This window comes from Shimia sp. R9_3, assembly GCF_017743755.1.
GTDB lineage: Bacteria > Pseudomonadota > Alphaproteobacteria > Rhodobacterales > Rhodobacteraceae > Shimia.
On sequence record NZ_JAGHRP010000004.1, the window covers coordinates 229581 to 286287 of the forward strand.

The window sequence follows — 56707 nt, forward strand, 5'->3', positions numbered from 1 at the left end:
GATCGTCATCTGCGACCAGAACCGTGCCATCCATCAGAGGCTCTCCTCATATTTCTTGAGAGTTTCTTTGCTCGCCCGTGGCAGCGACAGCTTGAACACCGTGCGCCCCGGCACGCTGTCCACTGTGATCAGACCGCCATGATCCGAAATGATTTTGCTCACCAGCGCGAGACCAAGCCCCGTGCCGTTCTCCCGTCCGGAAACGAAAGGATCAAACACGTCGCCTTCCAGATGCTGCGGCAGGCCGGGGCCATCATCAATGACCTCAATCTGCAGCGGCAGCGGCTGGCCCGTACCATCCGCACGGCGCATCCGGAAGGAATGCTCATAATAGGTGCGAATGCGGATTTTCCCTGAATCTCCAGCAGCTTCAGAGGCATTCTTCAGCAAGTTCAAAACCACCTGCAGGAGCTGATCCGCGTCGCCCTCAGCCGGTGGCAGGGAGGGGTCATAGTCCTCCACAATCTCCATATGCGCACCATAGCTCACCAAGGCTGAGCGCCGCGCGCGGTCCAGAACATCGTGGATATTGACTGGCTTCTTCTGCGGCAGCGACAGGTTGCCAAACTGCTCCACCTGCTCCAGCAGCTTCACGATCCGGCGGCTTTCCTCCACGATCAGATCGGTCAGCTCCAGATCTTCCGCGCTCAGGTTCATCGACAAAAGCTGCGCCGCACCGGTGATCCCCGCCAGCGGGTTCTTGATCTCATGGGCCAGCATCTCAGCCATGCCAATGGCGGATTTGGCCGATGATTTCACGCCGTTGCTGCGGGTCATGCGCCCGGCCAGCTCACGGCTGGAAATCAGAAACAGCATTTCGCCCGGCGCATCCGCCAACGGCGCAATCTGCAGGTTGCACTGCACGGGCGGCGCATTGCCGGTGCCCAGATCCGCGTCATTCACAAACAGCGGCGTGCCATGCTCCCTTGCGCGCTGAAACGCCTCCTCAAGCGGGGCGTCAATCATCACCTTGTCCCAGATGGGCTGCCCGACCATCGATTTGGCCGAGGCGTTCAGAAATGTTTCCGCCGCCGGGTTGATGCGCAGGATCTTGTCATCCGCGTCCACCACCAGCCCCGGCACAGGCAGCGAGTTCCATATGGGGTTATGCGCGCTCATGCGGCCTCTTTGTTGTTGTTGGGCGCATCATCACCGCTCGGCATCAAAGCCTCCGCCAATAGCGCCATCACTTCGTCAATGTCCCGGCTGGTCTGCACCCGGCGGCGCAAGCCAGCCTCGGTGCCCACGGTGTCCATGTACCAACCCAAATGTTTGCGCGCGACGCGCAGGCCCAGATCGGTACCATAAAAAGACAGCATCGCCGCATAATGCCCCTGCACCAGCTCCACCAAAGCGGTGCCGGTGGGCACTTCCGGCGCCTCTGTGCCAAAAATCTCCGCGGCAATCTGGGCCAGCAGCCAGGGTTTGCCCTGCGCCCCGCGCCCCACCATCACGCCATCCGCACCAGAGGCTGCCATCGCCGCCTTTGCGCTCTCCGCGTCCACAATGTCGCCATTGGCAATCACCGGGATCGACACCACGTCTTTCACGCCCCGGATCGCCGCCCAGTCTGCCGATCCTTTGTAAAACTGACAGCGCGTGCGCCCGTGAATGGTCAGCATCTGAATGCCCGCATCCTCTGCCCGCTTCGCAAGCTCCGGCGCATTGAGCATATTGTCGTCCCACCCCAGCCGCGTCTTCAGCGTCACCGGAATCTCCACCGCGCCCACCACGGCCTCAATCAGCTTCAGCGCGTGATCCAGATCTTTCATCAGAGCCGATCCGCTGGCCCCCGCGCCGCTGGCGCTGGTCACTTTCTTCGCCGGACAGCCCATATTGATGTCAATCAGCGTGGCGCCATTGGCCTCCACCTGACGCGCGGCCTCTGCCATCCAATGCGCCTCACGGCCCGCAAGCTGCACCGAGGTGATCGCATCTCCAAATCCCAGCTCCGCACGTTCACGAACACCGGGTTTGGCTTGCACCATCTCCTGGCTTGCCACCATTTCGCTCACCACCAGTCCGGCACCAAACTGGCTCACCAGATCCCGATACGGGCGGTCGGTGATCCCGGCCAACGGCGCCAGAAAAACGGGCGGTGTCAAAGAGAGATGTGCGACTTGAACGGTCACGTGCCTAATCCTTGTGCAGTGCCTTCGGCGTATCTGACCCATTGGTCAAACTCAATGAAGGGGTGGTGATTTTTTCGGCAGCAAATTGCATATGCTTAAAAATTAAGCAATCGCTAAGGGTCAATTGCCACTCTGACTTGCAGGTTCTACACAGTGGGCATGACAAATGCCTCTTTCAATAGCCCCGCTGATACCCCGCCCCACACTGCCGCAGTGGTTGTTGCCGCCGGTCGCGGCACCCGTGCGGGAGGTGGAATCCCCAAGCAGTGGCGGCAGGTTGCCGGAAAAAGCGTCGCTGAATGGACGCTCACCGCTTTTCTAACACACCCGGAGGTAGACGAGGTGGTTTTGGTGACCCACCCCGACGACACGCAATTTACCGCCGAACTCTCGGTGACACAGGTTCACGGCGGCGCAACGCGGGACGCCTCGGTGCTGGCCGGGCTTGAAGCCCTCAGCGGGCGCGGCATCACCCATGTGCTGATCCACGATGTGGCCCGCGCGGGCATTGATGCGGCCACCATCTCCTCAGTGATTGCCGCCCTGACCTCCGGCGCCTCCGGCGCAGCCCCCGCGCTCGCGGTCACCGATGCGCTCTGGCGCGGCGAAGACGGGCTTGTGACCGGCACGCAGGAGCGCGAAGGCCTGTTTCGTGCGCAAACGCCTCAGGGTTTCGCCTATGAGGCAATTCTCGCGGCCCATCACGCCCATCCGGGCGGTGCGGCCGATGATGTAGAGGTCGCCCGCGCCGCCGGGCTTGACGTCGCCATCGTGCCGGGCAATGAGCGCAACCTGAAAATCACCACACCAGACGATTTTGCCCGTCTGGAGCAGCACCTGAGAGGCGACATGAATAGTCTTCCCGATATCAGACTGGGCAACGGATATGATGTACACGCATTTGAAGAGGGCGATCACGTCATCCTCTGCGGCGTCCGCATCCCGCACCACAAAGCCCTCAAAGGCCACTCAGACGCCGACGTCGGCATGCATGCGGTCACAGATGCGATCTACGGCGCACTGGCCGAAGGCGACATTGGCCGCCATTTCCCGCCATCTGAGGCGGAATGGAAAGATATGGACAGCGCGGTCTTCCTGAAACATGCGGTGGATCTCGCGACCTCCACAGGCTTCGCAATTTCCAATGTCGATTGCACCCTGATCTGTGAACGCCCCAAAGTCGGGCCACACGCCCCCGCCATGATTGCCCGCATGGCAGAGATCATGGGCATGGAGGAAACCCGCGTCTCCATCAAAGCCACCACAAGTGAGAAACTCGGCTTTACAGGCCGCGAAGAAGGGATTGCGGCCATTGCCACCGCAACGCTGATGAAACCATGAGCACGATGATCGCAACATTCTTCGGCGTCGGCCGCCTGCCCTTTGCCCCCGGCACATGGGGCTCTCTGGCTGCGCTGCTGATCGGCTGGGCCGCCGAGCGTTACGTTGGCCTCTGGCTGCTGATCGTGCTGACCGTGATTTCCATCATCGCCGGTTTCTGGGCCTGTCATCGCGAATTGGCCGACAAACCGGGCGACGACCCTTCAGAAATCGTGATTGATGAGGTCGCAGGCATGTGGATCGCCCTGCTCTTCCCGGCCATCGCTTTTGCAACGCGCGACATGTCCATGGTCTGGCCTGGGCCCATCGCGGCGTTTTTCTTCTTCCGCCTGTTTGACATCCGCAAACCCTGGCTCGTGGGCCGCGCCGACCGCCGCCATGATCCTGTGGGCGTGATGCTTGATGACCTCTGGGCCGGCGTCTTTGCCGGTGTGGCCACGCTTGTGACCGCCGCGCTCTTTCACGTGGTGCTGATGTGATGGTGGATGTCGCCGCTCTGCTTGCGGCCTGCCGCGCCGCCGACCTGCGCATCGCCACCGCCGAAAGCTGCACCGGCGGCATGGTGGCAGCTGCGCTGACCGACATTCCCGGCTCTTCCGCCACCTTTGAGCGCGGCTTTGTGACCTACACCAATCAGGCCAAGGTCGAGATGCTGGGCGTGGCGCAAGCCACGCTCGATGCGGTTGGCGCCGTGTCTGAGGAGGTCGCGCGTGAAATGGCCCTTGGGGCGCTGGCGCACTCCGCGGCGGATCTCGCTGTGTCAATCACCGGCATCGCCGGTCCCGGCGGCTCCGAGTTCAAACCCGAAGGCCGCGTCTGTTTTGGCATCGCCTCCGCAACTGGATGCACCACGGAGACCATCGAGTTTGGCGCATTGGGCCGCGAAAATGTGCGCAAAGCGGCGCGGAATCATGCGCTATCGCTTCTTTTTAAGGCATCCTGCGCAAACTGACGCGCATTTGCACAAATAGCTGCATTTTCTGCCCATATTTTAATCACATTGCAAAACGCCCCATTTTAAGGCGCTCCGCATCATATTCAGACTTTGTTATAAGCAGGTTTTCCGCTTTTTGGCCTGAAATCACCACTCAGGGACAAAGAGGAAAGAAATTATGAACGGAGCGGACACCGCATGGATCATTGTGGCGACAGCCCTGGTCCTGTTCATGACATTGCCAGGTCTGGCCTTGTTTTACGGGGGCCTTGTGCGCGCGCGCAACGTGCTCAGCGTTTTTATGCAAACCTACGCGATTGCCTGTTTAATGAGCGTTCTGTGGCTGGCCTTCGGCTATTCCATCGCCTTTGGCAATGACGGCGGCGCAAGCTCGGTTTGGGGCGGGCTTGGCAAAATGTTCCTCGCAGGCGTCACCGCCGACAGCCTCTCCGGCACCCTGCCCGAAGTGCTGTTCTTCGCCTTCCAGATGACCTTTGCCATCATCACCCCGGCGCTGATCGTCGGCGCCTATGTGGAGCGCATCGGCTTTGGCTTTGTGCTGCTCTTCTCCGGTCTCTGGATGCTTCTGTGCTACGCGCCTGTGGTGCACTGGATCTGGGGTGGCGGCATGATGGCCGACGGCGGCATCTTCGGCGAGATCGGTGTGCGCGACTTTGCCGGTGGCATTGTGGTGCATGAAACCGCAGGCCTCGCAGCCCTCATCATCGCGGTCATGCTCGGCGCGCGTCGCCACCGCACCACCCCTCCGCACGCCCCATGGATGGTGATGATCGGCGCGGCCATGCTCTGGGTCGGCTGGTTCGGCTTCAACGGCGGCAGCCAGCTCGCCGCTGACGGCGGCGCAGCCATGGCGCTCACCGTCACCCACATCTCCGCCGCCACCGCCTCGCTCACATGGGCGCTCTGGGAGCGCATCAAATACGGCAAAGCCTCCCTCGTGGGTCTTGTCACCGGCACCATCGCAGGCCTCGCCTCAATCACCCCGGCCTCCGGCTTTGTTGGCCCGGTGGAAGCACTGATCATCGGCGCCATCGCAGGCATCCTCTGTCAGGAAGCCGTGAATGTCGTGCGCAACATGCTCAACATCGACGATACGCTGGACGTCTTCGCGGTTCACGGCGTCGGCGGCATCTTCGGCACCATCATGATCGCCGTCTTTGGTCAGGGCACATGGGTCGCCCAGCTCGGCGGCCTCGCCGTTGTCGGCCTCTTCACACTGGTTGTGACAGTGGTGCTGGTGAAAGTCGTGAGCTTCATCACCCCGCTGCGCGTGGATGAGGAAACCGAAGTCAACGGTCTGGATCTCGAAGTCCACGGCGAGCGCGCCTACGACACCGCCTCCTGACACCAGATCAGAGCACGCAAGTCTTGGGCGGCCGCCACTTCAGGCCGCCCTTTTTTATTGCGCCAACAATTTCAGAAAACAGTGGCCCTCAGCCGTAAAGCGCTTTCGCACGCGCCTCAAACGCCGCCACAATCCGGTTCATCGCCTCATAAAACACAAGGCCAATCGCCTTTTGCAAAATGATGTTCTTGAACTCGAAATCCACAAAGAACTTCACCTCGACGCCGCCGTCCACATCCGCAAAATCCCAGGTGGATTTCATGTATTTGAACGGCCCGTCCAGATATTCCGTGTCGATGTGCTTGGTCTCAGGATAAAGCCCCACACGGCTGCCAAACCGCTCCCGAAACACTTTGAACGAGATCACCAGATCCGCCAGCATTTCCACGCCTGCGCCATGCGCGGTCTCAATCGGCGTGGTCGAGCGCACCCGCGCCGCCGCACACCAGGGCAAAAACTGCGGATAGGCTGCCACATCGGCCACAAGGTCATACATTTGTCGGGCTGAATAGGGCAGCGTGCGAGTCTCAGAGTGCGTGGGCATGTGGTTCCGTAAAGCTGTCCAAAGTAACGTGCCATTTTAGCGTGACAGTGTTTCGCGTCCCCGCTATGCACTGTGCTGCCCGCGCTCATATCCACTCTGCGGGCGTAAAATCAAGAGGGTCTCATGTCAGAGCGTCCATATGTCATTGATCAAATGATCTCAGCCAAGTCGATTGCCGCCCGGATCGAAGATCTGTCGCGCGAAATCCAAGCGGAATATGCGGGTACCGATAAGCTGATTGTGGTGGGCCTTCTGCGCGGCTCTTTTGTGTTCATCGCCGATCTTGTGCGCGAGCTGGAACTGCCGGTTGAGGTCGATTTCCTTGAGGCCTCCTCCTATGGCAACGCCATGGAAAGCAGCCGGGAAGTGCGTATTTTCAAAGACTTGCGCGGCGAGATTGAAGGCCGTGACGTGCTGGTGGTCGAAGACATCGTCGACACCGGCCATACGCTTACCCATGTGATGCACCTGCTGAAGGCCCGCAACCCGGCCAAGATCAAAACCATCGCGCTTCTGGACAAGCCGAGCCGCCGCGAAGCCGACATCGCCGCCGATTGGATCGGCTTTTCAATTCCTGATGAATTTGTCGTGGGCTATGGCATCGACTACGCCCAACGCAACCGCAACTTGCCCTTCATCGGCAAAGTGCGCTTCACCGAAGAGAGCTGATCCCTCTCACACAGGCACCAGTCACGGGAGCGCAGCAATGACGCGCTGCGCCCCAGATCAGCCCCGATAGGTGCCTTTCACTCTTTCTGGACTGCAGAACGCCAAACATGGAACACGCCCATTGAGCGGGCGCAAAACCTCAGGCATTCTCATTCTACAAATATCCAAATCCAGCGGTGACCCCAAAGATGAACTTTCGCCATTTGATCCGCATGAGCCAATGGGCGCGCAACCCGCCTTCTGAAAAGCGGGTCAAGCTGGTGTTTGGCGTGATCATCCTCTGCATCGTCCTTGTGCTGATCGAGCGCTTTGTCGGCTGGCCCGACGCGCTCACGCTTGATCCCAAGGCGCGCACAACGGTGAAGTTCTAACCCACCACGTCGTCAGGCCAGCAGCGCATCCAGCTTGGCCGCGCAGATGAAATCATTCTCCGACAGCCTGTCCAGCTCGTGGGAGGTATAGGTGATTTCACAATACCCCCAGCCAAAGCGCACATCCGCATGATGCCCCTCTTTGTCGCTGAGAAACGCCGCCATATTGGCCGCATAGACCGCCTTGGCATAGGCCTTGAACCTCAGTGTCCGCACAAGGCTTTTGCCATCCGCGCCCATCACCCAGTCCGGATGCAGCTTGGCTTTCAGCGCCTCTATCTCCGCATCACTCAAAGGTGGCACCCAACCGTCACAGGCCGCACAGGTTCCCGCAGTCAAATCCTCCATGATCACGCGGCCTCCGGCTTTGGCGGGAACACAGGGTCATGCAACCCAAGCGCCTGCGCGGTTTTGATATCGGCCAGCAAATCCCGCTCCGCCGCCTCCAAAAGCTGCTCCACCGTGTCGAGCACAAAATAGATCGGCTGGTTGATGTCGATCCGGTACGGCGTGCGCAGAATGTCGATCACATCAAACGGCTTGCGGATCACGCTTGGCTCCTGCACCGAATGCGCCAGCTCCCCAGGCGAGGACGCCAGCCCCGATCCCAGCGCCTTGATCTCTCCCCCTTCGCGGATCAGGCCAAACTCCACCGTGAACCAGTAAAGCCGGATCAGCCAGGAATAGTCTGCCGCCGCACAGGTCAGCCCCGCCTCGCCAATCTTCTGAGAAAACCGGGCAAAGCGCGCGTCCGTGAGCAGTGGCGTATGTCCGTAGATTTCATGGAAGATGTCGGGCTCCTCGATATAGTCAAAATTCTCGCGGTCCCGAATGAAAGACGCCGCCGGAAAAGTCTTTTCCGAGAGCATTTTGAAAAACCGCCCAAACCCGATCAGCGCCGGCACCGGGGCCACCTGCCAGCCGGTATGCTCGCGCAGTACCTCTGACACCTCCACGCATTGTGGCACGCGATCCTTGGGCAGGTTCAGCTTACGCTGCCCGGCCAGAAACGGCTCCGCCGCCAGTGTCTCCACATGGGGCTGTTGCTGCGCCACCAGATCCCGCCACATCGCATCCTCCGCAGCGGTGTAGAGAATCCGTCCGGTCGCATCCGGCTCTTTGGCCACATATTTGGTGCTTTTGGGCATTTTAAACGCTCCTCCTCCTGAAACCATGTTAGGTCTGAATTTGAACAAGAGTTTTTCCATCTTTTGGCTACAAAAGAGATTTCAGACAGATTTCACCCGAATCTCGATTTTATGAGGCAAAATATGCTCGACAGCTTTGAACGGCTCATCCTCAAGGTCCTGCAGCGCGACGGCCGCGCCAGCACGCAGGATCTTTCCGACTCCGTGGGGCTTTCGCCCTCTCCCTGCTGGCGGCGGGTGAAGCGGCTGGAGGAAGAAGGCTACATCCTGCGTTACGCCGCCATTCTGGATGGCAAGAAGCTTGGGTTGAACGCCTTTGCCTATGTGCAGATTTCGCTGATCGACCACAGCGAAGAGACCATCAAAGTGTTCAACGATTTTGTCGCGCAGAGCGATCAGGTGCTGGAATGCGCCTCCATCACCGGGGACTTCGACTTTGTGCTGAAAGTCGTGGCGCGTGATCCGGAGGCGCTGGAGCAGTTCATCATGAAGCGCATTCTACGTCTGGGCGTGGTGCGCACCACCACAACCAATTTCATCTTGAGGCAGATGAAAACCGCAGGCAGCCTGCCGGTTGAGGCCTGAATTCTGTTGCCATGTCCAACGCAACAGCGCGCGCCCCGTTTATGAGACGCGCGCTGAAAATTGCACTTACGCAATACCGTAGGGATACCGACGTGAAATCAGGGCTCCAAAAGCGCGTTAACCTTTGAGTCGCGCAGCCCCCTTTGATCTCAGTTGATGGTGTCAAAGCTCGCCGAAATCGGGGCCATTGCCACGGTGCCCGCGCGGTCCTGCAGCGCCCACAACAGCAGCGCAGAGATGGTTTCATCCCGCAGCCGTCCCACCATCACAACACCGTCTTCCTGCGCTGCCTTAAAGGCCGCATTGTCCAGAAAACGGCGCATCACCACCGCTGTCTGCCCGGCGTCATCAAAGTCGCGGAACACGCTGGTGGAGGGCACGCCTTCCTTGGCGGCGAGCTTCTGTGCGGTGTTCAACCCATTGGAAAGCATCAGCAATCCATGGCCACTGCCCAACAGCGCCTGCGCCACCTGGTCGCTCACAACCTTACTGCCCTGCAGCCCGTCGCTCAGACCTTCCATCACGCCCACAAACGTATCAGAGACCGACAGATGCGCCTGCATCGCCTGCTCCACATCAGAGGCGGTTGCCTCCGCGGGCATATCCACCATGGCCAGCACCTCAAAACCACGCAGACGGTAATCCGCCGCCTTTTCAGTGACTTGCGGGTCCAACGTGCTCACGGCAATGCTCAGCGGATAAGGGAAGCTTTCAAGCGCTTCCATATCAAATTCATGCTCGCCGGTGTCAACCAGAACAATCGACATCACCGGTTTATTCTCAGCGTTTTCAAAGCCTTCCGCGTTGGACACCACTGGGCGTGCCACCGGCGTGACGGCCTCAGCATCCGCAATCACAACCTCTTCTGCCGCCGCATCCCCAACCGAGGGCAGCCGCGCAGATTTCAACTGAGGGAAGGCTTCATTCAGATTGCCCGCCGGTTTGAGCAGCGAAGCCGTCGCCGCCTCATCCACAGGGGTCTCCCCCGCCTCCGCATTTGGCGTCAGGTCTTCGGCCTCAGGACTTGGCACCGCTTCAGAGACCAGCGGTGTTTCTTCAGCGTTATCAGTGCCTTCCGGCGCATCCTCAACGAGGATCACATCGGCTTCGTCCTCTGCCACATCGCCCTCAGGCGCGGCCTCCAGCGCAGGTTCTTCGATCACCACCTCTTCAACAGTAGCCGCATCCGCCACCACATCTGCGCCAGTCTCTGCGGCTGTCTCCTCGGTCGCGGCTTGCGCAACCGCCTCCTCTTCCACCGCAGGATCCTCAATCACGATCTCTTCCACTGGCGCCTCAGTCTCAGCAGCGTCCACAGTCTCGGTCACCTCAGGGGCCACCGGCGTGACAAAGGCCTCGCCAGACAGAGGCGCTGGCGCCGCAGGCTGGGCCGGATTTGTAGAAATCGACAGCTCCGTTTCCGCTTCAGGCGCGGTTGGGGTCTGAGCTTGCGGTGTCGGCAAAACCGAAGTTTCCCCTTCAATTTCAACCGCTCCGCTGTCCGCAATCTCCTGTGGCGCGGCCAGTTCCGCCCCCAGATCCTCCGGCTCAGGCTTTGGTGCAGAATCAGTGATCCCCAGCGGCACCGCATCATCGGCCTTCACCTCAGGCACAGCCGCCCCCGGAAGGGCATCAACCTCCGCATCGGTTTGTGAGGCCGCATCCAACGTGGTGCTTTGTGCAAGCCCTTCCTGGGTTTCCTGCGGGGTCACCGCCGTTGTCTGCGGGCGCACCGTTGCAGGCAAAGGAGACAGCAAAGACGCCGCCGCAAGCACACCCCCGATGAGGATGACGCCCCAGAACACACCAGCCAAAAATCCGCGCAACATAGTTCTCTGCCCTTATTTGTTCCAAATTTACGGGGCGAACCTGCCTGCGCCCCTCTTGACCCTCTGCGCCAAGCCTGAGCATGTATACCGCGAGCAGGCCCTTCGCCTCCACCCCTTTCGCATCTTTAGGATAAGAACCGACAAAATGCTGCTTCTGATCGATAATTACGACAGTTTCACCTATAATCTTGTGCATTATCTGGGCGAGTTGGGCGCCGATGTGCAGGTCTGGCGAAACGACGCGCTGACGGTACAGGACGCCATGGGGATGAACCCGGCCGGTATTTTGCTGTCTCCCGGCCCCTGTGATCCCGATCAGGCGGGCATTTGCCTCGCGCTGACCGAAGCCGCAGCAGAGACACGCACGCCGCTTATGGGCGTGTGTCTGGGCCATCAGACCATCGGTCAGGCCTTTGGCGGCAACGTCGTGCGCTGCCATGAGATCGTGCACGGCAAGATGGGCACCATGAAGCACACCGGCAAAGGCGTGTTCGCGGGTCTGCCCAGCCCGTTTGAGGCCACCCGCTATCATTCACTGGTGGTGGATCGCGAAACCTTCCCCGACAGCCTTGAAATCACGGCAGAACTTGAGGATGGCACCATCATGGGTCTGCAGCACAAAGAGCTGCCTATTCAGGGCGTGCAGTTCCATCCGGAGTCCATTGCCTCTGAACACGGCCACGCCATGCTCAAGAACTTCCTGGACATGATGCCCTCCCCGAAAGGGGCCGCCGCATGAGCCATGATATCAAGACTTTGATCGGCGCGGCCGCGGATCGTCCGCTGTCGCGCGACGAGGCCGAAGCCGCTTTCTCCCTTCTGTTTGAGGGCGAGGCAACACCAAGCCAGATGGGCGGCCTTTTGATGGCGCTGCGCACCCGCGGCGAAACGGTGGATGAATATGCCGCCGCCGCCGCCGTGATGCGCGCCAAGTGCAACGCCGTGAACGCGCCAGCGGGCGCGATTGACATCGTTGGCACAGGCGGGGATGGCAAGCACACGCTCAACATCTCCACCGCCACGGCCTTCGTTGTGGCTGGGGCTGGCGTGCCCGTTGCCAAACACGGCAACCGCAATCTCAGCTCCAAATCCGGCACTGCCGACGTGCAGACCCAGATGGGCATCAACGTGATGGTCGGACCGGAGGTTGTTGAAAAGGCGCTGGAAAGCTGCGGCATTGCCTTCATGATGGCGCCGATGCATCACCCCGCGATTGCCCATGTGATGCCAACCCGCGCAGAGCTTGGCACCCGCACGATCTTCAACATCCTCGGCCCGTTGACCAACCCGGCAGGCGTCAAACGCCAACTGACCGGCGCCTTCACCCGCGACCTCATTCGCCCCATGGCCGAAACACTTGGTCAATTGGGCAGCGAGCGCGCTTGGCTTGTGCATGGGTCTGACGGCACAGATGAGCTGACCATCACCGGCGTGAGCTGGGTTTCCGCGCTTGAGATTGACGGCACCGTCAAAGACGTTGAGTTGCACCCCGAAGACGCCGGTCTGCCGGTGCATCCGTTTGAGGCCATCGTTGGTGGCACGCCCGAGGACAACGCCAATGCTTTCCGCGCCCTTCTGGATGGCGCACAAAGTGCATATCGCGATGCGGTCTTGCTGAACGCGGCAGCCGCGCTTGTGGTGGCAGACGCAGCGGACGACCTGAAAGAAGGCGTTGAAAAAGCACGCGAAAGCATCGACAGCGGCGCAGCCAAAGGCAAAGTCGCCGCATTGGCCAAAGTCACCTCTGCCGCGTGATCCGCGCTGTGCAAAGACAGACAACACGAACGCCCATGCGGGAGACAGAATGATGGACACTCCCATCCCTTCCGCCTGGGCGCATCTGCCTTTCTTTGAGGCCGACTGGCCGCGCATCGCGCAAACCATCGCCCAAGACCCGCGCGACATCCTGCCTCCATCCGACCAGCGTTTTGCCGCGCTTGAGGTCCTGCGCCCGGATCAGGTACGCGTGGTCATTCTTGGGCAGGATCCCTACCCCACGCCCGGTCATGCGCACGGCTTGGCCTTCTCGGTGGAGCCAGACGTGCGCCCGCTGCCACGCTCGCTCAACAACATCTACAAAGAGATGATCGCCGATATCGGCGCTGCCCCTCTGACCGGCGATTTGCGCCATTGGACCAGCCAAGGGGTTCTGCTGCTCAACACCGTGCTCACGGTGCCTGCAGGTGAAGCCAACGGACATAAGGCACTCGGCTTTCAAACCCTCGCCCATCAGGTGCTCAAAGAGGTCTCCTTCCGTCCATGTGCTTTTGTCTTATGGGGAAAACAGGCGCAGGCCCTTGCACCTCACATCCAAGCGCCTAAAGATGGCGCCCAACATCTGATGATCGAAACGGCGCACCCTTCGCCCCTGTCCGCCCGCCGCGGCTTCTTTGGCTCCCGCCCGTTTTCGACAATAAACACATGGCTCACGCAGCGCGGCGAGCCGCCAATAGACTGGACGCACGCATGACCGAGACCGTACTGGACAAAATCAAGGCCTACAAACTCGAGGAAGTGGCAGCCGACAAGGCCGCCAAGCCGCTGGAAGCCGTCGAAGCCGAAGCACGCGAAGCCAGCCCGACACGCGGCTTTTCCGACGCGCTGCACAAGGCCAGCCGCTCAGGCTACGGGCTGATTGCCGAAATCAAAAAGGCGTCACCCTCTAAGGGTCTGATCCGCGAAGACTTCAATCCACCAGTGCTCGCCAAAGCCTATGAAGACGGCGGCGCAACCTGCCTATCCGTGCTGACAGACACGCCAAGCTTTCAGGGCCAGAAATCCTTCCTGACCGAGGCGCGCGAGGCCACCAACCTGCCTGCGCTGCGCAAGGACTTCATGTATGACACCTATCAGGTGGCCGAAGCCCGCGCGTTGGGGGCGGACTGTGTTCTGATCATCTTGGCTTCGGTGACCGACAGTCAGGCGCAAGAGCTTGAGGCCTGTGCGTTTGAATGGGGCATGGATGTCCTACTCGAAGTGCATGACGCCGAGGAGCTTGAGCGCGCAAGCCAGCTCAAATCCCCGCTGATGGGCATCAACAACCGCAATCTCAAAACCTTTGAGACCACGCTCGACACCACGCGCCATCTCTCCAAGCTGGTGCCCGAAGACCGCCTGATCGTCTGTGAAAGCGGGCTCAACACCCCTGCCGAACTGGCCGATATGGCACGCTATGGCGCGCGCACCTTCCTGATCGGCGAAAGCCTGATGCGTCAGGACGATGTCGCCAGCGCCACCCGCACGCTTTTGGCCAACCCGCTCAACGCCATGGGAGGCATGTGATGAGCAACCACAGCTCTGGCCTCACCCATTTCGACGGCAAAGGCGACGCCCATATGGTGGACGTCTCAGAAAAGGCTGTGACCTCCCGTATTGCGACGGCTGAGGGCTGGGTAAAGATGGCACCTGCCACCTATGACATCATCGCCGAAGGCCGCGCCAAGAAAGGCGACGTGCTTGGCGTTGCCCGCCTCGCAGGCATCATGGGCGCCAAAAAATGCGCTGACCTGATCCCGCTGTGCCACCCGCTGCCGATCACCAAAGTCGCTGTGGAGCTGACACCGGATGCAGATCTGCCCGGCGTGCGCATTGAAGCCACCGTAAAGACCACCGGACAAACCGGTGTGGAGATGGAAGCCCTCACCGCGGTGAATGTCGCAGCACTGACGGTCTATGACATGTCCAAGGCCGTCGACAAAGACATGGAGATCGGTGGCATCCGCGTCATCCTGAAAGACGGCGGAAAATCAGGACGTTACGAAGCGAAATGATTTCAGTCAGCGAAGCGCTCTCCAACCTTTTTGCCCTCACCCGAACCCTGAACAGCGAGCTTGTCCCGCTGTCAGAGGCCAATGGCCGCGTGCTGGCGGCACCTGTCTCGGCCAAACGCGACCAGCCGCCGTTCTCCGCCTCCGCGATGGACGGCTACGGTGTGGCCGCCGAAGGAGTCGCGCCCGGAGCGCAGTATCAGGTGATCGGAGAGGCCGCTGCAGGCCATGCATTTGATGGCAAGGTGAGCGCGGGCGAAGCCGTGCGGATTTTCACCGGCGCGCCTGTGCCCGAAGGCGTAACGCGCGTGATCATCCAGGAGGATGTCACCCGCGACGGCGACACCATCACCCTGTCTGAAAACCTCGACAAAGGGTTCCACATCCGCCCCTTGGGTGGCGATTTCAAAGTTGGGCAAACCATCGACGCGCCCCGCGTGCTGCGCCCCTCTGACATCGCGCTTATGGCGTCGATGAACATCGCCTCCGTGCCTGTGACCCGCCGCCCCAAAGTGGCGATCCTCTCCACCGGCGACGAGCTGGTGATGCCCGGCGAAACACCCGGCCCCGATCAGATCATCGCCTCCAACAGCTTTGGCCTTCAGGCGATGCTGCGCGACGCGGGTGCCGAAGCGCGCCTTCTGCCCATCGCGCGGGACACCGAAGCCTCTCTCAAAGCAGCCTTCGCCTTGGTGGATGATGCCGATCTTCTGATCACCATTGGCGGCGCCTCTGTGGGCGATCATGATCTCGTGGGCAAAGTGGCCCAAGATCTGGGCATGGAGCGCAGCTTCTACAAGATTGCCATGCGTCCGGGCAAACCGCTGATGGCGGGCACCATGGCCAATGGCGCCATGATGATCGGCCTGCCGGGCAATCCGGTCTCTGCCATGGTCTGCGGCCATGTCTTTGTGCTTCCGGTGATCCGCGCCATGCTCGGCCTTGGCCAAGCCCCCTCACCGCATCAAACCACCAAGCTCGCAGCCCCCGCTCCGGCCAATGGCCCCCGCGAACATTACATGCGCGCCCATGTCAGCCCGCGCGGCCTTGTGACCTTTGATAACCAAGACAGCTCGCTGCTTTCCATTCTGTCTGACGCAAACGCCCTGCTGATTTGCCAGCCAAACAGCCCGGAACTGCCCGCCGGAACAGAGGTATCCTACCTCCCGCTCTGACATAACCACCTGATCAGCCGTGTCTCTTCAGCATGTGTTTCCGCTATGTTCTCAAAAGGTTTTGACACAAAACAAGAACATGCGTAGAACAAGCTTAAGACACTTTGTAAAAGGGGGTCGTCGAGCATGTTAACCAAGAAGCAACTGGACCTGCTGGAGTTCATTCACACCCGTCTGCAACGCGACGGGGTGCCGCCCAGCTTTGACGAAATGAAGGATGCGCTCGATCTGCGCTCCAAATCCGGCATTCACCGGCTGATCACCGCACTGGAAGAACGCGGCTTTATCCGCCGGCTCGCCCATCGCGCGCGTGCCATCGAGATTGTTAAGCTGCCTGAAAGCATGGGCGGCGCGCCTTCTGCGCCGACAGCCGGGTTTAACCCCAAGGTGATCGACGGCCCGCACCCCTCGCCCACAGTGCCCGCCAACATCAGCCCCGATGCGGCGTTGATGTCGGTTCGTGAGCTGCCTGTGATGGGCAAAATCGCGGCTGGTGTGCCGATCGAGGCGATCAGCCATGTGGACCATCACGTGGCGGTGCCCGGTCAGATGCTGGCGACTGGTTCAAACCACTATGCCCTTCAGGTCAAAGGCGACTCCATGATCGACGCAGGCATCAACGACGGCGATGTGGTGATCATCGCGGAGACCAAAACCGCAGACAATGGCGACATTGTTGTGGCGCTGGTCGAAGATCAGGAAGCGACCCTGAAAAAATTCCACCACAACGGCAGCTCCATCGCGCTTGAGGCCGCTAACCCGGCCTATGAAACCCGCGTCTATCCCGAAGACAAGGTGAAGGTGCAGGGCAAGCTGGTCGGCCTGATCCGCACCTACTGAGCGCCAAACCTTCCGGCGCGCACTGCCGTGTCGTTCCACAGTCGACGGCCTGCGATCTCGCGGGCCGTTATGCGTTTGAGGCCCTCTGGCTCAAAATACAGCGCCATAGCCCCCGTATCTTCAAGCGCGCTGGCATCGACATAATCACACGGCAACTGCGCCCCATAGTCTTTTGAAAAGACAGCAAAGTCTCCGCTCTGACACCCTTCAAACGCCGCCAAGCCTCTTTTGCCCTGCACGTGGACAATCTGCCCCGTTGGTGTCTGTGCCACCTCCGTTGTCCAAAGCGCCGCCGCCGCCTCTTGTGTGCGCATGTCGCCATCATTTTCCAGCCAGTTGCGCGCCACAAATCCCTGTCCTTTGGCTTTGGAGAGCGCACGCCCCTCCGGCGTCAGCACCCCAACCAATCCACCAGTGTCTGAGATCAGCACATCCGGGCGTGGCGTCATGCTCCATATCACAAAAGCTAGCGCAATCAACAAAATCCCACCCCAGCGCGCATGCCCCTGCCACAGCAGCACAACAACACCGCCCAGCGAAACCAACGGCAAAACCACCGGAGGGCCAGTTTTCACCGCCCCGCGCGCGCCCTCCAACCCGCTGACAAACTCCGCCACCGTCAAAATCCACTGAAGCCCTTGGCCCATCACCCAGAGCGGCAGATGCTCAAGCCCCAAGGGCGCGAGCACCGCGGTGACCACCGCAGCAGGCATCACCGCCACCCCCATCACCGGCACCGACAACACATTGGCCAACAGACCATAGTGCGCAACATGATTGAAATGCAGCGCAGCAAACGGCGCTGTGGCGAGCCCCGCCACAAAAGAGGAGATAAACACCGCCGAAATCGGCGACATCCAACGCGGACCATAAGACAGCCGCGCCTCGCGCAGCCAGCCTAAGACCCCGATCAGCGCAGCCGTGGCGGCAAAGGACATCTGAAACCCCGGCCCCAGCAAGGCCTCCGGCCGCAGGGTCAAAACAGCAATCGCCGCCACGGCCACCGCCCGCAAAGTCAGTGCCCGCCGGTCCAACAACACCGCCGCCAGCACCACCGCTGTCATCACAAAGGCCCGCTCGGTGGACACGCTCCCACCCGACAGGATCAAATATCCCGCTGCGGCCATGCAAGCGCCCACCGCGGCGAGCTTCTTTGCGTTCACCCGCAGCGCCACATAAGGCACCAGCGCAAAGCCAAAGCGGATCGCGCCAAAAACAAATCCGGCAAGCAGGCCCATATGAAGCCCGGAAATGGCCAGCAGATGCGCCAGATTGGCGCCGCGCAAGTCCTCTGTCACCTCTTTGGGAATGGCAGAGCGGTCCCCGGTTGTGATCGCCGCTGCGACCCCCGCAACGGCCTCCGGCATCCGCGCCTGCACCGCCGCCGACAGGCGCATCCGCAGGCCATAAACCCCACCGTCAACCGGCCCAGGGATCAACCGGACCACCGGCACACGGGTATAGCCAATGGCCCCTATCCTCTGAAACCAGGCATGTCGCTGAAAATTAAACCCGCCCGGTTCCACCGGACCGGAAGGCGGCGACAGATGCCCTGTTGTCCCGACAAACATTCCAGGTAAAGGCGTCACTCCAAACCCCTCATCATGCAGAGAAATTCGCACTCTTTGGGGTGTTTCTTCAGGAGATACGCGCGACAGCCGCACTTCCTCCAACGTGAGCCGTAGCGCCTCTGAGGCGGAGCGGTCTATCGCCACCACCCGCCCCTCGATCGGCCCATAATAGCGAAACTCCAAAACCGGGCCTGCCACCAGATGCGCGCGTCCCCCAGCCAACGCAAACCCGGCCAGGATCAGCGCAACCGCCCAGAGCCCCGCCGCCACATCGGCTTCTTTGTGTCGTGTAAGAACCATCAGGCAGGCGGCAAGGCAGCCCGCCAAAAGAAGCCCCCAGCCCGCCGGTTCAACAGGCCGTGCAAAATACAGGCCAATCCCAAACGCCAGCCCAACAGGAACCCAACAAAACAGATGCCCGCGCTGTGCCAGAACGGATTGGCGCAGCGGCGTCACCATGCGCAAGCCTTGTCCTCTCCCAGCCGTGTCGCTAGACAGTGCGCAAAACGCTAAATCACACATGGTTACTGAAAGGTTAAGCCCGCTATGACAGGCCAGGTCGTCACCCGTTTTGCCCCTTCGCCCACCGGCTTCTTGCACATTGGTGGCGCGCGCACGGCGCTGTTCAACTGGCTTTATGCCCGTGGCCGCGGCGGCAAGTTCCTTTTGCGCATCGAAGACACCGATCGCGAGCGCTCCACACCCGAAGCCACAGCCGCAATTCTCGAAGGCATGTCCTGGCTTGGTCTGGATCACGACGGCGAGGTTGTGAGCCAGTTTGAAGGCGCAAGCCGCCACGCCGAAGTTGCGCTGCAGCTTCTGTCTGAGGGCAAAGCCTACAAATGTTTTGCCACGCAGGACGAAATCGCTGCCTTCCGCGAAGAGGCCCGCGCCGCCGGGAAATCCACGCTTTATCAAAGCCCTTGGCGCGACGCCGCAGAGGAAACCCATCCGGACGCGCCATATGTGGTGCGCATCAAAGCGCCGCGCGAGGGCAACACCGTGATCCGCGATCAGGTGCAGGGCGATGTGACCATACGTAACGACCAGCTTGATGACATGGTGCTGTTACGTTCGGATGGCACGCCGGTCTACATGCTGGCTGTTGTTGTTGATGACCACGACATGGGCGTGACCCATGTGATGCGGGGGGATGACCACCTCAACAACGCCGCACGCCAGATGATGATCTATGAGGCCATGGGCTGGGACGTGCCGGTCTGGGCCCATATCCCGCTGATCCATGGTCAAGACGGCAAAAAGCTCTCCAAACGCCACGGCGCACTCGGCGCGCAGGAATATCAGGCGATGGGTTATCCGGCTGCTGGCATGCGCAACTATCTGGCCCGTCTGGGCTGGAGCCACGGTGATGACGAGTTCTTTACCGACGCCCAGGCCAAAGAGTGGTTTGATCTCAATGGCATCGGCAAAAGCCCCGCGCGCTTTGACACCAAGAAGCTGGAAAACATCTGTGGCCAGCACATCGCGGTGACTGACGATGCTGCATTGCTGCAAGAAATCGTGGCCTATCGCGCCGCAGCAGAGCTGCCCGCGCTGTCTGAGGCCCAGACCGTATTACTACGGGACGCGCTCTACTGTCTGAAGGATCGGGCCAAAACTTTCCCCGATCTGCTTGAAAAAGCTCACTTTGCGCTCGCGGCACGCCCACTTGACGTCGAGGAAAAGGCATCAAAAAATCTTGATACAGTATCCCGTGGTATACTGAAAGAATTGACGCCGCAGCTGCAAAATGCTAGCTGGACGCGTGAAGGGCTTGAGGCTGTAACGAGCAGCTTTTCAGAAGCCAAGGAAATCAAGTTCGGCAAGATGGCCGGCCCGCTTCGGGCTGCGCTGGCTGGCCGCGCTGCGACCCCCAGCGTGTTTGACATGATGCTGGTGTTGGGACGCGAGGAAACACTCGCGCGTCTTTCAGACGTCGCCAATTAAATGTGACGGTTTTAGTGGCGTTTACGCCACTTTAATCCGCTGCGAAGACAAAGCTGCCGGGGCACTCCGCGTCCCCGGCTCGATAAGAAGGGAAACAGCCATGTCCGAGACACAGAAAACCGCGACGCTCACCATTGATGGTGCGTCCTACGACTTGCCGGTCTATTCTCCCACTTCCGGCCCGGATGTGCTGGATATCCGCAAACTCTATGGCCAAGCCGGTGTGTTCACCTATGACCCGGGTTTCACCTCCACAGCCTCCTGTGAATCCACCATCACCTATATCGACGGCGAAGAAGGCATCCTGACCCACCGCGGCTATGCGATTGGCGATCTCGCGGGCAAATCCCACTATCTCGAAGTCTGCTACCTGCTGCTTTATGGCACCCTGCCAACCGCAACCGAGCTGGAAGAATTCGAGAACACCATCACGCATCACACCATGCTGCATGAGCAGATGGTGAACTTCTTCCGCGGCTTCCGCCGCGACGCGCACCCGATGGCGATCATGGTGGGTGTGGTTGGCGCAATGTCTGCCTTCTACCACGACAGCACCGACATCAACGATCCGCGCCAGCGCGAGATCGCATCTCACCGCCTGATCGCAAAGATGCCAACCATTGCGGCGATGGCCTATAAATACACCATCGGTCAGCCGTTTGTTTCCCCACGCAACGATCTGGACTACGCCTCCAACTTCCTGCGCATGTGCTTTGCTGTGCCTGCCGAAGACTATGAGGTGAACCCGATCCTGTCCCGCGCGATGGACCGTATCTTCACCCTGCACGCCGACCACGAGCAGAACGCATCGACCTCCACCGTGCGTCTGGCCTCCTCTTCCGGTGCAAATCCATTTGCCTGTATCGCAGCGGGCATCGCCTGCCTCTGGGGTCCGGCACATGGCGGCGCAAACCAGGCCTGCCTGGAAATGCTGAAAGAAATCGGCTCCGTGGATCGCATCCCGGAATTCATCGCCCGCGCCAAAGACAAGAACGACCCGTTCCGTCTGATGGGCTTTGGTCACCGTGTTTACAAAAACATGGACCCACGCGCGACCGTGATGAAAGAAAGCGCCGACGAAGTGCTGGAGCTGCTGGGCGTCGAAGACAACCCGCTGCTGCAGGTCGCCAAAGAGCTCGAGCACATCGCTCTGAACGACCCGTACTTCAAGGACAAGAAGCTCTTCCCGAACGTGGACTTCTACTCCGGCATCATTCTGGAGGCGATGGGCTTCCCGACCTCCATGTTCACCCCGATCTTCGCCCTGTCCCGGACAGTTGGCTGGATCTCCCAGTGGAAAGAACAGCTGTCCGATCCAGCCCACAAAATCGGCCGTCCGCGCCAGCTGTACCTCGGCGAAGACGTGCGTGGCTACGTGGACATCGAAAACCGCTAAGCGACAGCACAGCCAGACATTTTCAAACGCGCCGATCCTTTTCGGCGCGTTTTCTTTTGCATCAACGGTTTGCTGAGATCGCCTTATGGGTGTGAGAAATGTAAAATTTAAGTCCAATTTTTGACACGTTTAACGTGCAAGTCATCTCTAGACATTACCTGAGCAGGCCAACCTCCTGTCCCTGTGCCCTGTGAGAGATCCCAGCCAAACCATCACGGTGCAACGGCACTGACGGTGGTTTGCAGCGGCCTCCGGGCCAAGAGAGGCGCGCCCGTTCGGAGACATCATAGGCATACCCCGGCGCCATTTGCGCCTGTTTGTTTGGAGATTTTAGAATGTGGATGTTGAGCCTTTTGCTGGTCGGACTGGCTGCTGGCGGATTAATCAGCGACGATGATGATGGCGAAATTGGTATGATCGAAAGCGAAGGTGAGGGTGATGAAGCGGTTTCCGACACCCTAATTGGGGTGACCGAAGGCGAAGATAAGGGTGAAACCGGCCTGCTGCGTGAGGGCAACGACAGCGATAACGCAATTTCGGGCACATCTGGCCACGACATCCTTTCTGGTGAGGGCGGTAATGACACGCTCGATGGCGGTCAAGGACGAGATTTCCTGTTCGGCTTCACCGGAGATGACACCCTGCGCGGCGACTTGAACGACGACCTTCTAGCTGGAGGCGAAGGCGACGACCTCCTGAGCGGTGGCGAGGGCAATGACACTCTTCGCGGGTATTCTGGAAACGATACACTCAACGGTGGCGCGGGCAACGACGTACTCATAGGCGCCGATATCTCGAACCGCGAAATCGAGATTGGCGATGTCTACAGAGATCGTGACGTGTCAAGCCCGCTCGAGTTCGAGGAGCCAACGGAAGACGAAGCCAACGTGCTGGACGGCGGCGGTGGCAACGACGTGCTTTTACTCGGCGAAGGGGATACCGCAACCGGTGGCGAAGGAGTGGACCTGTTTCAAATCGGGCAATGGATTGACGAGGATGCCCCGCTGATCACCGATTTTGATGCAAACGAAGATATTCTTTCCGTTCTGTATGAAGATGATCAACCGTCACCGACCATCACCCTTGAGCGTACTGGAGGCGAAACCCAGGTTCTGGCTAATGGTGTGGTGATGGCACGTATCGCAGGCGATGCGGCAGGCTTGGACGTATCCGATGTGGTTCTGACCGTAGCCTAACAGCCCCAATCAAAACATCAGGCCGCAGGGCTCCCCTTGCGGCCCGCCACGCGCAAAACCCGTTGCATGCGTTTTGCGCGATGACTAGGGTGGCGTCAGGGTCCGCAGTTCACCCAGGCGCCGCCGGTCAGTCTGACTTTGCTAAACCTGCGAATTTATGAACCGACAGCATGCTTTTGTGCGTGTCGTCGATAAGGGCGGCCATCGACCCCGGCTTGGGCTTTTTGCCTCTCGGGACACACGCCAGCCAAAAGGATGCGCTCATGTCCAAAGACGTGACCCCGCTATATGTGGCCGATGTTTCGGCCTTCACCAAACAGCTGCGCCGTTCTCTTGCAGGGCAAGACGCCCTGCCCGGCCACGCGGCCATGATGGGACTGGTGGCCAAGGCCGCCGGATTTCAGAACCATCAGCACCTGCGTAACACCGCCGCCAAAGCACCGCCGACGCTGGACGAACTGGCCCTCAAACGCGCCCTACGGGTGTTTGACGAAAACGGCAAAATGTTTCGCTGGCCCAAATGGACCAAGGTGCAGGGTCTTTGCCTCTGGCCCTTCTGGGCGCGCATGCCTGCCCATCAGGATCTCAGCGAAAAAGAGGTCAACGCCGTCCTGAAAGACGGGCTGGCCTTTGACGATCACGTGCTACTGCGTCGCTCCCTGATCGACCACAAACTGGCCGAGCGCACCATTGATGGCCGCATCTATCGCCGCATAGAACAAAGGCCAACACCCGAAGCGCTGGCCCTCATGCGGCGCCTCAAAGAGCGCTGAATGCCGCTCTGCTCCCCATGCCTGCGCCTGTGGCGGGCGTGGGGTAACAGAATTGAGCATCGTCCTGAAAATTTGAAACGCTAGGTTTCCACCAACGCGCAGGAGGCGCAGCCGACCAGCCCCCGCCCCACCCCAAGGGAGGGGGCTTCACCCCCACCCAGGGTCGGGGGCTGGTCTATGTGACCCGCTACAGTCGTTGCAGATTTGTTAAACGATGATCTAGCGCCCCTCATATTGTGCGGGGCGCTTTTGCAGAAAGGCCACCACGCCTTCCTGAAAATCGCGAGTCTTGCCAAGCTTGCCCTGCCGCTTGGCTTCCTGCTCCATCTGCTTGGTCCAGTCGTTGGCCGAGCTTTCCTGAATGGCGCGTTTAATCTCTTTGTATGCCAGCGTCGGGCCACTCGCCAAATGCTTCGCGCGTGCCTGCCAATGGGCCTCAAAACCCTCATCCGGCACCACTTCCCAGATCATCCCCCATTGATCTGCCTGCGTGGCCGAAATGCGCTCGCCAAAGAGCGCAGCGCCCATGGCTTTGGCGGTCCCCATACGGCGCGGCAGCTCATAGGTGCCGCCTGCGTCCGGCATCAATCCAATCCGGCTAAAGGCCTGCAGGAAGTAAGCGCTCTCCGCGGCAATCACCACATCCGCCGCCAGCGCCAGATTGGCCCCCGCCCCGGCCGCCGCTCCGTTCACCGCGCTGATGGTCGGGATCGACAGGTCGCGCAGCGCGCGCAGCATCGGCATGTATTCGTCCCGCAGCGTGCGCTCCAGATCCACATGCGCAGCATTGGCACCGTCCCCCAGATCCTGCCCGGAACAGAACGCGCCTCCCGCACCGGTCAGCACCAGCACACGCGCAGTTTCACCGGCGGCAATGATGGCATCCGTGATTTCCGCACGCATTTGCTGCGTCATCGCGTTCAATGTCTCGGGTCGATTGAACGTGATCACGGCCACGCCGTCCTCTACGGCATAAGTGATCGTCTGATAATCCATGAAGTTTCTCCCTCTCCCCGACAATTCATCGCTAAATTGTGCGGTTCCTCAAGGGGGAATTTGCGTCAGTCTTCAAGGATTTCCTTCAATCGGGCCGCCTCTTCGGCGCTGAGCTTGCGTTCGGTCGGCGCGCGCGCCTGAGAACGCCGCCGCGCATAGGCCAGCCCCATGCCAAGCGCGATGATCAACATCGCCGGCCCCGCCAGATAAAGCACGAGGTTGGAGCCGGTGGTGCGCGGCCGCAGCAGCACATATTCGCCGTAGCGCTCCACCACAAAATCCACCACGCCTTCGTTGCTGTCCCCGGCCACAAGGCGCTCACGCACCAACAGGCGCAGATCACGCGCCAGCTGTGCGTTGCTTTCGTCAATGCTTTCATTGCGGCACACAAGGCACCGCAAATCCTTGGAAATTTCCCGCGCCCGCTCTTCCAGAGCAGGATCGGCCAAGACCTCATCAGGCTGTACAGCCGCGCTTGGTCCTGCCATCAGCATCGCCACGGTCAGGGCGGCTCCGAATTTGCGTAGGGCGTTCATCATCTCAAACCTCATTCCGCCGGCACACCGCCGCTTGGCGCTTTGCGCGCGCCCGCAGCCACGCGGTAACGCCGGTCGCTCAGGCTCAAACAGCCGCCAAGCGCCATCAGGAACGATCCCATCCAGATCCAGTTGGTCAGGGGCTTGATATAGGTACGCACCGTATAGGCCCCGCCCGACTGTTCATCGCCAAGCGCCAGATACACATCCCGCAGCACGCGGTAATCAATCGACGCCTCGGTGGTTGGCATCCCCGCAATCGGATAGACCCGCTTTTCCGGATGCAGCATGGCAATTTCTCGGCCACCGCTGCGCACCCGAATGTCCGCCATGGTGCTCAGGTAATTCGGCCCCTCCACATCACGCACATTCTCAAGGGTGATCTCAAACGCGCCGACGGTGTATGGCTCATTCAGCTGCGCCACACGGATGTCTTCCTGTTCCCAGGCCATCAGACCGGCAACACCAAACATGGTCACGCCAAGCCCCGCATGGGCCACCGCCTTACCCCAATCCGCACGTGGCAGCCGCGTCATCCGGCCCAAACGCGCCTTCAGATCGCCCCGTCCAGTGCGCGAGAGCAGGTCCGTGGCGGCACCAAAGACCAGCCATGCGCCAAGGAACAGCCCCACCGGCCCCAGAAGCGACCGTCCGCTCTGCATCGCCCAGGCCAGCCCGGCCAGCGCAATCGCCAGCATCAATGCAGGCACCAGCGGCTTCATCGCCTTACCAAGCTTGGCCCGCTTCCACGGCAGCATCGCGCCAATCGGCAGGATCGCGCCAAGCAACACCATGAAAGGTGTGAACGCCATATTGAAGAAGGGCGGGCCCACGCTCAGCTTGCGGGCAAAGGCAAGCTCGCTCACCAGCGGCCAGATGGTGCCGATAAAGACCACAAAACAGGACACCGCCAGCAGGATATTGTTGAGGACCAGCGCGGTTTCCCGGCTGACCACCCCAAACACACCTTTGGCTTCCATCGCCCCTGCCCGTGCCGCAAACAGGGTCAGCCCGCCGCCTGTGAACAGCGCCAGAATGGCCAGAATGAACACACCGCGCTCCGGATCATTGGCAAAGGCATGCACAGAGGTGATCACACCGGAGCGTACAATGAAGGTCCCGATCAGGGAGAAGCTGAAGGCCATGATCGCCAGCAGGATCGTCCAGCTTTTCAGCGATTCACGTTTTTCCACCACAATGGCGGAATGCAGCAGCGCCGCCGCCAGAAGCCATGGCATGAAGGAGGCGTTTTCCACCGGATCCCAGAACCAGAAGCCGCCCCAGCCCAGCTCGTAATAGGCCCACCAGGAGCCAAGCGCGATGCCGATGGTCAGGAACACCCAGGCCGCCAGCGTCCATGGCCGCACCCAGCGCCCCCAGGCCGCATCCACACGGCCCTCAAGCAGCGCAGCAATCGCAAAGGAGAACGCCATACTCAGACCCACGTAGCCCAGATAGAGGAACGGCGGGTGCAGTGCGAGGCCCACATCCTGTAGAAGCGGGTTCAGATCGCCGCCGTCAAACGGCACCACATCCATCCGCAAAAACGGGTTGGACGTCAGAAGGATAAAGGCAAAAAACGCAACTGCCACAGAGGCTTGCACCGCCAAAGCTCGGGCGCGCAAGGTTGCGGGCAGATTGCCGCCAAACCACGCAAGACAGGCACCAAAGATGGTCAGGATAAACACCCAGAGCAGCATGGAGCCCTCATGGTTCCCCCAGACACCGCTCACTTTGTAAAGCATGGGCTTCAGCGTGTGGGAGTTGCTCACCACCAGCTGCACGGAGAAATCAGACACCACAAAGGCATAGGTCAGCGCTGCAAAAGAGAAGCCTGTGAACAGGAACTGCAAGCCCGCAGCCGGTTCGGCCACGGCCATCCAACCGTGCCATCGCTTATGCGCGCCAACAAGAGGAACGATTGCCTGCACCACGGCGGTGACGGCGGCTAGGATCAGTGCGAAATGGCCGAGCTCTACTATCATGGCGTCTATATAGACCTGCCTCCCCGAGGGTCCAATGCAATTCGGCGTGAATCTCGGTCCAGATTGTCGCGCCCTCAGCCTGCCGTTTTGCGCCAATCATCTAGGACAGGGTTCTTCAGGCCTTCCGGCCCCTCTGCACTCTCCTTTGGCGCACGGACGTCTGCCCGCTCGTCCGCGCCTGCATCACCCTCTCGTTTCTGGATGTTTTCCAACGTCTCAATGGCCTCAACAACCTGCGGCACCTGCTTCAAGTTTTGCGACATACTGCGTTGAAATTCATGCCCTTTCGCCTGATGCCGCGCGCCAAAGTAGAAACTCACGATCACGCCCAACAGCCACCACATCGGATCAGGCACCAACGCAATGCCGGTCATGCGCGCCGCAAACCACACCGGATCCACCATGGCCGCCACAAACAGCGCCAGACAACCAATCGCCATGGCCGGGCGCGGCACGCGGTTGACCCCGTCCATCAGCCGGTCAAACACCCCGCGGTCAGCTTGCCGAAACTCTTCCGCATGGCTCTGCATCGCCGCGATCTGCACGTCCTGCGCCCGCTGCGCCCCTGCTTCCGCGTTCTCCCTAAACACCTCGGCGGTCTCTGCAATCACATTGCGCCCGCCGCCAAACACAAAGGACAGCGCCCGTTCAATCAGCCCCATGACGCCACCCGTTTCTGAAATTCCTCCGCACTCAGATGATATCGGGGCGAGATGAATTCCTCCGCCCGCTTGATCCATCCGCCTTTATGGCCCGCCCGCGTACGCGCATATTTGCGCGATTTGGGGCGTAGGTCTGCCAGCCGGAAATAATAGTTCCGCCGCGCCACACCGTAAGCATCGGCAAGATGATGCGGCGCCAGCCCGGCAGCCGCCTCACAGGCGGCGATGGTCTGCGGGCCAATCTGCCCGTCCACCGTGACCTGCTGCCCCATCTGCACAAGCAGCCGCTGCAGGATCTTCACCGCATTGCCGCCTGCATTGACATACATGTCAAAGACTGAGGCCTGCAAAACCTCCGGCAAACCGCTGATCCCCGGGGCCTCGTAGTAATGCTTCAGAAAGACCCGTTCCGCATCTTCCCGTGTCAGCGCCCGGATATCCGCCGCATCCACATCGCCATCCCTGTCTTTGTCCAACCCAAGCCGCCGCGCCGTATGGATGGTCACGCCAAATTTGGTCGCCCCGCCCGGATCATCCGGATCATCTACAAAACCCCCTTCGCGGGCCACAATCTCCCGCGCGATTTGCTGCACATTCAACATTCTGTCGCCCTCCTGTGCCTGACACGGCCAAGCTGGCACGCCTGCGTTAAGCCCCTCCAAGCCCGCCGCACGCTGCTGTTGCGCCCATAGAAAAACCCGCAAGCCGTCAAGCCTGCGGGTTCAAATCTCTGGAGAAAGGGGCTGCGGTCAGCCTTCGCTCTCAGGCTCCTGATACACGCCCTGCTCTTTCAGCGCGTCCACCACCTCTTTGGGCATATAGGTCTCATCGTGTTTGGCGAGGATTTCTGTCGCCACAAACACCCCGTCCACATAAGAGCCTGTGCCCACCATGCCTTCGTTCTCCTTGAACAGATCCGGCAGGATGCCGGTGAAGGTCACAGGCACCGACGCGCCGCCATCTGTTACGGAAAACCGAACGGTCTCCCCATCGGCCCGCACCAAGGTGCCATCCTCAACCAGCCCGCCAATGCGGAACACCTCGTTGGCCGCGGGAGGCTCTTCAAGCACCTGAGAAGGTGAGCGGAAGAAATTGATCCCATCTCGCATCGCATAGCCAATCAAGGCGGTGGATACGATCATGGCTACGAAGGTCAGGATGATCACCTGGATCCGACGTTGCTTTTTCAGGCTCTTCATTTTTAGTCTCCCGCGCCACAGCGCATTTTACGGGAAGCAAGGCGCCAGCATCAGGCCGGCGGTTTCCTCTTCTCCCAACATCAGGTTGGCGTTTTGCAACGCCTGCCCGCTGGAGCCTTTGGTCAGGTTGTCCAGCGCCGCAATCACAATCGCGCGCCCCTCGATCCGGTCTCCGGTCACGCCGATATGGCAGAAGTTGGAGCCCCGCACATGGCGCGTGCTTGGCGCTTCGCCAAAGGGCAGAACCTCGATGAACGGCTCATCACCATAGGCCGCCGCGAGGGTCGCATGGATCTCCGCCGCATCCCCCTGCACATAAACCGTCGCCAGAATGCCCCGGTTTGCAGGCACCAGATGCGGGGTGAACTGTACCTTCACCTCGCGCCCCGCAATCTTGGAGAATTCCTGATCGAACTCGCCCAGATGCCGGTGCGTGCCGCCAATGGCATAGGCGTGATAGCCTTCGCTCAGCTCCGCATGCAGCAGGTTCTCTTTCAAGGACCGCCCTGCGCCGGATACTGCACATTTCAGGTCCAGAATGATCTGATCGAGATCAATCACACCCGCTTCAATCAGCGGACGCAGCGCAAACTGTCCGGTGGCCGCGTTACAGCCAGTCCCGGCCACAACCCGCGCCGCCTTGATCTCTTCGCGGTAAAATTCGGTGAGGCCATAGACCGCCTCTTGCTGAATTTCGAGCGCATCATGCTGCCCGCCGTACCATTTGGCGTATTCCTCTGGGTCGCGCAGACGGAAATCCGCGCTCAGGTCGACAACCTTAACGTCAGAAGGCAACGTCTTGATAACCTTCTGAGAAGTCGCGTGTGGCAAGGCGCAGAAACACAGATCCACATCGGCAAAATCAATCTCGTCGATCTTGCACAGGGTCGGCAATTCCAGATGGCGCAGATGCGGGAACACCGCAGACATCTCCATGCCTGCCTTACGATCTGCGGACAGGGCCACAATCTCCATGCTCGGATGGGTGGCGATCAAACGCACCAATTCAGCTCCGGTATAGCCACTGGCGCCAAGAATTGCGATTTTATGGGTCATCTCAAAGACCTCTTTCCTGTTGTTGGCCGCAGCTGTTCAGCGGCCACCCCGTCACCTGCGGGGTAAATAATCAAAAATTGGGAGTTTTGCGAGAGCCTGCGCCCGCAGGTCGCATGTGGCTCTCTTCACGATCGGGTGTTAGGCCGATTCAAAGGTAATTCGTCGTCGCAAAAACTGCGTCGCCCGGTCAGAGACCTTGCGCACGTCGCCTGTGGTCAGGAACATATTTTTTTCGCCCGTCCCGATCATGGTTGGGTGCCGCTCCAGATAATCCGCCAGTGATTCTGCAACCAGATTGGCCTGACTATACACTTTTACCCCTGCGCCCAAAGCATCTTGGAAGGTGTCATGCATAATCGGGTAATGGGTACAGCCCAGGATCGCCGCCTGCGGCTCTGGCATCTTGCGTTTGAGCGCGTCCACATGGCTGCGCACCAGCGCTTCGGCCAGGATCATATCGCCATCTTCAATGGCATCCACCACGCCGCCACAGGCCTGTGCCTCCACATCCACGCCAATCGCGCGGAATGCCAGCTCGCGCTGAAACGCGCGGCTTGCCACGGTGGCCGGTGTCGCAAACAGCGCCACATGCTGCACATCCACTTCACGCGGCGGAGAATTGTCCCCCCAGCTGCGCTCGGTCAGCGCCTCAATCAGCGGCACAAAAACACCCAGCACCCGCTTGTCGGTCGGCACCCAGCTTTCCTGCATCCGGCGCAGCGCGGCCGCGCTTGCGGTGTTACAGGCGAGGATCACCAGATCACAGCCCGCGTCCCACATCCGCTCCACCGCCTTGGTGGTCAGATCATACACATCATCTGCGTCGCGCACCCCGTAAGGCGCATGCGCATTATCGCCGAAATACACAATCGGCACCTCCGGCAAGCGCTTGCTCACCGCGTCATAAACGGTCAGACCGCCCAGACCACTGTCAAAAATCCCAACTGCCACAACACACCTCTATCCGCGATCAGGCGCGGTATTTTTCTTCAAACTCAAATCCATAGCCAAAATTGGCAATGGGCTTGGGAGAAAGAGAATAAGTGCTGTCTCGCAGAAAGTCCATGAGCGCCTTGGTGTCTTTGGCGCGGCTGTTGATCGCATTACGGTCAATTGGTTTGCCAATCACCACGCGCACCGGCGTATCCACCCGCTTTTTGAACTCCCGTATCAGAAAGCCCATGCGCAGCGTGTAATGCAGATGGCTGGCGATCTGAAACAGGCGGCTGGTGTGCCCGTCAAAGAACACAGGCACCACGGTGGCCTCCGATTTCGCCACCATCCGCGCGGTAAACCCGCGCCAGCCCGGATCAAGCGGCGTGCCAAAAGGTGTCTCCGCCGTGCTGACCGTGCCGCCAGGGAAAATCCCAATGGCACCGCCCTCTTTCAGGTAATTCAGCGCGGTCTTGCGGGTTTCGAGATTCTGCTTCACCGCCTCTTTGGTCTCATCAAAACTGACCGGCAGAATGACGCGGTTGAGGTCTTCGGCTTTGCGGAACACCTGATGCGCCAGAATGCGGAAATCGCCGCGCGTCTGGCTCAGGATATTGCCCATCATCAGCCCGTCCAGGATCCCATAGGGATGGTTGGCGATCATGATCAGCGGGCCGGTTTTGGGAATATTGGTGAGGCTCCCGCCCACAACATCCAGCGACAGCCCATAGCGCTCGCGCATCACCGCCCAGAAATCCCGCCCGGCGGCCACTTCCGTCTCATAGCCCTCAGCGCGCTTGATCAGGCGCAGCCGCCCTGTGGCATTCTCCATCACACGGATCATCGCACGACCACTGCGAGTCTGTGCGGAGTAGGCATAACTGATGTCACGGGCAACTTGGCGTTTGGACGGCATGGGTCTTCTCTGGTCTCTGTGTCCGCGCATCATATGTCAGAAATGCGACAGTTTTTTTAACCCCTTTGCCTGCGCCTTGCGAAAATTGGCGCAGCCACAAAAAACGCCCACCGCAAAAACGGCAGGCGTCTCATTTCCTAAAGTGATGGATCGCGATCCTATTCCGCCGCCGCTTTCATCTCATCGCCATCCCGCAGCGCCGCCAAAAGCTCCTCGCGCCGCTTCGCCGCCTTGGCCTCGTGTTCCTGCTTCACCGGACCAAAGCCACGGATTTGCAGAGGCAATGCCGCCAGCGCCACAGCCGCCTCATGCGGCTTTTCGCCGTGCTCCGCGATCACCATCGCCATATCCGCTTCATATTGCTTGATCAGCGCACGCTCCATCTTGCGCTCTTCTGTGCGGCCAAACAGATCCAGCGGCGTGCCGCGCAGACCTTTGAGCTTCGCTAGCAGCTTGAAGAGACGCAGAGTCTTCGGGCCAAACTCCGACTTTTCCGGCCGGCCATTGGCGCCCATCTTGGCCCGTGTGGGCGGCGACAGGTGGAATTTCATGGTGAAATCCCCCTCAAACACCTCTTCAGCCTTGGCGCGGCTCTCCAGATGCAGGCGCGCCACTTCATATTCGTCCTTATAAGACAGAAGCTTGTGATAGCCCTTTGCCACCGCTTCCTTCAGGCGTTTGTCAGACACGCTGTCCACCAGCTTGCGATATCGCTTCGCGAGGCGTTTGTTCTGGTATTTCACCAGATGATCCGCACGGAAGGCGATTTTTTCCTCAAGGCTCTTGGGCATCTGCACAACCTTCGGGGTCAGCAAAGCCTCTGCATCCTCCGGATAGAGTATCGCCCAGCGACCCACTTCAAAGGCGCGCTGGTTTTTCTCAACCGCTGCACCGTTCAGTTCAATCGCAGACGTAATCGCCTCATGGCTCAGCGGCACAAGACCCTGCTGCCAGGCCGCGCCAAAGATCATCATGTTGGAGAAGATCCCATCCCCCAGCACAACCCGCGCCAGTTCCGAGGCATCAAACATACTCAGCTGTTCGCGCAGCCGCGCCTGAAGCGCCACCTCAAGCCGCCCGCTGGGCAGTTTAAATTCGGTGTTCTGCGTGAAATCCCCGGTGATGATCTCATGGCTGTTCACCACGGCCCCGGTGCGCCCGGTGCTGGTCAGGCCAAGGGTTTTTGCCCCGGCACTCACCACCAGATCACCGCCGATCAGCGCATCACATTCCCCCGTGGCCACACGCACCGCGCTGATGTCATCGCTGCGTTCTGCAATCCGGCAATGGATATGCACCGCGCCGCCCTTCTGGGCCAGCCCCGCCATTTCCATCATCGCAGCCGCCTTGTCGTCGATCTGCGCCGCCTGTGACAGGATTGCACCGATGGTCACCACCCCCGTACCGCCAACACCGGTGATCACCACATTATGGGTGCCATTGATCTGCGCGAGCTTTGGTGTCGGCATCTCTGGCAGATCCACCGCAGTGGTCGCCGCCTTGCGGATTTTTGCGCCTTCCACGGTCACAAAAGACGGGCAGAACCCATTGAGACAGCTGAAATCTTTGTTGCAGCTGGATTGGTTGATCTTGCGCTTGCGCCCCAGCTCCGTTTCCACCGGCTCAATCGAGATACAGTTGGATTGCACCCCGCAATCCCCGCAACCTTCGCAGACATCGGTGTTGATGAACACCCGCCGATCCGGATCAGGGAACGCGCCCCGTTTGCGGCGGCGACGCTTTTCACTGGCGCAGGTCTGCACGTAAACAATCGCCGTTACACCGCTGATATCACGAAACTTCTTCTCAACCGACTTAAGGTCGGCGCGCTCATGAAAGCTGATACCGCTTGGGAACAGGCTCTGATCCACCTCTTCCTTTTCATCATAGACCACAGCCAGCTCCTGAACCCCGATCGCGCGCAGCTCACTGGCAATCCGCTGCGGGCTCAAATCGCCCTCATTGGTCTGCCCGCCGGTCATCGCCACCGCGTCGTTGAACAGGATCTTGTAGGTGATGTTGGTCCCCGCCGCCATGGCCGCACGGATCGCCTGAATGCCGGAGTGGTTATAGGTGCCATCCCCAAGGTTCTGGAACACATGTTTGGTCTTGGAAAACGGCGCTTCGCCAACCCAGTTGGCTCCCTCACCCCCCATATGGGTGTAGCCGGTGGTCTCGCGATCCATCCACTGCACCATATAGTGACAGCCAATCCCCGCATAGGCGCGGCTGCCCTCCGGCACTTTCGTGGAGGTGTTGTGTGGACAGCCCGAACAGAACCACGGCGTGCGCACCGCAATATCCTCGGCATTGTCAGAGCGCTTGGCCTCCAGCAGCGTGTTCATCCCGGCCTTCACCGCATCGGTGCCGCGCCCTTCCTCAATCAGGATCTCACCGAGCTTCTCGGCAATCATGATCGGGTCCAGCGCGCCGCGTGTCGGGAACAGCTCTTCGCGCCCCATCAGTCCCGCACCGCCTTTGTACCAGCCATAAACGCGACGCCCGCGCCGATCATCAAAGATCGCCTCCTTGATCTGGATCTCAATCAGCTTGCGCTTTTCTTCCACCACCACAATCAGATCGAGCCCTTCGGCCCATTCGTTGAAAGTGGTCATATCCATCGGGAAGGTTTGGCCCACCTTATAGGTGGTGATCCCCAGCCGCGCGGCCTCTTCCTCATTGATGCCCAGAAGCTGCAACGCATGCACCAGATCAAGCCAGTTCTTGCCCGCCGCGACAAAGCCGATCTTCGCACCCGGCTTACCCCAGACGCGCTTGTCCATACGGTTGGCCCGACTAAACGCCTCCGCGGCAAAGCGTTTGTAGTCAATCATCCGCGCTTCCTGCGCGTGTGGCGTGTCTGCGAGCCGGATGTTCAGCCCACCCTCAGGCATATCAAACTCAGGCTCCACAAAGCTCAAACGGTGCGGATCACCGTTTACAACAGCGGTGGCCTCAATCGTGTCTTTCATGGTTTTCAGGCCAACCCAGACCCCGGCAAAGCGGCTCAGCGCGATGCCATAGAGGCCAAAGTCCATGATCTCCTGCACACCCGCCGGGGACACAACCGGCATATAGGCATCCACCATCGCCCATTCCGATTGGTGCAGCACGGTCGAGCTCTCGCCCGTGTGGTCATCCCCCATCGCCATCAGCACGCCGCCGTGTTTGGAGGTGCCCGCCATATTGGCATGACGCATCACGTCGCCGGTGCGGTCCACCCCCGGCCCCTTGCCGTACCAAAGGCCATAAACCCCGTCGAATTTGCCTTCCCCGCGCAGCTCGGCCTGCTGGCTCCCCCACAGCGCCGTGGCTGCCAGATCCTCGTTCAGACCGGCCTGAAACAGCACATCGGACTCCCGCAGCACCTTCTCAGCCTTGGTCATCTGGCTGTCGACCGCCCCAAGCGGCGAGCCCCGATACCCGGTCACATGCCCGGCCGTGTTCAGCCCCGCCTCCGCATCACGCGCCTTCTGCATCAGCATCAAACGCACCAACGCCTGCGTGCCATTGAGCATCACACTGTCTTTGGACAGGTCAAACCGGTCGTTTAAGGATACTTTTTGGATACTCATCTTGCGCTCCCCTCGCTGGACGGTCTCTTCCAATATAGGCGTTATAATAAGTCGTAATTACTGACCTATGTAAACATTTTTTTGAACAAGCGTTCTTTTCCTATTCCCTGTGAGAAATAGTACGCAAAGCAACGACTTTGGATCAAAGAAAATTGTTCACAGCGCAAGCTGTGCGGCGCAGGGCTTAAATTCTGAACTGGATCACCCAGAGGATGACTCCAAATGTCAGACGCCCTGCGCGGTCTCCGCATCCTGCCCAAACGCCGCCCAGTCAGATTGCAAAAGCGCTGTAACCTGCTCTGCCGGAACAGCTTTTGCAAAAAGAAAGCCCTGCGCTTTTTCACAGGCCAGTTCCCGCACAAAGGCCAGATCCTCAGCGGTCTCGATCCCCTCAGCAGTCACCTCAAGCGCCAGCCCCCGCGCCAATGTCACAATGCCAGCCACAATGCTCTGGTTCTGGGTTTGCTCGGAAATGTCGGTCACAAAGCTGCGATCAATCTTCAGCCCGTCAAAAGGCAGCCTCTGCAGACAGGCCAAACTGGAATGGCCGGTGCCAAAATCATCGAGCGCAATCGAAACGCCAATGTCCTTTAGCTCCCCAATTTTGCGCCCGGCTTCCTCAAAATCATCAATCACCGAGCGCTCTGTCACCTCAAGGATCAACCGCGCCGCCGGAAACCCTGTTTCCACCAGAATCTCTTGGATCGAGGGGATCAGATTGGGGTCATTGAACTGCAGACCCGACACATTAAACGACAGGGTCAGGCTTTCATCCCAATCCCGCGCATCCAGACAGGCGCGGCGCAGAATGCTCTGCCCCATGGCGCCAATCAGCCCGCAATCCTCTGCCAGTTCGACAAACACATCCGGCGACACAAACCCGCGCACGGGATGCTGCCAGCGCGCCAAAACCTCCAGCCCTCTGACCTTATTTTTATTAGAACAAACAATAGGTTGATACCAAGGCTTAATGTCACCATTAGCAATCGCCTCGCGCAGATCAGCGGTGATCTGCGTGCGGTTGCGCGATTGCTGATCCTGCGTCTCATCATACCAGGCGTAAAGTCCACGCCCCTGTGAGCGCGCCTGAAAAAGTGCCTTATCCGCCCGCCGCAGCACCTCGGTCACATCGTCATTCGATTGGATCTGCACCAGCCCCGCGCTGACCCCGACATGCACCATCACCTCACCGATCTGGATCGGCTGCGCCAGATCATAGACCAGCCGCTGCGTCGCCCGCTCCACCTTGCGCGCATCACTGCTTGCGTCAAACAGCATCACAAATTCATCGCTGCCCAATCGGGCCACCACCCCGGCAGCGCCGATCTCGCGCACCAGCCGCTCCTTGACCGCCACAAGCGTCGCATCCCCAACCGAGTGGCCATGCAGCTCGTTGACAGGTTTGAACCGGTCCAGATCCAGCAACGCCAGAAAGCGCGCGCCGTCCGCCGAATCCCCGTCCGCTGCTTGCCTCTGAATGGCCTCTCCCAAAACCTCTTTGAAGGCGCGCCGGTTAAAGACCCCGGTGAGCGGGTCATAGCGCGCCGAAATCTCCGCCTGTGCGCGCAGCGCATCCCGCTCCCGCCACAACCGCTTCAGCCGCCGCGATTGATAAATGACTGAGAACAACAGAGCAAACGTGAGGTTGATGATCAGCATCGCAAATTCATCAAGATCCCAGTCTTCATGCGCGCGGCTGTAGTCATGAAACCACTCAAACGCCTCAAGCCGGGCCAGTATCGGCCAGGTGATCAGCGCCGACAGAAAAAATCCGATGTAAATACAGTAATGAGGCGCAAACCGCGCTCGTAACGTAGAAAAGTACCGCATGTTAAGTTGGCTCAACGCCTCTCATCAAAGGGCTCGGAAATTTTTGACGTTTTATTCACTAAATGCTGTGCGCGCACCGTAACAGGCGTATTTAAAATTGTAACCTCTTACATTTATTTCAATTAAAAGACGCATAGCGAAAGAAAAGGTGAGATTTTGGGCAGTTTTCGCAACGGCGAAGCTTTCAGGTGGTGCGGCCCGCGCGCCCAAGAACCGCACCAAACACCTGTAAAGCTATGAAACAAGGGAAAACTGTGCTTTTCATATGGGGCCTGACGGCGTATCTGGCTGCTTTCGTTGGGTCCAAACAGGTCGAATTGTTTTGACTGACAACTAACCACATGACACAAAACAACAAAATGGAGCCGTCATGGATTGGGACAAACTCAGGATTTTTCACGCAGTTGCCGATGCCGGCAGCCTGACGCACGCCGGTGATGTGCTGCACCTGTCGCAGTCCGCTGTGTCCCGCCAGATCCGCGCGCTGGAAGAATCTCTGAACACCACCCTGTTTCACCGCCACGCCCGCGGGCTGATCCTGACCGAGCAAGGCGAGCTGTTGTTTGATGCAACCGCTGCGATGAACAAACGGCTTGATGCCGCCGCCGCACGCATCCGCGACAGCGAAGAAGAGGTCTTTGGCGAATTGCGCGTGACCACGGCCATCGGCTTTGGCACGCTCTGGCTCGCCCCCCGTCTGGCCAAGCTCTATGAACAATATCCGGATCTCAACATCGACCTGATGCTCGAAGAGCGCGTGCTCGACCTGCCCATGCGCGAAGCCGATGTGGCCATCCGCATGAAAGAGCCAAGTCAGGCCGATCTGATCCGCAAACGCCTGATGAGCGTGCGCATGCGTCTTTATGCGTCGCGCAAATATATCGAGGCACATGGCGAGCCCACATCGCTCAGCGATCTGTCCGCACACCGCCTGATTTGCCAGAACGTCAACTCCGAACAGGTCGGCGCAGGCGCCAACTTTGTCACCAGCCTGCTGGCCAATGACGTGAGCAAGATGCTCTACGTCAACAACTACTATGGCGTGCTGCAGGCCGTGCGCAACGATCTCGGGATCGGCGTTCTGCCCAACTATCTGATGCAGGATTTCCCTGATCTGGTGCGGATTCTGGATGATGTGGAATCCAGCGAAGTGCCAGTATACTTGGCCTATCCAGAGGAATTGCGCCAATCAAAGCGCATCGCAGCCTTCCGTGATTTCGTTCAGGAAGAGATCATTTCACACCGCAAGCAATTGCGGGATAAGGAAAATCGCTAAGCTATGCAGATTGCGCATAGCAGCAATGATTAACCTGCGACATAAAAAACCTTGAAGGTTTATAAACTGACTACTAATTGAACACTCGAAGACGATGATTGCTTAGATGCGCATCATCTTCACCTCCCTGTTGGACTAAGGCCGAGCTTTCATGCTCGGCCCTTTTTTTGGCCAAACCCAATTTCGGGGTCTTTTCGGCCAACACATTCTCAACACGCTTTTTGCGGGAAATGTGCCTTTCAGATTTCACCTTCTGAAATTAACCTTTCATTTACAGGTCGGTCCTTGACCTCTGCAGGCAAAGCGCATCTGCTGTTCACAACTTTTTGATCACTTCAGGGTTCCTCATGAGACAACTCATTTTGTCCATAGCATCCGTGCTGTTTTTAAGCATTGGATTAAGCGCGGTGGCGCAGGCACAGACGCTGCCAACCACCACAATATCATCAAGCAGCGCCGAAGCTCCGGAAATCGATCCGTCCGAGATGTCACCGGAGGCCATCACCTCGATGGTGGCCCGCATGTCCGACGATCAGGTGCGCGCTGTCCTGCTGGACCGTCTGGACGCGGTCGCCGCCGGCAGCACTTCTGGCGAAGCACCGCAATCGCTGATCGACCGGGGTGCTGCGCTTTGGGCCGCCTTCTCCACGCCGCTGCTTGATGCGCTGCGCAAATTGCCTGTGCTTGTGCCGTCGCAGTTTCAGGCCTTCTCCAACTTCACCGCCTCTTATGGCGGAGTTGGCGGCGTCATGGGCCTCTTTGGCCTTGTCGCGCTGATCTTGGCCGTCGCTCTTGCCGTGGAATACGGCGTGCGCGCCTGGCTCATCAAGATCCGCAACCCCGAAGCCACTCAGGGCGAGGCCACATTGCGTGAGTCCCTGACCTTCCTGTTCAAGCGCTTCCTGCGCGAGATCTTCGGGCTGGTGATCTTCTATATCACCGTGCGCATTATGGGCCGCACACTGCTGGATCCGCAGCAGGTGACCTTTGTGGCGCCCTTTATTGGCTACATGATCTGGATGCCCCGCATCGCGGCAGCCTTCTCCCGCTTCCTGATGGCCCCCAACCGTCCTGACCTGCGCCTCGTGCACATCAGCGACCGCTGGGCCAGCTTCATCCACCGCCACATCATTGGCGTTGTGATCCTGGGCGGCGCAACCATCTTTGTGGTGGATTTTAACGCCACCAACGGCATCCCGCCGGTGACAACCCGCATCGGCTTCTGGATCGACTCCATGGTCTATCTCTACATCGCCTTCATCGCATGGACCGCGCGCGAAGGCCTGAGCGAGATGATGCGTGGCGATGACCCGGACCGCACCGAATTTGACGAAGCACTGGCGCGCATCTACCCCTATTATGCGCTGGCTGTTGCGGGCCTCACATGGGTACTGGTCTCCACGCTGATTGGCCTGCAACAGGTCAAGCTGCTGCTGGGTGGCGCGCATTACACCACCATGTTCTGGCTCCTGATGGTGCCGGTCATCGACACCGGCATCCGCGGGCTTGTCCGTCATCTTGTGCCACCGATGCAGGGCGAAGGCGCCACCGCCGAGGAGGCCTATATGGCCACCAAACGCAGCTATGTACGCATCGGCCGCGTGGTTGCCGTGGGCGCCGTGCTCGCGCTGATCACCAGCGCATGGAACGTGTCTCTGCTCAGCCTGCTGCAGGACCGTGCCGGCATCGCAGACAACCTCTTCAGTTTCGCCATGACCGTGATCGTCGGCTATGTGGTCTATGAAGGTGTCAGCCTTTATATCAACCGCCGTCTTGCGGCAGAGATGACCGCGCTTGGCATGAGCCAGGAAGATGCCGACAACGAAATGGGCGGCGGCGGTGCCACACGCCTCTCCACTGTGCTGCCACTGCTTCTGGTGACCGCACAGGGCGTGATCATCGTGATCTTTGGCCTGCTCTCAATCGGCAACCTCGGCATCGACATCACGCCGCTTCTGGCTGGTGCCGGTATCGCCGGTCTGGCCATCGGCTTTGGTGCCCAGAAACTGGTGACAGACGTGGTCTCCGGCGTGTTCTTCCTCGTGGATGACGCCTTCCGCGTCGGCGAATATGTCGAGATCGACGGCACCATGGGCGCGGTTGAGAAAATCTCGATCCGCTCCATGCAGCTGCGCCACCACCTCGGACCGGTCCACACCATCCCTTACGGCGAAATCCCCAAGCTCACCAACTACTCGCGTGACTGGGTGATCATGAAACTCAAGTTCACAGTGCCGTTTGACACCGATCCCAATAAGGTCAAAAAGATCTTCAAAAAGATCGGTCAGGAGATGCTCACCGAAGAGCTCTACAAGGATGATTTCCTGCAGCCGTTCAAATCTCAGGGCGTGCTGGACATCGACGATGTTGGCATGATCATCCGCGGCAAATTCATGGCCAAGCCGGGCAAGCAGTTCATGATCCGCAAAGAGATCTACAACCGCGTCAAATCCGCCTTTGCTGAAAACGGCATCGATTTTGCCCGCCGCGAGGTGCGTGTTGCCCTGCCCGAGGCCGCCAAAGAGCTGCCCGCAGCAGAGCAAGCCGCGCTCACCGCCGCCGGGGCCGCCGCCGCGCAGCAGCAGGAGCAACAAGCCCCCGCCGCCGCGCCCAAAGGCCCTGACGGCTAACGCTTAGCCCAAGGCACACCAAACAGACAAAGAGCCGCCCTCATTTCGGGGCGGCTCTTTTCTTTGACGCACGCCCTAACCCGCATTTCACCTGCCCGAAGCGGCGGCACAGGCCGCGCCAGAAACACGCCATGATACCGATAACGTCAAACCCTCTTCCCCTTTGCGTCCGCCTGCCCTAAAAGCCCTTCAAACGCTACTTTTTGGGGGAAGCACGCACCATGCAGGAACCGGCCATCACCACCGATCTCATCGAAGCCCATGGACTGAAACCTGACGAATACGAGCTGATCCTAGAGATCATTGGCCGCGAACCCACATTCACCGAGCTCGGCATCTTCTCGGCGATGTGGAACGAGCACTGCTCTTACAAATCCTCCAAGAAATGGCTGCGCACCCTGCCCACCGATGGCCCTCAGGTGATCTGCGGCCCGGGCGAAAACGCGGGCATCGTCGACATCGGCGACGGCGACGCGGTTGTTTTCAAAATGGAAAGCCACAACCACCCGTCCTACATCGAGCCCTATCAGGGCGCGGCGACCGGCGTGGGTGGCATTCTGCGCGATGTCTTCACCATGGGCGCCCGCCCCATCGCGGCGATGAACTCCCTGTCCTTCGGTGAAACCGGCCACCATAAGACCAAACAGCTTGTGAACGGCGTGGTCGAGGGTGTCGGCGGCTACGGCAACTGTTTCGGCGTGCCAACCGTGGGCGGCGAAGTGCGCTTCCACCCGGCCTATAACGGCAACTGTCTTGTGAATGCGTTCGCCGCCGGTCTCGCCAAGACCGACGGCATTTTTTATTCCGCAGCCTCCGGCGTCGGCATGCCGGTTGTGTATCTCGGTGCAAAAACCGGCCGTGACGGCGTCGGCGGCGCAACCATGGCCTCTGCGGAATTTGACGACACCATCGAAGAAAAGCGCCCCACCGTTCAGGTTGGCGACCCCTTCACAGAAAAACGCCTGATGGAAGCCACGCTGGAGCTGATGCAGACCGGCGCCGTGATCTCCATTCAGGACATGGGCGCCGCGGGTCTTACCTGCTCCGCCGTGGAAATGGGCGACAAAGGCCAGCTTGGCGTGAAGCTCAATCTCGAAGACGTGCCACAGCGCGAAGACAACATGACAGCCTATGAAATGATGCTGTCTGAGTCTCAGGAACGTATGCTCATGGTGCTGAAGCCAGAGCTTGAAGCCGAAGCGCGCGCCGTCTTTGAGAAATGGGATCTCGACTTTGCCATCGTTGGTGAAACCATCGCCGAAGACCGCTTCCTGATCCTGCACAACGGCGAAGTCAAAGCCGACCTGCCGCTGTCTCCACTCTCTGGCCGTGCGCCGGAATATGACCGCCCATGGGTGGAAACCCCAGCCGCGGAAGAGCTGGCCGAGGTGCCGCAGATCGACGGTATCGATGGCCTCAAAGCGCTGATCTCCTCGCCAAACTACGCCGGCAAACAGTGGGTCTATGAGCAATATGACACCACCGTCATGGGCGACACCGCACAGCGTCCCGGCATGGGTTCCGGCGTGATCCGCGTGCATGGCACCGACAAGAAACTGGCCTTCACCTCTGACGTGACCCCACGCTACGTGAAAGCCAACCCGGTTGAAGGTGGCAAACAGGCGGTGGCTGAAGCCTTCCGCAACCTCTCAGCTGTGGGCGCCAAGCCTCTGGCAACAACAGACAATCTGAACTTCGGAAACCCCGAAAAGCCAGAGATCATGGGCCAGTTTGTCGGCGCGATCAAAGGCATCGGCGAGGCGGTGGCCGCGCTGGATATGCCCATCGTGTCTGGCAACGTCAGCCTCTATAACGAGACCGACGGTTCCGCGATCCTGCCAACCCCCACCATCGGTGCGGTTGGCCTCATCGCGGCAAACGAAGAGCCGATCCTTGGCGAAGTGCGCGACGGTCACGTGGCCCTGCTGATCGGGGACACTACCGGTCACCTCGGCCAATCCGCCCTGCTTGCAGAAGTCTTCAACCGCGAAGACGGCGATGCCCCACATGTGGATCTGGCAGCCGAGCGCAAGAACGGCGAATTCATCCGCGAAAACCGCGACTGGATCAAAGCCTGCACCGACCTCGCGGACGGCGGCCTCGCGCTGGCCGCCTTTGAACTGGCCGAAGGTGCTGGCGTCGGTGTTCAACTGGATGTGGACGACACTCCAACCCTCTTTGGCGAGGATCAGGCGCGCTATCTGGTGGCCTGTAACTTCGATCAGGCCGAAGCGCTGATGATTAACGCCTCCAAAGCTGGCATCACGATCACCACCGTTGGCAAATTTGGCGGCGACACCGTGAAATTCGGCGGCTCTGAAGCCACGCTGGCGGAACTGTCTGACACCTTCCGCAGCAGCTTCGCTGCCGCCGTTGCCTGATCTTATGGAGGGCGGGCGCCCCACGCTTCCGCCCCTCACGGATGACTGTGCAAGCTGCGCAGCGCTTTGCTGCGTGGCTTACCCATTTGATGCGGATGAGGATTTCGCCCTCATCAAACGCGCAGACGATCCCTGCCCCAATCTCTCCGACAGCTGTTTCAACTGTACGATCCACGCCGATCTGATCCCGCGCGGCTTTGGCGGTTGCGTCGCCTATTCCTGCGCGGGGGCTGGCCAGCGTGTCACCCAAGAGCTGTTTGACGGAGAGCACTGGCGCGAAGATCCCGATCTTCTGGGCCATATGACCTATGCCCTGCGCGTCGTGCGCCCCATTCACGAAGCGCTCCTGCTTCTGCAGCAAGCCGCCCAGATCCCTGTGCCCGCCAGCGTTGCTGCACAGCGCGAAGCCCTTGTCGCCGCGCTCTGCCCCGAGGATCCGAAGTCCATCTATGACTTTGAGGAGCCGGAGGTGCAGGACGCCCTCGCCGATGTGCCCGCCTTTCTGCAATCGCTCGCACCGTTTGTTTAAAAGCTTCCGCCGAAACCGACTTGCGGAGCATTCGGCCAAGCCCTACATTTTTTCTGAACAAGACAAAGGAACGCCTCCATGCCAATGACAGCTCACCAAATTGAGGAACTGCTGCGCGAGACCTTTCCGGATGCCGAAATCCAAGTCGGCGGCTCGGACGGTGTGCACATGTCCGCCATGGTGGTTGACGAAAGCTTCCGCGGTAAGAACCGCGTGCAACAACAGCGCGCCGTCTATGCCGCCCTCAAAGGCAAGATGGACGGGCCGTCGGGCGAGTTGCACGCCTTAGCCCTGACCACAAAGGCACCGGAATAATGCCCCTCAGCGGGCTGGCCGGTGGGCTGATCTTTGCGGTCTGCGCCCTTGGCGCATTGGTCGCATGGTTCAGCCGCAACCGCAGCCCGCTTGTGCAGGACGAGGACGATCCGGACTACCATCACCTGCGCTCCGAATATCAATCCGGGGTTGGGGGTGGCGACACCCGCACATGGAAAGTCCCCAAAGACCCGCAGGAATACGCCCGCCTGTTTGTCCCAAAGGACAAAGACAATTAGCATTGGTTGAACTCCGGCCCTCTTCGGTGGATTGCGCTTTTCGGTGACACCTTTTTGAAAGAGTAGTCCTTTGGACACAGTCCCAGTATGGTTCCTCATCAAAATAATTGATCTTGCTTACGGCGTTGCGATCACCATATGTGAGTTCAAGAAACTTCTTAAATATGGGCCGAGGTTCTGGCGCGTCGAACGACAGCTACGATACCGCGCTTGGAAACGGAGAAAAGAATGACCGACGTTAAAGACCGTATCGACGAAACCGTCAAAGCCAGCGATGTGGTGCTCTTCATGAAAGGCACCAAAGACATGCCCCAGTGCGGCTTCTCCTCCCGCGTGGCTGGCGTGCTGAACTACATGGGGGTGGACTACACCGACGTGAACGTGCTGGCCGACGAAGACGTGCGTCAGGGCATCAAGGATTACTCCGACTGGCCAACCATCCCGCAGCTCTACGTCAAAGGCGAGTTTGTGGGCGGCTGCGACATCATCACCGAGATGACCCTGTCCGGCGAGCTCGACACTATGTTTGACGACAACGGCGTGACCTACGACAAAGACGCCGCCGACAAAATCCGCGAAGCCAACGCATAAGCTTTCGGACATATCTTATTGAAAAGCCCCACCAAATCGGCGGGGCTTTTTTGTTATTCAGATTATCGTCCAACAAATCTGCAGCAACTGTATCGGGTCATCTAGACCAGCCCCCGGCCCTGGGTGGGAGTGAAGCCCCCTCCCTTGGGGAGGGCCCGCACGGAGGGACTGGGGCTGGTCGGCTACGCCTCCTGCAAGTTGGTGGAGACCGTCCGTTTCAGATTTTTAGGACGGTGCTTCAAAGGTCATCCGCGTCAGCGCATGTCACTTGCATAGCCGGGAACGCGGCCTTCCACGTGATAGATCTCCAGCCGCGCATCACGGCTCAATCCCGCAGGATGGGAGCCCGCAGCCCCTTCCGGCACCTCGCGGCCCACTTCCGCATAATGCGCCACCCAGTCTTCCAGCAACGCACCGCTCTGCACATCGCGAAAACTCAATGGCGTGTTGGGAAACACCGCCACCCCATTGTTGGCATGGCGAAACATCTCAAGGATCAACTCACTGCAATAGAGAGCCTCGGGGCTGCTGGTGTAGTAAGGATCATAAGGCACGCCAAGGCGCGACAGCCCAAAAGTCAGCGCCGCCGGGATCAACGGACGATAAGGCGCGCGCAACCTCGCAAACATCAACCGTGGCCGCGCCTCACTGCAAAGGCTCCGGTCTGAATACTCCGCCAGCGAGGTCACGCGGACGGCCGGATCAATCGCCTCCAGAACCGACAGCGCCCCGTCTTGGGCGACAACAATACCAACGTGATTGACCCGTGCTCCACGGTGGCCTTCCACCACCGCAGAGATCAGATTGTCCTCCGCGCCCAAAGCGGCGAAAATCAAATCACCCGGGGCCAGTTGCGGCGCGGATGGGCGGCTCACCCAGCCGCTTTCTCTTCCACCAGATCAGCCAGCGCTTCTGCGCGTGCGGCCATTTCGGCCATGGCTTGGGTCACAGCTTCAGGGATCACAGGCACTTCCACCTGCTCAGGCTCTGGAGCTGGCGCGTCTTTCAGCGCTTTGATCTCTTCGTCACGCGCCGCCAGCTTGGCTTCCGCCTCACGCAGCTGATCTTCCAGACCCGCAGTTTTATCCGCCAGCATCAGACCCGCCATCAAGAGCATGCGCGCCTCAGGAATGCGGCCCGCCTGTTCAATCAGAACCTTGGCCTGCTCATCCAGCATCTGCGCCGCTGCGCGCAGGAAATGCTGTTCTCCGTCTTGGCAGGCGACCTCAAAAACCCGTCCGCCAATCTCAATCTGTACCTCAGGCATCAAGCTTCTCCTGTCTCATCTGCCATGGCCGGAGCCGCCTCTTCCACCTGTGGCTCGTCTGCCTCGGCTGCGTTTTCTCCCGCGGTGCCCTGCACCAGCGGGCGCAGCTCTGCGAGGATCAGCGCCGTTTCGGTCACCTCAGCCTCACGCAAAGCGGTCAACGTCGCCAGATCGGCTTTCAGCGCCTCGTTCACAGCGGATGGATCGACCATCTCACCTTTCTCGACCTGGTCGCGCAGCACCTGATTGGTGGTGCGCTCACGCCGCGCCATCTGGCGCAAACGGCGCAGACGTTTGGCAAGCTCGTCAAGCAAGGCGCGGTTGGCTTCAACCTCAGGGCTCACGCCCCCCGCATCCGCAGCACTCGGCGCCGCACTCGCAGCCTCTGCGGCCGCATCCGCAGCCGCGGCTGCCGCTGTTTCTGCAGCTTCGGCGCGCGCCTCAGCGGCGATCAGCGACTGAGAGGCCTCTTCCTGAGCGGCTTCAGCAATCTTTACGGTATCCTCAGCGGCGGCGCGGGCTTCTTTCTCCGCGGCCAGCTCTGCTTCCAGATCCGATTGGCGCGCGGTCAGTGCCCGAACGCGCTCTTCCATTTGTGCGGTGACCAGCGCCTCATTTTCCAGCGCCCGCCGCAAGGCTTGAACATCTTCACCCTCATCAGGCTCAGCAACCACAGCCTGCATCGCATCCACGCCGCGTCCAATCCGCTCCAGCGCAGCGCTCAACCTGCCTTCAAGTTCGCTGATGTCACTCATTTGCCTCGTCCTTTCTGGTCCGGTTCTTATTGACCCGTGTATCGCGCCGATACAGCTATCGCAGTCGCGAATCGCCGCCAAGCGCATAATGTCGCGATCTTATCCAATGGACAGGCAAAATGCGCCCCCCCAAGGCCTGAAATCCCGTCAGGTTCCGAAAGCGGCTCTGAGCCCGACAAAGCCTTTAAAAAACGGCATTCCGGCGGAGTGGCGTGTTGCTATTGGCCATAATCCTGCTATTGACCCAGCAACCAAAACCCCAACCCAGAGGAGCGCAAGACGTGGACATCGCCGCCCTGCGTGAAAAGAACCCTGAACATTGGATGAAAGCCACCGCCATTCGTGCTCTGACACTGGACGCTGTGGCCGCTGCAAACTCCGGTCACTCTGGCATGCCGATGGGCATGGCGGATGTGGCAACAGTGCTGTTTGAAAAGCACATGAAGTTTGACGTTGCCGCGCCAAACTGGCCGGACCGCGACCGTTTCATCCTGTCTGCTGGCCACGGCTCCATGCTGATCTATTCGCTGCTCTATCTCATGGGTGACAAGCAGGTCACGCTGGAGCAGGTGAAGAACTTCCGCCAGATGGGCGCGCTCACCGCGGGCCACCCAGAAAACTTCCTGATCGACGCCGTGGAAACCACCACCGGCCCGCTTGGTCAGGGCATCTCCAACGCTGTGGGCTTTGCCATGGCCGAAGAGATCCAGCGCGCGCAATACGGCCGCAAGCTGGTGGATCACTACACCTATGTGATCGCAGGCGACGGCTGCCTGATGGAAGGCATCTCCCAGGAGGCGATCGGCCTTGCGGGCCGCCACAGCCTCGGCCATCTGATCGTGCTCTGGGACAACAACAACATCACCATCGACGGTACAGTTGAGCTCTCTGACCGCACCGATCAGGTCAAGCGCTTCAAAGCCTCCGGCTGGCATGTGCTGGAAATCGACGGCCACGATCCGGAAGCGATCGACGCCGCGATCGAAGCTGCGAAGAAAACCAAGAAACCGTCCATGATTGCGTGCAAAACTCACATCGCAATCGGCCACGCGGCACAGGACACCTCCAAAGGCCACGGCGCCCTGACCGACGCAGAGCAGCTTGCTGCCGCCAAAGAGGTCTACGGCTGGCCGGGTGCGGCTTTCGAAGTGCCTGCCGACATCAAATCCCAGTGGGAAGCCATCGGCTCCCGCGGTGCAGAAGAGCGCGCCGCATGGGAAGGCCGCTTTGCTGAGGCCTCCAAGCAGAAGCAGGACCGTTTCAACCGCGCCTACGCTCTGGAAGCCCCGAAAAAGCTCTCCGCAACCGTGAAAGCGCTGAAAAAGCAGATCTCTGAGGATCAGCCTTCCGTCGCCACCCGGAAATCTTCCGAAATGGCGCTGGCAGCGATCAACCCGATCATGCCGGAAACCGTGGGCGGCTCTGCTGACCTGACCGGCTCCAACAACACCAAGACCGGCGACCTCGGCGTGTTTGACACCGACAACCGCAAGGGTCGTTATGTGTATTGGGGCATCCGTGAGCACGGCATGGCCGCTGCGATGAACGGCATGGCGCTGCACGGCGGCATCCGCCCCTACGGCGGCACCTTCTTCTGCTTCACCGACTATGCACGTCCTTCCATGCGTCTGGCTGCTCTGAGCAAAATCCCCACCGTTTTCGTGATGACCCACGATTCCATCGGTGTGGGCGAAGATGGCCCAACCCACCAGCCGGTTGAACACCTCGCGATCTGCCGCGCGACCCCGAACACCTATGTGTTCCGTCCAGCAGACTCCGTGGAAACTGCCGAAGCTTGGGAAATCGCGCTGACCAGCAAAGAGACCCCTTCCGTGATGGCCCTGACCCGTCAGAACCTGCCAACCGTGCGTACCGAGCACAAACTGGCAAACCTGACCGAGAAAGGCGCTTATGTGCTGGCAGAGGCCGAGGGCAAACGTCAGGTGATCCTGATCGCCACCGGCTCTGAAGTCTCCACCGCGATGGAAGCCAAGGCGCTTCTGGAAGCGGAAGGCATCGGCACCCGCGTGGTCTCCATGCCCTGCATGGAGCTCTTTGCTCAGCAAGACGAAGCCTACCGCCGCAAGGTTCTGCCAGCCGGCGCAGCCGTCCGCGTTGGCGTCGAAGCCGCTGTGCGCGCTGGTGGCTGGGATCAGTGGCTGCTCGGCGAACGCGCCCGCGCTGGCAAATCCGACTTCGTCGGCATGTCAAGCTTCGGCGCCTCCGCCCCAGCGGGCGAGCTGTTTGAAAAGTTTGGCATCACCGCAGCCAATGTGGCGGAAAAAGCCAAAGCCCTGCTGTAAGAGCGAACTATAACCTATTGAAAAGGCGCCTATTTGGGGCGCCTTTTTTTGTGCTGACGCAAAACTTAGTGCCTCCGGCGGGGATATTTTTGGCAAGAGGAAACCTGATGGCGTCAAATGTAAGACGTCACAATTTGCATCCCAGAGATGGCGCAAACAAGCAGCAGCGCCTGACCGTATGTCTTAAGACGCAGCTGTGGCCATGCCTCGGATGAATAGCTAGCGCGCCCCAGAGCATTCGTAACGCTCCAGATGGCAGATGCACCCAGCCCAAAGCCGAGTGTGAGCGCCGCATAGAAGACGCTGTCAAATGCCCCCGTCACAACAACATAGATCGTCATAACGACGATCAGGGCGATGCAGATTTTGCGACGCTTGTTTCCCCTGAAGACAAAAGCGGCCTCACCGCCTTTCGTGCCCTCTTTGGCCTGCCTCTGCGCCAGACCAAAAACCAGCATCCCCCAGACAAAGCAAAATACCAGCGCAAAACTCGCCATGAGAAAAGCATACCAAATCAAGTCTTCCATAATGCCCGTTTCCCAAACCCGTTAATCTACTCAAGCGGGTTTCCTTCATCACTGCGGTACGATTAAGGCGACTTTGTGCATAGAAACAGATCGCGCGCCCTTTGCCCCCTAACAGCACATGTTTCCACATTCCCCCTATCCTTCCGCACCGTAACCCTCTATCAGCAGCGGAACGCCAATGGGCCAAGGCCCCAGCTCAGGACCCCAACATGCTGCTCACCCTTGCCAAGCGGATCCTCCTGCTGCCCGTCGGCCCAGCCATCTTTCTGTTTCTGGCTTTTGCCCCCACGGTCTGCGGCACCAGGAAAGGCTTTCGCGGCTGGTACTGGCGGCGGGTGTCGCGCGCCTGTTCCCTGCTGCTGTGGTTTCTCGATGTGAAGGTCGAAATCTCAGACGCCGCCCGCGAGGCGCTGCGCACGGATGAAAACTCCATCATCGCGGTCAACCACCGCAGCCATCTGGATGGGTTCACCATGCTGCATGTGATCCCCGATGAGAAATGGGTGACCTTCGGGGCCAAGAAAGAGCTCTGCGAGGCCGCACTTTTGAAGCGTGGTTTTGAGGGCGCAGGCCTTTTGAAGATTGACCGCCAAAAGGGCCGTAATGCGCTATCCTCGCTCACAGAAGCCATCACAGAGATGCCCGCACGCCGCTCCCCGATCCTCTTTGTCGAGGGCACCCGCGCCACCAAGCCGGGCCTTGCACCGTTCAAAGCGGGCGCCGTTCTGGTCGCACAGCAAACCGGCCGCGCCATCCGTCCCTTTGTGATCAGCCACTCCGACAGGCTCCTGCCGCGCGGCAAGTTTTTCCCGTTCAAAGGCACCGTCCACATCGATGTGCTCGATCAGATGAGTTTTGCCAAGGATGAGAACACCGACGCAGCAGTCGCTCGACTGCGCAGCGCAATGGCCCACGCTTATGACGCGCAAACCGGTGAAACCACCTCAGAGGTCTGAGCAAACGCAGCCCCAAGCCGCAGCTTAGCGGCGCATGTCTTTCCAGCGGCGCAGCAGCCAGTACCACTGATCCGGCTTTTCCAAAATACGGGCAGACAGATTGTCGTTGAACGCCTGCGTCATGGTGCGCGGATCGCTGGGCTCGATCGGCGCTTCAAATTCCACGTCGATATCACTGCTGTTGTCCCGCCGCGTGCCAAAAACCGGCATAAACGGCACATCGTATTTGAGCGCCAGCCGTGCCGCTGCCAGCGAGGTCAGCGCATCAAACCCCAGAAACGGCATCATCTCACCGTCCACGGTTTTTTCATCGAGCAGGATCGCCACAAATCCACCGGCGCGCAGATGGCGCACCATCGCCTTGGTGCCATTTGGCCCCGTGGTCAGCGCAGGCCGTCCGCCCTGCTCAATGCCGCGTGACAAGAGCCGTTGATAGTGACGGTTGCTCTGACGCCGATAGACCCCAGCGGTTTCCATACCGCGATGCTTCAGCACCGCGCGCACAGCTTCCCATTGCCCGAAATGGCCGGACACAAGGATCGCCCCTTTGCCCTCAGCTCGCGCTTTTTCCAAAATCTCAAGACCGGGGCCTGAGATGTGGAAATGCTCCTGCCCTGCCTGAAACTCGGTGTTGTGGAACACTTCGAACAGGGTGCGCCCCATGTTCTGCCCCATCTTCCGGCTCAGGGCCAACCGCTCCGCCCGCGGCATATCCGGATAGATGCGCAGAACCTCCCGGTCAAACCGCCGCCGCGCAATCGGGATCCAGCGCATGACCCAGCCAATCATATTACCAAGGCTGCGCGCCCGCTTGTCATACCTGCGCCATTTCGACGAGGTCAGCGCGGTCCACAAGGGAATATAGCGGAGATGTTGCCAGATGTATTTTACAGGACGTGCAAGCATTTGCTCTGTATGGGCTAGTTTGCGGGTATGTCCAATCCAATAAGTGTCACACCCGCAAAAATCTGAAATGCGCGTTTAAAAAACGCCGTGATCGGCGATCTTACGCCAATGCGCGCTTCATGCTTAATGCGCGGCCTCTTCATCTTTGCCAAAGATCGCGCCCCAGATCGGACCAATCACTTTGGTCGCCACCGGGATCAAAGCCGCGCCAAGCACGAGGCCAAAGACCCCATCCATCGCCGCCTTGCTGGTCCACTCCACAAAGCCCTCATAGGCCGCCGGAACCGCATGGCCCGCCGCATAGGCCCAGTCATGGATATGATGGCCAAGCCAGCCAAAGCCCAGCTCTTCGAGACCATGGATCACAATGGAGCCGCCAACCCACAGCATCGCCGCCGTGCCAACAAGGGTCAGCAGTTTCATGAAATAGGGCATGCCACGCACGAGACCTCGGCCAATCGCACGGGTCAGCGACCAGTCACCGCCCGCATACATCGCCAGCCCCACATCATCCATCTTCACGATCAGCGCCACAGAGCCATAGACCGCCACGGTGATGCCCACCCCGGCCAGCGCCAATGTGGAGGCTTCCATCCAGAAATTGCTCTCCGGAATGCCCGAGAGGATGATGGTCATGATTTCCGCAGACAGGATGAAATCCGTCTTGATCGCGCCTGCGGCCTTCTTCTCTTCCAGATGCGCCGGATCGCCCTCAGCCTCGTCTTCTGCGCCATGATGGGTGTCATGCGGCACAAAGGCGTGCAGCACTTTTTCAGCACCCTCAAAACACAGATAGGCCCCGCCCAGCATCAACAGCGGCGAAATCAGCCAGGGGGCAAAGTTGGCCAGCAGCAACGCCGCCGGCAACAGGATCAACAGCTTGTTGCGGATCGAGCCTTTGGCGATTTTCCAGATGATCGGCAGCTCGCGCTTGGCTTCAAACCCATGCAGGTATTTCGGCGTTACCGCCGCATCATCGATCACCGCGCCCGCCGCCTTGGCACTGGCCTTCGCCGCGCCTGCCGCCACATCGTCAATCGAGGCCGCCGCCACTTTGGCAATGCCTGCCACATCATCCAACAACGCAAGCAATCCGCCAGCCATCTGCACCTCTTTGAGTTGATTTTGATAATACCCTGCCTTGGTATATAGTTGGATACAAGAACTATCCCTGCGTCGTATTTTTGGCGCACCTTCTGCTCTCCTCAGAGCAAAGAAAATTCGGTTTTATTTTCAGTTATCAAGTGCAAAAGTTTTCTAAATCTCATGTCTACACATAGTGAAACTGTAATCTCACCTGTTGTTCTGCCTCACGACGAAAGCGCCGCCCGTTCACGAAAACTGCTCGTAACTCTAACAGTTGTAGCCACGCTCATCGTCATCTTTACCGCGTTGATGATCGCCTTGGATTCGCCATCAGGCAGCACAGTGTCTCAAGACCCGAAACCAATAAACGGCATAACTGTTTTTGCCATACTTGTGTTGGCGGGCTTTTCCAGCGCTGTCGTAGGAGGTTTTTTTGGATTTATGTTCGGCATGCCACGCGCTTTCTCGCGCCCAACATTAACAAACGACACCGGTGATCGAAATGGCGAAACATCTCAGGCTTCAAGCGATTGGACTAATAACAACTTGGTCGAAGTATCTGACTGGCTCACCAAAATCGTTGTCGGTCTGACACTTGTTAATCTCAATCACCTTGTCGGACTGATAGAAGCATGGGGCTTAGCAGTCGGCAGTGCTGCTGGCATGGACGGAACAACAGGCAAAGTGATTGGTGTTTCGCTCTTGCTAGCTAATTTTTGCTATGGTTTTGTTGGAATTTATGTACTGGCCCGTACGCGCCTATCTACCCTGATGGCTCGGAACTACCAAAAAATCCAGGCAACCTTGGAAAAAGAAGTCAGCTCATTGCGCTCATCGCAAGCTGAGCTGCAAGCCAATCTCAACACTACAATTTCCGATATATCGAACCCCACGAGCGCTACTTCGATCATGTTGGCACTATACCGCCCAAAACCGAATGGCTTTAAAGAGGCCATTGAACAAGGAGAGGAGGCGTTAAACCACATGGATGGCGAAGAGGCTGCACGTGTAAATGGATATCTCGCCTGTGCATATGGTCAAAAATTTGGCTTTGAGAAACAGGGTGGCGCAGATGCAGTCACTCTCGCCCAAATCGGAGATAAAGCCTATGAAGCCGCCAGACGTATGCTGCACCTAGACCCCACGCGCAAAGCTTGGCTGCGCGCGCTATTTGACGAAAGCGACCCAGGTTTTACCAAAGGCGAGAACGATCTGGTACCCCTCTACCAGGACCCTACACAACAAGAGCGGTTTGCCCAGCTGCTGAAATGAAAACCTATCTCATGATCTGAAGGACAATCGAACTCAGCGTTTGCCGAGCCGGTCCAGCAGCGCCTCATTGACCGCAGACGGCACAAATTTGGACACATCCCCATCCAGCCGTGCGATCTCTTTCACCAGCTTTGAGGCAATCGCCTGATGCTTCAGATCGGCCATCAGAAAGACGGTCTCGATGCTTGCATCCAAGGCACGGTTCATGCCGACCATCTGGTATTCATACTCAAAATCCGTGACCGCCCGCAGGCCGCGCACGATGATCTGAGCGCCCACCTCTTTGGCACAATCAATGAGCAGGTTTTCAAAGGGATGTACCAGAATTTCGACGCCGGTTTCTTCCGCCAGCTTGGCGCATTGCCCCTCGATCATGGCCACACGCTCTTCCAGCGAAAACAGCGGGCCTTTGTCGCGGTTGATCGCAACGCCAATCACCAGCCGGTCCACCAATTGTGTGGCGCGGCGAATAATATCGATGTGACCCAAAGTGATAGGGTCAAATGTGCCTGGGTAAAGCGCTGTGCGCATGGCATCCTCCCGTGGTCCTGCGCGCACGCAACATTATTGCGCGGCCATTTGCAAGACCTGTTTTCAGGATAGGTATTTCTGCGGGAATAAGACGTTGCGGCACCTCAGTGCCCCATGATCATGCCTTCCAACGCGTCCTTTTCCATCGCCAGTTCCGAGAGGCGCGCCTTGACCGTATCGCCCAGCGAAATAAGCCCCACCAGCGCGCCGTCTTCCATCACCGGCATATGGCGGAACCGCCCCTGGGTCATCTTCTCAAGCACGCTCACCGCATCATCATTGCGGGCACAGGTGACAAGCTCGGTTGTCATATAGTCGTCGATCTTGTCAGACAGACAGCCCACCCCGCGCTTGGCAAGCTGGCGCACAATGTCGCGCTCAGACAGAATGCCCAGCGGCACAACGCCGTCCTCAGACACAATCACCGTGCCAATGCCTTTATCGGAAAGGATTTTTGCCGCATCAGACACCAAGGTTCCGGGCTTCACCGTCAGCACACCTTCGGACCCTTTGGACTTGAGTATCTGATGAACGAGCATAGTGACCTCCGATATAAACTATAAGTAAGTCAAGCGTTGCCGCTCCTTAAACGCATGTCAAGCTTGCGCTTCCAGATGGGCCACCTCTTGCCGCATGCCTTCACAGAGCGCCTCAGAGAAGCGGTTGAGCCGCTCCAGCCGTCGATCATCCGCATGCCGTATGAGATAAAAGCTCCGGGTCAGGGAAATCTGATCCGGCAAAATCTTCACCACACCCCGGGCTGAGGGAATGGCAAAGTCATGCACAACCCCGATGCCTGATCCCGTGCGCACCCAGTTGAACTGCACCGAGGCCGAGTTTGACGCAAGACGCACCCGCTCCACACCCACCTCACTGAGGTAGTCCAGTTCCTTGTCAAAAATCATATCCGGGATATAGCCGGTCACCAGATGGTCCTTGAGATCGGCCACCTCATTGATCTTGGGGTGATTGCGCAGATACCAGCGCGCCGCCCCCAGATGGAGCTTGTAATCGGTGATCTTCTGAACTGTCAGCCGCCCGGCCGTGGGCGCGCTCACCGCGACCACCAGATCGGCCTCACGGCGCGACAGGCTCACCACACGGGGCAGTGCCACGATCTGGATATCAAGATCCGGGTTGTCCTCCGCGATCCGCGCACAGACCTGCGGCAACAGAAAATTCGCCACCCCGTCAGGCGCCCCGATACGGATCTGCCCGGACAGCCCTGTGCTTTGCCCCACCATTTCCTCAGTGGCTTCCTGAAGGCTCTGCTCCACCCGAAGCGCGTGGCTCATCAGGCGCTGCCCTGCATCGGTCAACGCATAGCCTGTTGGCGATTTCACAAACAGCGGTGCCTCAAACGCGGTCTCAAGCCGCGCCACACGCCGCCCCACCGTTGCCGGATCCACCTGCAACCGCCGCCCGGCCGCCGAAAGGCTCTCTTCGCGCGCCACCGCCAGAAACACCCGCATGTCATCCCACTGCACCATCACCCTGCCCCCTCTGTATTTTTGCAAAACAGTTTTGAACAGTTGTCTCTTTTCCACACATTTTTGCAAGCCTATTGTGTCGCCAAAGTTCAATGGAGGATGCCATGAAAGAGCTCACGCATTATATCAACGGCGAACACGTCAAAGGGACATCCGGCCGCTTTGCCGATGTTTTCAACCCGGCAACAGGCGAAGTTCAGGCCAAAGTGCCGCTGGCCAACAAGGCGGAAATGGACGCCGCCGTGGCCGCCGCTGCCGCCGCTCAGCCTGCATGGGGCGCGGTCAACCCGCAGCGCCGCGCACGTGTGCTGATGAAGTTTGTGGACCTGCTGCACCGCGATATGGACAAGCTGGCCGAAGCGCTGTCCTCTGAGCACGGCA

The 56707-nt window shown here is 59.4% G+C and carries 57 protein-coding genes (2 of these 57 only partly in view); 29 read left to right on the forward strand and 28 right to left on the reverse strand.

What is annotated here, in order from left to right:
• The 3 genes in view from J7412_RS12460 to dusB are tightly spaced (each overlapping or abutting the next) and all read right to left on the reverse strand, a layout consistent with a single transcriptional unit that may run on beyond the window.
• Positions 1-34: the start of a response regulator gene (locus tag J7412_RS12460; RefSeq protein ID WP_209078935.1), read on the reverse strand. It extends 1331 nt beyond the left edge of the window; the window shows 34 of its 1365 coding nt (coding positions 1-34); the start codon lies at positions 32-34; its stop codon lies off the left edge, out of view.
• Complete coding sequence (locus J7412_RS12465) at positions 34-1119, reverse strand: ATP-binding protein (RefSeq protein WP_209078936.1); 1086 nt, start codon at positions 1117-1119, stop codon at positions 34-36. The genes J7412_RS12460 and J7412_RS12465 overlap by 1 nt, the downstream gene beginning before the upstream one ends.
• Positions 1116-2132, reverse strand: coding sequence for a tRNA dihydrouridine synthase DusB (gene dusB, locus J7412_RS12470; RefSeq protein ID WP_348540498.1), 1017 nt, complete (start codon positions 2130-2132; stop codon positions 1116-1118). Before dusB ends, J7412_RS12465 begins: the two co-directional genes overlap by 4 nt.
• Positions 2133-2291: 159 nt before the next feature.
• Here dusB and J7412_RS12475 point away from each other — a divergent pair, with 159 nt between their 5' ends.
• The 4 genes from J7412_RS12475 (at position 2292) to J7412_RS12490 (ending at position 5773) form a co-directional block, all read left to right on the forward strand.
• Positions 2292-3473: a bifunctional 2-C-methyl-D-erythritol 4-phosphate cytidylyltransferase/2-C-methyl-D-erythritol 2,4-cyclodiphosphate synthase gene (locus J7412_RS12475; protein WP_209078938.1), complete on the forward strand. Its 1182-nt coding sequence runs from the start codon at positions 2292-2294 to the stop codon at positions 3471-3473.
• On the forward strand, positions 3470-3952 hold the full coding sequence (locus tag J7412_RS12480) for a phosphatidylglycerophosphatase A (protein ID WP_209078939.1): 483 nt from the start codon (positions 3470-3472) through the stop codon (positions 3950-3952). The genes J7412_RS12475 and J7412_RS12480 overlap by 4 nt, the downstream gene beginning before the upstream one ends.
• Entirely contained in the window at positions 3952-4425 is a 474-nt protein-coding gene (locus J7412_RS12485) for a CinA family protein (protein WP_209078940.1), read from the forward strand. The genes J7412_RS12480 and J7412_RS12485 overlap by 1 nt, the downstream gene beginning before the upstream one ends.
• A gap of 160 nt (positions 4426-4585) precedes the next feature.
• On the forward strand, positions 4586-5773 hold the full coding sequence (locus J7412_RS12490) for an ammonium transporter (protein ID WP_209078941.1): 1188 nt from the start codon (positions 4586-4588) through the stop codon (positions 5771-5773).
• An 88-nt stretch (positions 5774-5861) separates the two neighbouring features.
• Here the strand turns inward: J7412_RS12490 and J7412_RS12495 are convergent, their stop codons facing one another.
• Positions 5862-6317, reverse strand: coding sequence for a type II toxin-antitoxin system RatA family toxin (locus J7412_RS12495; RefSeq protein WP_209078942.1), 456 nt, complete (start codon positions 6315-6317; stop codon positions 5862-5864).
• A gap of 123 nt (positions 6318-6440) precedes the next feature.
• On the opposite strand from J7412_RS12495, the gene hpt reads away from it, so the two are divergent.
• Both hpt and J7412_RS12505 read left to right on the forward strand, forming a co-directional pair.
• Positions 6441-6986: a hypoxanthine phosphoribosyltransferase gene (gene hpt / locus J7412_RS12500; RefSeq protein ID WP_209062457.1), complete on the forward strand. Its 546-nt coding sequence runs from the start codon at positions 6441-6443 to the stop codon at positions 6984-6986.
• Positions 6987-7174: 188 nt separating this feature from the next.
• A complete protein-coding gene (locus tag J7412_RS12505) occupies positions 7175-7357 on the forward strand; it encodes a hypothetical protein (RefSeq protein WP_209078943.1) in 183 nt (60 codons plus the stop codon).
• 12 nt (positions 7358-7369) lie between these two features.
• Here J7412_RS12505 and J7412_RS12510 read toward each other — a convergent pair whose 3' ends face one another.
• Positions 7370-7705 carry a 4a-hydroxytetrahydrobiopterin dehydratase gene (locus tag J7412_RS12510; RefSeq protein ID WP_209078944.1) on the reverse strand — a complete coding sequence of 112 codons (336 nt, stop codon included), beginning with the start codon at positions 7703-7705 and terminating at the stop codon, positions 7370-7372.
• Positions 7706-7707: 2 nt separating this feature from the next.
• A complete protein-coding gene (locus J7412_RS12515; protein ID WP_209078945.1) occupies positions 7708-8505 on the reverse strand; it encodes a phenylalanine 4-monooxygenase in 798 nt (265 codons plus the stop codon).
• Between the two features lie 123 nt (positions 8506-8628).
• Between J7412_RS12515 and J7412_RS12520 the strand changes: the two genes are divergently transcribed.
• On the forward strand, positions 8629-9090 hold the full coding sequence (locus tag J7412_RS12520; RefSeq protein ID WP_209062445.1) for an Lrp/AsnC family transcriptional regulator: 462 nt from the start codon (positions 8629-8631) through the stop codon (positions 9088-9090).
• Positions 9091-9239: 149 nt separating this feature from the next.
• Here the strand turns inward: J7412_RS12520 and J7412_RS12525 are convergent, their stop codons facing one another.
• Entirely contained in the window at positions 9240-10919 is a 1680-nt protein-coding gene (locus J7412_RS12525) for a divergent polysaccharide deacetylase family protein (RefSeq protein WP_209078946.1), read from the reverse strand.
• 145 nt (positions 10920-11064) lie between these two features.
• Here J7412_RS12525 and J7412_RS12530 point away from each other — a divergent pair, with 145 nt between their 5' ends.
• The 7 genes from J7412_RS12530 (at position 11065) to lexA (ending at position 16701) form a co-directional block, all read left to right on the forward strand.
• Positions 11065-11658, forward strand: coding sequence for an aminodeoxychorismate/anthranilate synthase component II (locus J7412_RS12530; RefSeq protein WP_209062412.1), 594 nt, complete (start codon positions 11065-11067; stop codon positions 11656-11658).
• On the forward strand, positions 11655-12674 hold the full coding sequence (gene trpD / locus J7412_RS12535; RefSeq protein WP_209078947.1) for an anthranilate phosphoribosyltransferase: 1020 nt from the start codon (positions 11655-11657) through the stop codon (positions 12672-12674). The genes J7412_RS12530 and trpD overlap by 4 nt, the downstream gene beginning before the upstream one ends.
• Before the next feature lie 49 nt (positions 12675-12723).
• Positions 12724-13389 carry a uracil-DNA glycosylase gene (locus tag J7412_RS12540; protein WP_209078948.1) on the forward strand — a complete coding sequence of 222 codons (666 nt, stop codon included), beginning with the start codon at positions 12724-12726 and terminating at the stop codon, positions 13387-13389.
• Positions 13386-14201, forward strand: a complete 816-nt coding sequence (gene trpC, locus J7412_RS12545; protein WP_209078949.1) for an indole-3-glycerol phosphate synthase TrpC — start codon at positions 13386-13388, stop codon at positions 14199-14201. Before J7412_RS12540 ends, trpC begins: the two co-directional genes overlap by 4 nt.
• Positions 14201-14689, forward strand: a complete 489-nt coding sequence (moaC, locus tag J7412_RS12550; RefSeq protein ID WP_209078950.1) for a cyclic pyranopterin monophosphate synthase MoaC — start codon at positions 14201-14203, stop codon at positions 14687-14689. Before trpC ends, moaC begins: the two co-directional genes overlap by 1 nt.
• Positions 14686-15861, forward strand: coding sequence for a gephyrin-like molybdotransferase Glp (gene glp, locus J7412_RS12555; RefSeq protein ID WP_209078951.1), 1176 nt, complete (start codon positions 14686-14688; stop codon positions 15859-15861). Before moaC ends, glp begins: the two co-directional genes overlap by 4 nt.
• A gap of 126 nt (positions 15862-15987) precedes the next feature.
• Positions 15988-16701, forward strand: a complete 714-nt coding sequence (lexA, locus tag J7412_RS12560) for a transcriptional repressor LexA (protein WP_209062398.1) — start codon at positions 15988-15990, stop codon at positions 16699-16701.
• Here the strand turns inward: lexA and J7412_RS12565 are convergent.
• A complete protein-coding gene (locus J7412_RS12565; RefSeq protein WP_209078952.1) occupies positions 16695-18731 on the reverse strand; it encodes a ComEC/Rec2 family competence protein in 2037 nt (678 codons plus the stop codon). The two genes, lexA and J7412_RS12565, sit on opposite strands and share 7 nt — an antisense overlap.
• 87 nt (positions 18732-18818) lie before the next feature.
• Between J7412_RS12565 and gltX the strand changes: the two genes are divergently transcribed.
• The 4 genes from gltX (at position 18819) to J7412_RS12585 (ending at position 23584) form a co-directional block, all read left to right on the forward strand.
• Positions 18819-20219 (forward strand): glutamate--tRNA ligase, encoded by a 1401-nt coding sequence (gltX, locus tag J7412_RS12570; protein WP_209078953.1) that lies wholly within the window; start codon positions 18819-18821, stop codon positions 20217-20219.
• Positions 20220-20319: 100 nt separating this feature from the next.
• Positions 20320-21615, forward strand: a complete 1296-nt coding sequence (gene gltA / locus J7412_RS12575; RefSeq protein WP_209078954.1) for a citrate synthase — start codon at positions 20320-20322, stop codon at positions 21613-21615.
• A gap of 335 nt (positions 21616-21950) precedes the next feature.
• Positions 21951-22811: a calcium-binding protein gene (locus J7412_RS12580; protein ID WP_209078955.1), complete on the forward strand. Its 861-nt coding sequence runs from the start codon at positions 21951-21953 to the stop codon at positions 22809-22811.
• A 263-nt stretch (positions 22812-23074) separates the two neighbouring features.
• A complete protein-coding gene (locus tag J7412_RS12585; RefSeq protein ID WP_209078956.1) occupies positions 23075-23584 on the forward strand; it encodes a DUF2087 domain-containing protein in 510 nt (169 codons plus the stop codon).
• Positions 23585-23803: 219 nt separating this feature from the next.
• Here J7412_RS12585 and J7412_RS12590 read toward each other — a convergent pair whose 3' ends face one another.
• The 11 genes from J7412_RS12590 to J7412_RS12640 form a co-directional block, all read right to left on the reverse strand.
• The gene (locus tag J7412_RS12590; RefSeq protein ID WP_209078957.1) at positions 23804-24580 is read right to left on the reverse strand and encodes an enoyl-CoA hydratase-related protein; all 777 of its coding nucleotides are present in this window, start codon (positions 24578-24580) and stop codon (positions 23804-23806) included.
• 65 nt (positions 24581-24645) lie between these two features.
• Positions 24646-25116, reverse strand: coding sequence for a cytochrome c-type biogenesis protein (locus J7412_RS12595; protein ID WP_209079118.1), 471 nt, complete (start codon positions 25114-25116; stop codon positions 24646-24648).
• An 11-nt stretch (positions 25117-25127) separates the two neighbouring features.
• Positions 25128-27101, reverse strand: a complete 1974-nt coding sequence (locus J7412_RS12600; RefSeq protein ID WP_209078958.1) for a heme lyase CcmF/NrfE family subunit — start codon at positions 27099-27101, stop codon at positions 25128-25130.
• 74 nt (positions 27102-27175) lie between these two features.
• Positions 27176-27763: a holin family protein gene (locus J7412_RS12605; RefSeq protein WP_209078959.1), complete on the reverse strand. Its 588-nt coding sequence runs from the start codon at positions 27761-27763 to the stop codon at positions 27176-27178.
• On the reverse strand, positions 27754-28365 hold the full coding sequence (locus tag J7412_RS12610) for a holin-associated N-acetylmuramidase (protein WP_209078960.1): 612 nt from the start codon (positions 28363-28365) through the stop codon (positions 27754-27756). The genes J7412_RS12605 and J7412_RS12610 overlap by 10 nt, the downstream gene beginning before the upstream one ends.
• A 147-nt stretch (positions 28366-28512) precedes the next feature.
• Positions 28513-28962 carry a cytochrome c maturation protein CcmE gene (ccmE, locus tag J7412_RS12615; RefSeq protein ID WP_209062379.1) on the reverse strand — a complete coding sequence of 150 codons (450 nt, stop codon included), beginning with the start codon at positions 28960-28962 and terminating at the stop codon, positions 28513-28515.
• Positions 28963-28989: 27 nt separating this feature from the next.
• A complete protein-coding gene (gene argC / locus J7412_RS12620; RefSeq protein ID WP_209078961.1) occupies positions 28990-30018 on the reverse strand; it encodes an N-acetyl-gamma-glutamyl-phosphate reductase in 1029 nt (342 codons plus the stop codon).
• Between the two features lie 138 nt (positions 30019-30156).
• The gene (locus J7412_RS12625) at positions 30157-30969 is read right to left on the reverse strand and encodes an aspartate/glutamate racemase family protein (RefSeq protein WP_209078962.1); all 813 of its coding nucleotides are present in this window, start codon (positions 30967-30969) and stop codon (positions 30157-30159) included.
• Between the two features lie 19 nt (positions 30970-30988).
• Positions 30989-31867 (reverse strand): lysophospholipid acyltransferase family protein, encoded by an 879-nt coding sequence (locus J7412_RS12630; protein WP_209078963.1) that lies wholly within the window; start codon positions 31865-31867, stop codon positions 30989-30991.
• Positions 31868-32025: 158 nt separating this feature from the next.
• Positions 32026-35442 carry an indolepyruvate ferredoxin oxidoreductase family protein gene (locus J7412_RS12635; RefSeq protein ID WP_209078964.1) on the reverse strand — a complete coding sequence of 1139 codons (3417 nt, stop codon included), beginning with the start codon at positions 35440-35442 and terminating at the stop codon, positions 32026-32028.
• 225 nt (positions 35443-35667) lie between these two features.
• The gene (locus tag J7412_RS12640; RefSeq protein WP_209078965.1) at positions 35668-37272 is read right to left on the reverse strand and encodes an EAL domain-containing protein; all 1605 of its coding nucleotides are present in this window, start codon (positions 37270-37272) and stop codon (positions 35668-35670) included.
• A 370-nt stretch (positions 37273-37642) separates the two neighbouring features.
• Between J7412_RS12640 and J7412_RS12645 the strand changes: the two genes are divergently transcribed.
• From J7412_RS12645 to grxD, 7 genes are all read left to right on the forward strand, one after another.
• On the forward strand, positions 37643-38548 hold the full coding sequence (locus J7412_RS12645; RefSeq protein WP_209078966.1) for a LysR family transcriptional regulator: 906 nt from the start codon (positions 37643-37645) through the stop codon (positions 38546-38548).
• Between the two features lie 347 nt (positions 38549-38895).
• Positions 38896-41178 carry a mechanosensitive ion channel family protein gene (locus J7412_RS12650; protein WP_209078967.1) on the forward strand — a complete coding sequence of 761 codons (2283 nt, stop codon included), beginning with the start codon at positions 38896-38898 and terminating at the stop codon, positions 41176-41178.
• Between the two features lie 221 nt (positions 41179-41399).
• Positions 41400-43559 carry a phosphoribosylformylglycinamidine synthase subunit PurL gene (gene purL / locus J7412_RS12655; RefSeq protein WP_209078968.1) on the forward strand — a complete coding sequence of 720 codons (2160 nt, stop codon included), beginning with the start codon at positions 41400-41402 and terminating at the stop codon, positions 43557-43559.
• 73 nt (positions 43560-43632) lie between these two features.
• Positions 43633-44088: a hypothetical protein gene (locus J7412_RS12660; protein ID WP_209062361.1), complete on the forward strand. Its 456-nt coding sequence runs from the start codon at positions 43633-43635 to the stop codon at positions 44086-44088.
• 78 nt (positions 44089-44166) lie between these two features.
• Entirely contained in the window at positions 44167-44403 is a 237-nt protein-coding gene (locus tag J7412_RS12665; protein ID WP_209062359.1) for a BolA/IbaG family iron-sulfur metabolism protein, read from the forward strand.
• A complete protein-coding gene (locus J7412_RS12670) occupies positions 44403-44642 on the forward strand; it encodes a hypothetical protein (protein WP_209078969.1) in 240 nt (79 codons plus the stop codon). The genes J7412_RS12665 and J7412_RS12670 overlap by 1 nt, the downstream gene beginning before the upstream one ends.
• 228 nt (positions 44643-44870) lie before the next feature.
• The gene (gene grxD, locus J7412_RS12675; RefSeq protein WP_209062357.1) at positions 44871-45233 is read left to right on the forward strand and encodes a Grx4 family monothiol glutaredoxin; all 363 of its coding nucleotides are present in this window, start codon (positions 44871-44873) and stop codon (positions 45231-45233) included.
• Positions 45234-45487: 254 nt separating this feature from the next.
• Here grxD and J7412_RS12680 read toward each other — a convergent pair whose 3' ends face one another.
• Genes J7412_RS12680 through J7412_RS12690 form a run of 3 tightly spaced genes read right to left on the reverse strand, consistent with a single transcriptional unit; the run spans position 45488 to position 47255 of the window.
• A complete protein-coding gene (locus J7412_RS12680) occupies positions 45488-46108 on the reverse strand; it encodes a YiiX/YebB-like N1pC/P60 family cysteine hydrolase (RefSeq protein WP_209078970.1) in 621 nt (206 codons plus the stop codon).
• A complete protein-coding gene (locus J7412_RS12685) occupies positions 46105-46500 on the reverse strand; it encodes a cell division protein ZapA (protein ID WP_209062353.1) in 396 nt (131 codons plus the stop codon). Before J7412_RS12685 ends, J7412_RS12680 begins: the two co-directional genes overlap by 4 nt.
• Positions 46500-47255: a hypothetical protein gene (locus J7412_RS12690; RefSeq protein WP_209078971.1), complete on the reverse strand. Its 756-nt coding sequence runs from the start codon at positions 47253-47255 to the stop codon at positions 46500-46502. Before J7412_RS12690 ends, J7412_RS12685 begins: the two co-directional genes overlap by 1 nt.
• A gap of 281 nt (positions 47256-47536) precedes the next feature.
• Here J7412_RS12690 and tkt point away from each other — a divergent pair, with 281 nt between their 5' ends.
• Positions 47537-49558 carry a transketolase gene (gene tkt, locus J7412_RS12695; RefSeq protein WP_209078972.1) on the forward strand — a complete coding sequence of 674 codons (2022 nt, stop codon included), beginning with the start codon at positions 47537-47539 and terminating at the stop codon, positions 49556-49558.
• Positions 49559-49671: 113 nt separating this feature from the next.
• On the opposite strand, the gene J7412_RS12700 is transcribed toward tkt, so the two are convergent.
• Positions 49672-50085: a hypothetical protein gene (locus tag J7412_RS12700; RefSeq protein WP_209078973.1), complete on the reverse strand. Its 414-nt coding sequence runs from the start codon at positions 50083-50085 to the stop codon at positions 49672-49674.
• Between the two features lie 209 nt (positions 50086-50294).
• Between J7412_RS12700 and J7412_RS12705 the strand changes: the two genes are divergently transcribed.
• Complete coding sequence (locus J7412_RS12705) at positions 50295-51041, forward strand: lysophospholipid acyltransferase family protein (protein WP_209078974.1); 747 nt, start codon at positions 50295-50297, stop codon at positions 51039-51041.
• A 24-nt stretch (positions 51042-51065) separates the two neighbouring features.
• Here J7412_RS12705 and J7412_RS12710 read toward each other — a convergent pair whose 3' ends face one another.
• Both J7412_RS12710 and J7412_RS12715 read right to left on the reverse strand, forming a co-directional pair.
• Positions 51066-51947: a lysophospholipid acyltransferase family protein gene (locus J7412_RS12710; protein ID WP_209062343.1), complete on the reverse strand. Its 882-nt coding sequence runs from the start codon at positions 51945-51947 to the stop codon at positions 51066-51068.
• A gap of 123 nt (positions 51948-52070) precedes the next feature.
• Entirely contained in the window at positions 52071-53051 is a 981-nt protein-coding gene (locus J7412_RS12715) for a DUF808 domain-containing protein (protein WP_209078975.1), read from the reverse strand.
• Positions 53052-53099: 48 nt separating this feature from the next.
• Here J7412_RS12715 and J7412_RS12720 point away from each other — a divergent pair, with 48 nt between their 5' ends.
• Positions 53100-54305, forward strand: coding sequence for a hypothetical protein (locus tag J7412_RS12720; RefSeq protein ID WP_209078976.1), 1206 nt, complete (start codon positions 53100-53102; stop codon positions 54303-54305).
• 33 nt (positions 54306-54338) lie between these two features.
• Here J7412_RS12720 and coaD read toward each other — a convergent pair whose 3' ends face one another.
• The 3 genes from coaD to J7412_RS12735 form a co-directional block, all read right to left on the reverse strand.
• Positions 54339-54836, reverse strand: coding sequence for a pantetheine-phosphate adenylyltransferase (gene coaD, locus J7412_RS12725; protein ID WP_209078977.1), 498 nt, complete (start codon positions 54834-54836; stop codon positions 54339-54341).
• A gap of 104 nt (positions 54837-54940) precedes the next feature.
• On the reverse strand, positions 54941-55375 hold the full coding sequence (locus J7412_RS12730) for a CBS domain-containing protein (protein WP_209062336.1): 435 nt from the start codon (positions 55373-55375) through the stop codon (positions 54941-54943).
• A gap of 57 nt (positions 55376-55432) precedes the next feature.
• Positions 55433-56329: a LysR family transcriptional regulator gene (locus J7412_RS12735; RefSeq protein WP_209062334.1), complete on the reverse strand. Its 897-nt coding sequence runs from the start codon at positions 56327-56329 to the stop codon at positions 55433-55435.
• Positions 56330-56430: 101 nt separating this feature from the next.
• On the opposite strand from J7412_RS12735, the gene J7412_RS12740 reads away from it, so the two are divergent.
• On the forward strand, positions 56431-56707 hold the beginning of the coding sequence (locus J7412_RS12740; RefSeq protein WP_209078978.1) for a CoA-acylating methylmalonate-semialdehyde dehydrogenase. Its footprint extends 1223 nt past the window's final position; 277 of the gene's 1500 nt are visible here — the first part of the coding sequence; its start codon is at positions 56431-56433; its stop codon lies beyond the right edge, outside the window.

Coding starts and splice junctions, on each gene's coding strand:
- J7412_RS12465 (WP_209078936.1), bottom strand. CDS start 1,119: ATGAGCGCGCATAACCCCATATGGAACTCGCTGCCTGTGCCGGGGCTG.
- J7412_RS12475 (WP_209078938.1), top strand. CDS start 2,292: ATGACAAATGCCTCTTTCAATAGCCCCGCTGATACCCCGCCCCACACT.
- J7412_RS12480 (WP_209078939.1), top strand. CDS start 3,470: ATGAGCACGATGATCGCAACATTCTTCGGCGTCGGCCGCCTGCCCTTT.
- J7412_RS12485 (WP_209078940.1), top strand. CDS start 3,952: ATGGTGGATGTCGCCGCTCTGCTTGCGGCCTGCCGCGCCGCCGACCTG.
- J7412_RS12490 (WP_209078941.1), top strand. CDS start 4,586: ATGAACGGAGCGGACACCGCATGGATCATTGTGGCGACAGCCCTGGTC.
- J7412_RS12495 (WP_209078942.1), bottom strand. CDS start 6,317: ATGCCCACGCACTCTGAGACTCGCACGCTGCCCTATTCAGCCCGACAA.
- hpt (WP_209062457.1), top strand. CDS start 6,441: ATGTCAGAGCGTCCATATGTCATTGATCAAATGATCTCAGCCAAGTCG.
- J7412_RS12505 (WP_209078943.1), top strand. CDS start 7,175: ATGAACTTTCGCCATTTGATCCGCATGAGCCAATGGGCGCGCAACCCG.
- J7412_RS12510 (WP_209078944.1), bottom strand. CDS start 7,705: ATGGAGGATTTGACTGCGGGAACCTGTGCGGCCTGTGACGGTTGGGTG.
- J7412_RS12515 (WP_209078945.1), bottom strand. CDS start 8,505: ATGCCCAAAAGCACCAAATATGTGGCCAAAGAGCCGGATGCGACCGGA.
- J7412_RS12520 (WP_209062445.1), top strand. CDS start 8,629: ATGCTCGACAGCTTTGAACGGCTCATCCTCAAGGTCCTGCAGCGCGAC.
- J7412_RS12525 (WP_209078946.1), bottom strand. CDS start 10,919: ATGTTGCGCGGATTTTTGGCTGGTGTGTTCTGGGGCGTCATCCTCATC.
- J7412_RS12530 (WP_209062412.1), top strand. CDS start 11,065: ATGCTGCTTCTGATCGATAATTACGACAGTTTCACCTATAATCTTGTG.
- trpD (WP_209078947.1), top strand. CDS start 11,655: ATGAGCCATGATATCAAGACTTTGATCGGCGCGGCCGCGGATCGTCCG.
- J7412_RS12540 (WP_209078948.1), top strand. CDS start 12,724: ATGATGGACACTCCCATCCCTTCCGCCTGGGCGCATCTGCCTTTCTTT.
- trpC (WP_209078949.1), top strand. CDS start 13,386: ATGACCGAGACCGTACTGGACAAAATCAAGGCCTACAAACTCGAGGAA.
- moaC (WP_209078950.1), top strand. CDS start 14,201: ATGAGCAACCACAGCTCTGGCCTCACCCATTTCGACGGCAAAGGCGAC.
- glp (WP_209078951.1), top strand. CDS start 14,686: ATGATTTCAGTCAGCGAAGCGCTCTCCAACCTTTTTGCCCTCACCCGA.
- lexA (WP_209062398.1), top strand. CDS start 15,988: ATGTTAACCAAGAAGCAACTGGACCTGCTGGAGTTCATTCACACCCGT.
- J7412_RS12565 (WP_209078952.1), bottom strand. CDS start 18,731: ATGGTGACGCCGCTGCGCCAATCCGTTCTGGCACAGCGCGGGCATCTG.
- gltX (WP_209078953.1), top strand. CDS start 18,819: ATGACAGGCCAGGTCGTCACCCGTTTTGCCCCTTCGCCCACCGGCTTC.
- gltA (WP_209078954.1), top strand. CDS start 20,320: ATGTCCGAGACACAGAAAACCGCGACGCTCACCATTGATGGTGCGTCC.
- J7412_RS12580 (WP_209078955.1), top strand. CDS start 21,951: ATGTGGATGTTGAGCCTTTTGCTGGTCGGACTGGCTGCTGGCGGATTA.
- J7412_RS12585 (WP_209078956.1), top strand. CDS start 23,075: ATGTCCAAAGACGTGACCCCGCTATATGTGGCCGATGTTTCGGCCTTC.
- J7412_RS12590 (WP_209078957.1), bottom strand. CDS start 24,580: ATGGATTATCAGACGATCACTTATGCCGTAGAGGACGGCGTGGCCGTG.
- J7412_RS12595 (WP_209079118.1), bottom strand. CDS start 25,116: ATGAACGCCCTACGCAAATTCGGAGCCGCCCTGACCGTGGCGATGCTG.
- J7412_RS12600 (WP_209078958.1), bottom strand. CDS start 27,101: ATGATAGTAGAGCTCGGCCATTTCGCACTGATCCTAGCCGCCGTCACC.
- J7412_RS12605 (WP_209078959.1), bottom strand. CDS start 27,763: ATGGGGCTGATTGAACGGGCGCTGTCCTTTGTGTTTGGCGGCGGGCGC.
- J7412_RS12610 (WP_209078960.1), bottom strand. CDS start 28,365: ATGTTGAATGTGCAGCAAATCGCGCGGGAGATTGTGGCCCGCGAAGGG.
- ccmE (WP_209062379.1), bottom strand. CDS start 28,962: ATGAAGAGCCTGAAAAAGCAACGTCGGATCCAGGTGATCATCCTGACC.
- argC (WP_209078961.1), bottom strand. CDS start 30,018: ATGACCCATAAAATCGCAATTCTTGGCGCCAGTGGCTATACCGGAGCT.
- J7412_RS12630 (WP_209078963.1), bottom strand. CDS start 31,867: ATGCCGTCCAAACGCCAAGTTGCCCGTGACATCAGTTATGCCTACTCC.
- J7412_RS12635 (WP_209078964.1), bottom strand. CDS start 35,442: ATGAGTATCCAAAAAGTATCCTTAAACGACCGGTTTGACCTGTCCAAA.
- J7412_RS12640 (WP_209078965.1), bottom strand. CDS start 37,272: ATGCGGTACTTTTCTACGTTACGAGCGCGGTTTGCGCCTCATTACTGT.
- J7412_RS12645 (WP_209078966.1), top strand. CDS start 37,643: ATGGATTGGGACAAACTCAGGATTTTTCACGCAGTTGCCGATGCCGGC.
- J7412_RS12650 (WP_209078967.1), top strand. CDS start 38,896: ATGAGACAACTCATTTTGTCCATAGCATCCGTGCTGTTTTTAAGCATT.
- purL (WP_209078968.1), top strand. CDS start 41,400: ATGCAGGAACCGGCCATCACCACCGATCTCATCGAAGCCCATGGACTG.
- J7412_RS12665 (WP_209062359.1), top strand. CDS start 44,167: ATGCCAATGACAGCTCACCAAATTGAGGAACTGCTGCGCGAGACCTTT.
- J7412_RS12670 (WP_209078969.1), top strand. CDS start 44,403: ATGCCCCTCAGCGGGCTGGCCGGTGGGCTGATCTTTGCGGTCTGCGCC.
- grxD (WP_209062357.1), top strand. CDS start 44,871: ATGACCGACGTTAAAGACCGTATCGACGAAACCGTCAAAGCCAGCGAT.
- J7412_RS12685 (WP_209062353.1), bottom strand. CDS start 46,500: ATGCCTGAGGTACAGATTGAGATTGGCGGACGGGTTTTTGAGGTCGCC.
- J7412_RS12690 (WP_209078971.1), bottom strand. CDS start 47,255: ATGAGTGACATCAGCGAACTTGAAGGCAGGTTGAGCGCTGCGCTGGAG.
- J7412_RS12700 (WP_209078973.1), bottom strand. CDS start 50,085: ATGGAAGACTTGATTTGGTATGCTTTTCTCATGGCGAGTTTTGCGCTG.
- J7412_RS12705 (WP_209078974.1), top strand. CDS start 50,295: ATGCTGCTCACCCTTGCCAAGCGGATCCTCCTGCTGCCCGTCGGCCCA.
- J7412_RS12710 (WP_209062343.1), bottom strand. CDS start 51,947: ATGCTTGCACGTCCTGTAAAATACATCTGGCAACATCTCCGCTATATT.
- J7412_RS12715 (WP_209078975.1), bottom strand. CDS start 53,051: ATGGCTGGCGGATTGCTTGCGTTGTTGGATGATGTGGCAGGCATTGCC.
- coaD (WP_209078977.1), bottom strand. CDS start 54,836: ATGCGCACAGCGCTTTACCCAGGCACATTTGACCCTATCACTTTGGGT.
- J7412_RS12730 (WP_209062336.1), bottom strand. CDS start 55,375: ATGCTCGTTCATCAGATACTCAAGTCCAAAGGGTCCGAAGGTGTGCTG.